The following is a 57671-nucleotide window of genomic DNA, read 5'->3' as shown; positions in this document are numbered from 1 at the left end:
CGCCGCGAAGGCGCTGCGCCGCCTGGTCTCCCCCGCCGCCGGCGGCGCGCCGGGCCGCGCCTTCATGAGCCCCGTCGACGCCGCCCTGCTCCGCGCGGGCACGGTCGCCGCGGGGATCGCACCGTCGATCGCCATGCCCGTCGCGCGGCTGCGACTACGGCAGCTGGTGGGGCACTTGGTCTTCGATGCCGACGGCGATCACCTGCAGCGCCGCCTGCGGCGCGCCCGGGAGGTGGGGGTGCGGCTCAACCTCAACCTGCTCGGCGAGGCGGTCCTCGGTCAGGGCGAGGCCGACAACCGCCTCGCCCGCACCCACGAGCTGCTGGCGAACCCCGCCGTGGACTACGTCTCGATCAAGGTCTCGTCGGTGGTCGCCCAGCTCGTCCCGTGGGACCTCGAGGGCAACCGCGACCGCATCGTCGAACGGCTCCGTCCGCTGTACCGGACGGCCCGCGACGGCGGCAAGTTCGTCAACCTCGATATGGAGGAGTACAAGGATCTCCACCTCACCATCGAGGTCTTCACCGCCCTGCTCGACGAGCCCGAGTTCCGTTCCCTCACCGCGGGAATCGTGTTGCAGGCCTACCTCCCGGATTCGATGGGGGCCCTCGCCCGGCTCACGGAGTTCGCGCGCCGCCGGGTCGCCGCCGGCGGGGCCGCGATCAAGGTGCGACTGGTCAAGGGTGCCAACCTCGCCATGGAGCGGGTCGATGCCGAGGTGCACGACTGGCCGCTCGCCACCTACGGCAGCAAGGCCGACGTCGACGCCAACTACCTGCGCATGGTGGACACCGCGCTGCGGCCGGAGAACGCCGACGCCCTGCGCATCGGCGTGGCCTCCCAGAACCTCTTCTCCGTGGCCTATGCGGTGGAACTCGCGCAGCAGCGGGACGTGCAGCGCCAGTTGGACATCGAGATGCTCCAGGGCATGGCGCCGATGGAGGCCGCCGCGGTCCGCGCCGACGTGGGCTCCCTCATCCTCTACACCCCGGTCGTGCACTCGGGCGACTTCGACGTGGCCGTCAGCTACCTCGTTCGCCGTCTGGAGGAGAACGCCTCCAGCGACAACTTCCTGTACTCCATGTTCAGCCCCGATCCCGACGCGATCACGGTGGAGGAGCGGCGGTTCCGCACCGCGTTCGCCCGGCGCACCGACGTGCAGGACGGACCGAACCGGGTGCAGGACCGCGCCGCCCAGGACGCGCCGGCACCCGACGGCCCGTTCACGGGCGAGCTCACGGGCGAGTTCACCGGCGAGCCGGATACCGACCCCTCCACGCCCGCGAATCGGGCCTGGGCGCGCGCGGCCCTCGCCGCGCCGGACCGCGTGGAACCACCTGCGCGCGTGACGGACCCGGCGGCCGTCGACGCCGCCGTCGCCGCCGCACTCACCGCGCAGTCGTCCTGGGCAGCGCTGTCGGCCACCGAGCGCGCCGCGCTGCTGCGCCGCGTCGCGGACGAGCTGGCCCGCCGCCGCGGTGAGCTGCTCACCGTCATGTCCTACGAGGCGGGCAAGACCGTCGCCGAGGCGGATCCCGAGATCTCCGAGGCGATCGACTTCGCCCGCTACTACGCGCAGAGCGCCCTCGACCTGCACGACGACGAGGCCGCGTTCACTCCGCACCGCCTCGTCGTGGTCACGCCGCCGTGGAACTTCCCCGTCGCGATCCCCCTCGGGGGCGTGCTCGCCGCCCTCGCGGCGGGTGCCGCGGTGATCATCAAACCCGCGCCGCAGGTGATCCGCTGCGGCACGGCGGCGATCGACGCGCTGCACGCCGCGGGAGTACCCGCGGGCCTGGTGCAGCTCGTCAACGCCGACGAGGCCGACGCCGGGCGCCGGCTGGTGACCCACCCGGACGCCGACGCGGTGGTCCTCACCGGCGCCAGCGAGACCGCGGCCCTCTTCCGCGGCTGGCGCCCCGAGCTCGACCTGCTCGCCGAGACCTCGGGCAAGAACGCCATGGTCGTCACGCCCGCCGCCGACCCCGATCTCGCGGTGAACGACTTGGTGCGCAGCGCTTTCGGCCACGCCGGCCAGAAGTGCTCCGCCGCCTCGCTGGCGATCCTCGTGGGCAGCGTCGGGTCGTCGCAGCGCTTCCTCGGCCAGCTGCAGGACGCCGTCCGCTCTCTCGTCGTGGGCGAGGGGCACGATCTCGGCACCACTGTGGGGCCGCTGATCGAACCCGCCGGCGGGAAGCTGCTGCGGGGCCTGACCGAGCCCGCGCCCGGCGAACGCTGGCTCGTCGAGCCGCGTCGCCTCGACGAGTCCGGCCGCCTCTGGTCACCCGGCGTGCTCGACGGCGTCGCCGAGGGCAGCTGGTTCCACACCACCGAGCTCTTCGGTCCGGTGCTCGGCATCATGCGCGCCGCCACCCTCGACGAGGCGCTGCGCCTGCAGAACTCCACCGGCTACGGCCTCACCGCCGGCCTGCACAGCCTCGATCCCGACGAGATCGACCACTGGCGCGAGAAGGTGGAGGCCGGCAACCTCTACATCAATCGGCACATGACCGGCGCCATCGTGCAGCGGCAGTCCTTCGGCGGATGGAAGCGCTCCTCGATCGGCCCCGGCGCCAAGGCCGGCGGGCCCAACTACGTGGCCCAGTTCGGCCGTTGGGCCGACACGTCCGTGCCGTCGGCTCCCGAGGTCGCGCCCACGGTCTTCAGTGAGCGGATCATCGCCGCCGCCCGGGACCTGAGCGACGAGGACGTGCGCTGGCTGCACGCCGCGGCGGCGTCCGACGCCCACGCGTGGGACGCTGAGTTCGGCGTGGAGCACGACCCCACCGGCCTGGCGAGCGAGACCAACGTCTTCCGGTACCGCCCGCTCCCCCACCTGGAGGTGCGGGTCGGCGCCGGGGCCCGCCCGCGTGACCTGGTGCGCCTGCAGCTCGCCGCCGCACGCACCGGTACCCGGCTCGACGTGACCGTCGGCCCCGACGCCCCGCCGATGCCCTTCGACGCCCCGGTGCACACCGCGCAGGACTACGCCGACGGTCTCGCGGACCGCGCCGAACCCGTCCGCATCCGCGTGCTGGGCGAGGCCGAGCCCGAGGTGGCGGCCGCCGCCGCGCGGCACGGCCACAGCACGCTGCGCGGGCCGGCCCTCCTCTCCGGCCGCCGCGAGCTCCTCAGCGTGCTGCGCGAGCAGGCGGTGAGCACCACCCGGCACCGGTACGGACACCTCACCGGCGGGACCGGCCACTAGGCCCCGGCCCGCCGGCCGATCAGTCCGCCCACACCCCCGAGCTGCCGCGACGGTGGCTGTCCACGAGATGATCGTCGACGATGCCGACGGCCTGCATCAGGGCATACATGGTGGTGGGCCCCACGAACCGGAAGCCACGGCGGCGCAGCTCCTTCGACAGCGCCACTGACTCCAGTGACGTGGCGGCCACCTCCGCCATGGTGCGCGGCGCCGGTGTGCGCGCGGGCCGGAAGGACCACACGAGGTCGACCAGGCCGCCGTCCTCCCGCAGCGCCACGACGGCGCGGGCGTTGCCGATCGTGGCCTCGATCTTCTGTCGGTTCCGGATGATCCCCGCATCGGCCATGAGGCGCTCGACGTCCCCCTCGTCGAACGCGGCCACCGCGTCGGGATCGAAGTCCGCGAACCCCGCGCGGAACGCGGGGCGCTTGCGTAGCACCGTCGCCCACGACAGGCCCGCCTGGAAGCCCTCCAGGGCGATCCGCTCGAACAGCCCGCGCTCGTCCCGGACCGGCATGCCCCACTCGGTGTCGTAGTACTCGCGCAGCAGCCCGTCGGCCGCCCAGGCCGGGCGTGCCAGCCCGTCCTCGCCGATCACCACGCCGTCGTTCGGTTCCGTCATCTCGTTCCCCCTCGATCGAGCCGCGCCCGGCGGGCGCCGTCTCCGCACCGTAGAGCACGGCACCGACAAGTCCGCCGCAAGCGTCCCTTCAGCGCGGGAGGGCAGTATCCGGACATGTCCGACTGTGCCGCACCCCTGCGGGTGATCCGTGCCCGATGGTGCCTGCTCGCGGCGGCCCAACCCGTCCTCGCCGCGGCCGGCGCGCCGCTGCCCTTCCGGGTCACCGTGGACGGCGGCGAGCGCGGGGTCGCCCGGTACGACGCGTCGTCGACCGCGGGCGCCACACTCGCGTGGCTCGGGTCCGACCGGGCAGTCCTCTCCTGCGGCGACCTCGGCTGGCGCGTCCCCGGAGCGGCGGGACCGGCCGAGCGGGTGGTTCGGGGACCGTCGTGGCTCGAGCACGTCACGATGCTCGATCACCGGGTCAGTGCCGGCCGGTACGCGTGGACGGGGATCTGGGACGCGGGCGGTTTCGCCGCCGCCGAGGATCCCCTGCCCGGCGCTCCGCTTCCTCCGGTCGGCGGTTCCGCAGAGGTCGCGGCGGCCCTCGCGGGACGGCTCGAGGACGCCGAGGGCATGCACCACCTGGTGCGGATGTGCGAGTACGAGTGGTTGGACGCGGCGGCCTGGCGGGTGGCGTTCGGGCATCTCGCTCCCGAGCGGGTGGTGGAGGAATCCTGGTCGCTGCTCCGGGATGCCGGGCTGACGCAGTGGACGGGCGACGGACCGCGGTACGAGGGTGTGCCGGGTCGGACGCCCGAGGAGGCGCGCGCCGCCGCGGCGGAGTACGCGCGCACGCGTGGCCTGCAGATCCCGGAGGACGTGCGCGTGGAGGCGGCGCTGCGCACCGGAACCGGTTGGCGGATCCGCTTTCTCGACTATCGGGATGCGGGAACCGCGCGGCCGCTGGTGATCTCGGTGCCCGACGCGGGCGCGGCGCGCCTCGAGGGCACCGCGGAAATGGCCGTCAGGAGCCCTGGAACGACACCTGGTTGATGGTGGTGTACCAGTCGTTGCCGGACTGCTTGGTGAGCCCGGTGATCCACACGAGCACGTAGCGTGCCCGCGGCGCCACGGTGCTCACGTGGAAGTCGTTGGCGCCCGGGCGGAGCGAGCCGGACCACACCAGCGAGGTGTCGTCCAGCGTCTTCACGACGTCCTTCGTCGAGGTGCGCACCTCGACGGTGGTGCCCGCGCTCGGCGAGGTGATGGTGCCCCGGGTGAGGGAGACGGCCTTCTCCAGCGTCACGAGGAAGCCGACGCCCTTCTTGAGATTGCCGAAGGCCGGGCCGGCCTTGTAGGTGTCCGTCTTCCACGCCGGGTTCTTGCCGGTGAGGACGTTCGCCAGGTTGGCCGCCGAGTCCTTGGAGGAGGCGAAGTCGACGAGCGCGACATCGGTCGACTTGACCGGCACCCCGACCCCGGGGGCCGGCGCGGGCGCGGCGCTCTGGTCCGCCGTCGAGCTGGAGGTGTACAGCGAGCCGACGCCCGACTGGGTGTCCTTCCCGCCGGTGAGGCTGCTGATCAGCAGCGTCAGCCCGATGATCACGAGCAGCGCCACGGCGCACGCCGCGATCACCAGCAGCGGCACGTTCTTCTTGCCGCCCGAGACGCGCTGCAGCAGAGTCTGCTTCGACTGGATCCGCTTCGCGGGGGTGGGCTGCTGGTCCAGCGGCACCGCCGGCGCGGTGGGTCGCGCGGCGGCCGCCGGGGCCTGGCGCGGGGTCTCCCGGGGAGCCTCGGCCCGCACCGCGGCGAGCAGGTCGGTCTTCACATCCACCACCGAGGCCTGGTCCAGCAGTTGCTGCACGGTGGCCGCGGTGCGGATGCCCTGGCCGCCCTCCAGCGTGCGGGTCGCGACCGCGGAGATCTCGAACGGGATGTCGCGCTTGGCGTCCCGCGGTTCGACGGGGTTGCCGTTGGCGTCGGCGTCCGCCTGCCGGATGCCGGCGACCGTGCCCGTCCCGGTGGTCACCACTCGCCCCGTCGCGTCGTCGAGCGGCCACCGCTCGAGGAGCAGCGCGTAGAGCACCGCGCCCAGGCCGCGGACGTCCGACTCCTTCGACGCGTCGGCGAGGGTGCCCGGGAAGGCGAGGAAGGCGTGGCCGTCCTGCGAGATGCGCACCCGATCCGGGTGGTCGATCGAGAGGGCGGCGCCGGCGCGGTGTGCGCCCTCCGCAGCGCCGGCGAGCGCGCGCACGGCCTTCGCCGCGCCGATCGCGGACGGATGCGTTCCGGCCACGTCGGCCAGCGAACTGCTGGGAATCCACTCCGCCACCACGATGCCGCCCGAGCTGCCGCGCACCACGTCGAGCACGCGGGCCAGGCCGTTCGAGTGCACGCGTCCCAGGCGCAGGGTGCGGGAGAGGATGGACTGCGGGCCCTCGCCACGCAGGCTGATCTGCGCACCCCGCTCGGGCACGGGGGCGGTCTGCTCCGAATCGACGAAGGTCAGGGCCACGTCGCGGTCCAGGTTGATGTCGCGCGCCTGCCAGAACTGGAGGCCGCGGATACCGCCGTAGTGCTCGATCAGCCGATACCGGCCGCCCGCGACGACGGCTCCGGGGATGAGTTCGGGACCGCGCGGCGCGTCGTCGTCCCACGCTGCGGCGTCGCCGGAATCGGGTGCCGCAGGGAGGCCCGCCTGCGATGCCTGCGGCTGGGACGGCAGTCGCATCTGACCGGTGCTGGGTGCGTCGTTGCCGGACATGCGTGCGGAGTCGTCCTCGGTCACTGCGAATGCTCCTCTTCTGCGGTATCGAAGGCCCGTGGTCGGTTGTTCTGCGCTCGCCCGCGGACGCCGGGGAACATGGCTTTGACCAGCATACGGGAGGCCGATGTCGTCGGCGATCCGCGGCAGCTGGGCGGTGATCTCCTCGCGCCGCAGGCTCGCGTAGGCCTCCAGCTCGTCGAGCCGCATCTCCCGGGTGTCCGGGGCGCGGGAGGCCGCCCGCTCCGGTTCCGACGGTGCGCTCGGCCGCAGGGCCGGAACGAACCGGGCCGCGATGCGCCTCAGCGGTGCCAGGATCGCCAGCACGTCCGGTACCCGCCACAGGGCGAGCAGCGCATAGATCAACGTGAGGCAGAGTACGCCTGCGATTGCAAGGTACAGGAAGGCGCCGAGCGGACCGCTGCGATCGATGGCTTTGAGGACCGGCAGGCGCATGATCGCGTACACGGTCAGGGTGACCAGGATCGAGACGGTCAACGTCTGGATCAAGGTACGCGTGACGTTGGTCAGGTGCAGCGGACCGAGGGTCCGCCGCAGGAGGTACCACCCCATGATCGCGCCGGCCGTGTACGCCAGACCGCGTGCCGTACCGACGAGCTCGACGATCCGGTGGTCGTCCTCGGTCAAGGCCGGCACGAGGTACGACAGTGCGACCTGCACGACGACGATGGCGACGACGATGCCCGTCGGGATCCACGCGCGTTCCTGCGCGTAGAAGACCCGCAGGTGGATCAGCACCATCGCGTACGGGATCAGGACGAAGGCGCTGAACGAGATCGCGGTTCCCAAGAAGTTCGCGTCGTCCCGGCTGAACTGGCCGACGTTGAACAGGGCGCGGCCGATCGACGGACCGAAGACCGTCATGAAGGCCACGATGGGCATGAGCGCCACCATGGTGATGCGGGTGGCGACGGAGAGGTCGTCGAGCACGGCGTTCCGGTTACCGTTCGCCGCGTTCCGCGACAGGCGCGGCATGACGGCGGTCAGCAGCGCGACGCCGATGACGCCGTACGGCAGCTGGAGCACCATCCACGCGTACTGGTAGACGGCGGGCCCGCCGGCCGAGGCGTGGGACAGGATCGGGGTGACCGCGTACCAGCCGACCTGCGAGATGAAGACGTAGGTGACGATCGCGATGCCCATGCTGCCGAAGTGCTTGAGCCGCTCGTCGACGCCCCAGCGGAGGCGGATCCTGATCCCCGATCGGCGCATGGCCGGGAGCAGCACCAGGGCCTGAAGGACGACGCCCAGGGTGCTGCCGATGCCCAGGACCAGCAATTTGGGCTGTCCCATCGCGGTCGGGTTCAGGGTCAGCTCGCCGGGCATCAGGTAGAAGATCACCAGGGTCGAGATCTGCACGATGTTGCACGCCACGGGCGCCCAGGCGCCGGGCTTGAACTCGTCGCGCGTGTTCAGCATCGCGGTGAAGAGGGCGGAGAGGCCGTAGAACATCAGCTGCGGCAGGAACATGATGACAAGGGCCTGGGTGAGGCCCTCGTCGACCTTCGAATCCCCGACCAGCAGGCCCACCAGTACCGGCGAGAGCGCGAGGGAGACGATCAGGGCGATGCCGAGGATCGTCAGCGAAATGGTGAACAGGCGCTCGAAGAAGGCCTGGCCGCGGTCCTTGTCCTCCATCTCGGCCCGCACCAGGACGGGGATGACCAGCGCCGTGAGCACCTGACCGAGCACGAGCTCGGAGACCTGCTGCGGCATCTGGTTGGCGACGCTGAAGGCGGAGGCGACCGCCGGTCCGAGGATGGCCGCGAGGAGCACGGTGCGCAGGAAGCCGGTGACGCGTGAGGTGAGCGTGGCGACGGCGACCGAGCCGGTGGAGCGGAGCAGGCCGGCGGTGCCGCCGCCGTCCTTCCCACCGGCGGCGGGACTGCTGCTCGGCGGGATGTGCCGGGGCTCGGCGCGGCTCATGTGTCCTTCGGTTCGGGTTGCTCGTGCGAGTGCTCGTGCGACGAAGTCGGTCGATGTGCAGCGTAACTGTTCGCGATCCGCTTCTCGTGCTCGTCCGCGGGGGGACGGTCCGCGTCCGCGGGGTCCGGACGGCCCCGGAATCGGCGCCACAGCCGCCGCCCCGCGAGCAGGACCAGCAGGATTCCGACGCCGCAGGTGATCCAGAACAGCGATTTGCCGTACGCATTGGAGTGCACGGAAACGGAGATCGGATCGCCCAGCGGCATGTTGCTGCTCGACCGCAGCGTGAGTTGGACGGAGATCTGCCGCGAGTAGTCGACGGTGGTCGGCAGCTCGATCTGCCGCGTGCCGCGGGCGGGCAGTTCCTGCACCTCGGAGGCGTCGATCGTCACGCCCTCGGGCGCGGACCAGTCGATGACGGTGCGGATCGGCAGCGGCAGGTCGTTGCGCGCGACGATGAGTAGCGGCGATTTGTCCGAGGCCAGGGTGTAGGCGCCGCCGGGGGTGACGAAGCGCACCGATTTCAGCTGCGCCGCCACCGAGGCGCGCGCGGCCGTGAGGCGGATCGAGGCGTCACCGTCGACCGCGGACCGCGTGGGCGACCAGCGGAGTGCGCGCACCGCGTCCTCGCGCAGCGGCGACGTGTACACGCGGGGCGTGAGCGCCGTCTTGGGCAGCGGGAGCAGGGAGGCGCCGAGCTGGTCGACCTGCCGCACGTGCGCGGCGGCCGCGGTGACGTACCGGTCCGGGACCCGGGAGGCCGTCGTCTCCTCCGGCTGACGCAGCGTCCAGGGCGCGGCGCCCGGCGCCGGGTCGCGGCCCGTCGACTGCGCGGAGGCCACGACGTCGCGAAACGTGCGCGGGCCGGCGATGCCCGTCCCGAACTGGGCGGAGACGGCGTCGAGCACCGCGCGGGCGTCCTCCCGCCCCGCGGCCCACACCTGCGGCGGCACGATCAGCGTGGAACGGCCGGTCACCCGGGCCACGGGGTCCGTGGCCGTGCTCGCCGCCCACCCGTCGGGCGGGGCGTACCGCTGGGTCGGATCGAGCGCTGCCGCCGTCACCGCGCCCACCGCCGCCTGCCGGCGCATCGCGGCCGACTCCTCGGACATGGTGAAGGTCGACGACGTGGGAACAGTGCCCGTCGGGCCGGGCGCGACGCCGGTCTCGGCACCGTCGGCCCCGCCCATCGCGGCGAGCGCCGCGGAGACGCTCGGATCGAAGACCGCCGCGCCGATGCCCTGGCCCACGGGCACGATTCCCGACGGGGTGCCGGCTCCGCGGTCGGGGGCCTTGACGGCGGTGGCGGCGACGATCGTGGCCGAGACGTCGGATGCCCGGAGCTGGCGGGCACCGTCGGACAGGAGCACGCCCGACGTGGGGATCGCGACGTCCCGCACGGACTGCACACCGAGGATGGAGTCGATGACGTCGGACGGGGTGTCCAGCGCGGCGCGCTGCAGCGAGGGCTCGGCGGAGCGGCCGAGGGCTTCGAGGTCGACCTGGCCGAAGGGCAGCGCGACGACGCACGAATCGGCGGCCACCCGTTTGAGTTTGTCGAGCCACGCGCTCGCCGCATCGCTGCCGGTGCCGGCGCTGCTCGGGCCGCGCGGGTCGGCGGGGTTTCGGGCGACCCGGTACGGCGCGGTCATGGCCTGCACCGTGACGAGCAGGTCCGGATCGATCGCGAGGCAGGCGGCCGTCCGCAGCGCGGTCCGCCGCGGGTCGGGCCCGCGGGTCGCGTCCTCGTAGGCCGACAACAGGCCGTCGAGCCGGCCGCCCTCGCCGAGGGAGCCGGCGAGCGCGTCGTCGACGAGCCGCACCGGGGTGTCGCCGCCGCCGGGCACGCCGCCCGCGAGCTTCGGGTTGTCGGCCAGCGGCCAGAGCAGCGTGACCTGCGCGGGCGAGGTGGTCACCGCCTTGTCGACCGCGCCGGGCGTGTCGGCGCTCCCGTCGGGCAGGCCCAGGACGGGCAGCAGCGTGCGCGAGTCGTCGAGGCGCGCCGCGCCGCCGTACGCGGGCTTGCCGTTGAGGTTGAGCAGCAGCGGATAGACGCCCGGCCGATCGATACCGAGGGTGGCGCCGCGCGTCGTGGGCGAGGGCCGCACGGGGATCGTGACGTTGAAGGACGTCTTCTGCCCCGGTTTGAGCACCTTCGAGACCGGTTCGAACCGGCCCAGCGTGTCGTAGACGTTGTTGTCGGCGACCAGGTCGGAGCGCAGCTGGGCGGAGGTCGACACCGCCGGCGCGCGCTGGATCCGCAGGTCCAGGTCGCTCACGTCGCGGTCACCGAAGTTCTCGACGGTGCCGCGCACCACCACCTCGTTCGGGGAGGTGTCGGTGATCCGCGAGGTGACCTCGGCGACGTTGATCCGCACGAACTGCGCGTCCGGAAGACCGGCCCCGCTGGGCGCGGGTAGGCCGGTGATCGCGATCAGGAGCGTCAGCACGCACAGCAGGCGGGCCGACCGGGTCACGTCTGACCGCTCCCGCCGCCACCCCCGCCGCGGCGCCCGCGCGAGCGGCGCCCGCCCCGCCGGCGGCGCGGCTTCGGCGGGTCGTTGCGGACGGCGTTGCGCTCGGCGGCGGCGCGCTCGTACGCCGAGGGCTCGCTGCGCGGGGCGGCCGCCATCCGGGAGGCCAGCTCGTCGGGATCGGCGGTGAGGTCGTCGATGACGGTGCGCGCGGTCGCGACGAGTTTGCGCTCGTCGGAGTAGGTGAGGCGGGTCGCGAGCTCGGCCAGCGGGACCCACGCCACCTCGGAGACCTCGTAGTCCTCGGTCGAGAGGTCCCCGCTCTGCCAGGACAGCAGGAAGTGGTGCACCGTCTTGTGCACGCGACGCCCCTCGACCGCGAACCAGTAGTCGATCTTGCCGATCGGCGCGAGGACGGAGCCCGTCAGGCCCGTCTCCTCCGCGACCTCGCGTATCGCGGTCAGCTCCGCCGTCTCCCCGGTCTCGATGTGCCCCTTGGGCAGGGACCACAGGGTGCGGCCGCGGCGGTCGACGCGCCCGATGAGCGCGGCCCGCAGCTCGTCGGCACCGTCGAGCCCCGCCACGACGAGGCCGCCGGCGGAGGTCTCGCGGACCGTGCGGATGCGCGGGTCGGGGCGCGCGCGGCCGGGCGCCGGGCGCTTGGCCTTCGAGGTCGGGGTGCCCTGCTTGCGGGCGGGCTTCGCGGCCGGAGCGGGCTCCGACGGTGCGCTGTCGGCCTCCGGTGCCGACTGCTGCTCGGTGACGGCCGAGAGCTGGCCGCGCCCGCGTCCGCGGCCCCCGCGCCGGCGGCGACGCCGCGGTCGGGAGGGCGTTCCGCCGGCGGAGTCGCCGACGGGACCCGGGCGCTGCGGGCGGCCCGAGGAGTCGGCGGATTCGGCGGAGGTCACCCCCCGATGCTACTGGCCGGTTGCGCTCCCATACGCCACCGTCGTGTTTTCCCCCCGGCAGTAGACTGGTCGGTCGTGACCGAAAGCTCTCCCGCCGGCCCGGCGGACCCGCGCGCCGAACGCCGGACCCGCCTGTTGGCGGCGGCGCACATCTCGTTGCGCGGTTTGTCCGACGTCCTCGCCCCGCTGGGCGCCCGGTTCGCCGACGCGGGTCACGAGCTGTACCTCGTGGGCGGCTCGGTGCGCGACGCGCTCCTCGGCCGGCTGACGAGCGATCTGGACTTCACCACGGACGCCCGCCCGGAGCAGGTGCAGGCCCTGCTGCGCGGCTGGGCCGACGCGATGTGGGATACGGGCATCGAGTTCGGGACCGTGAGCGCGGCCTTCGCCGACCAGCTGATCGAGATCACCACCTACCGCGCCGAGGCCTACGACCGCGTGACCCGCAACCCCGTCGTGCGGTTCGGCGAGAGCCTGCGCGACGACCTGGTGCGTCGCGATTTCACCATCAACGCGATGGCCGTCCGCATCGGCCGCGACGGTGCCGAGGACTTCCAGGACCCGCTGAACGGCCTCGACGCGCTGCTCGCCGGCGAGATCGACACGCCCGCGACGCCCGAGGAGTCCTTCTCCGACGACCCGCTGCGCATGCTGCGCGCCGCCCGCTTCGTCTCCCAGTTGGGCTTCGCCGTGGCGCCCCGCGTGTCGGCCGCGATGACGGACATGGCCGCCGAGATCGACCGGATCACCGCCGAGCGGGTCCGGGCCGAGCTGGACAAGCTCATCCTCGGGCAACACCCCGTCGACGGGATCGTGCTGCTCGTCGACACCGGGCTGGCCGAGCGGGTCATCCCCGAGATCCCGGGCATGAAGCTGGCGATCGACGAGCACCACCAGCACAAGGACGTCTTCTGGCACTCGATGACCGTGCTGCAGCAGGCCATCGACCTCGAGGAGTCGGACCCGGACCTGATCCTGCGCTGGGCCGCGCTGCTGCACGACATCGGCAAGCCCGACACCCGGCGGCACGAGCCGAACGGCGGCGTCTCCTTCCACCATCACGAGGTGGTCGGAGCGAAGATGGTGCGCAAGCGGATGCGGGCGCTCGCGTACCCCAAGGCCGTGACCGAGGACGTCGCGCAGCTGGTCTTCCTGCACCTGCGGTTCCACGGCTACGGCGACGGGCAGTGGACCGACTCCGCGGTGCGCCGCTACGTCACCGACGCCGGACCGCTGCTCCCCCGGCTGCACAAGCTGGTCCGCGCGGACTGCACGACCCGCAACAAGCGGCGCGCCGCGCGGCTGCAGGCCACCTACGACGGGCTCGAGCGGCGCATCGAGGCGATCGCCGCCAAGGAGGACCTCGCGCGCGTGCGGCCCGATCTCGACGGCAACGCGATCATGGAGCTGCTCGGTCTGGAGCCCGGCCCCGAGGTCGGCGCGGCCTGGAAGTTCCTCAAGGAGCTGCGCCTGGACCGCGGCCCCCTCGACCGCGACGAGGCCGAGGCCGAGCTGACGAAGTGGTGGGCCGAGCGCCAGGGGTGATCTGCGTCAGCGCGGCGCGACCCAGGGCGATCGTGGGCCGGGAATCGCGGCGATCCGCTTCGCGAGATCGGCATTGAGCCGGGCGAGCGCGGGCCAGCCCCGCGGCTCGGGATTGTTCACGCTCGCGTACAACACGGTGCCGTCGGCGGCGAGGACGGTGGCGTCCACCGCGGTGCCGTCGTAGATGCTGGCCTTCTCGTCGATATTCGGGCGGTTGCGCAGCACGTTCTCCGCGATGGCTCGCAGGTCGGTCACATCATCAGGGCGCCCCCGGAGTTGGACGAGGCCCTTCTCCCCGTTGGTGACGATGAGGCCGTCCTTCTCGACGGTCGTGCGCAGGCGTGGAAGCCCGGGAACGAACGTGATCGTGTTGACGTCGACAACCGCGGCCTCCTGCGGCGTCGGCACCGGCACCGCGCTGGCAGCGCCCACCGCGGTCATCGAGGAGGCGAGCACGAGGGTGACCGCGAGGGCGGCTCGGATGGTCTTCCGCATGTGGGCAGCGTATCGGCCGTACGCAGGAAGCGACAGAAGTGATTCCTACTGCTGCAGATCGGTCGCGCCGTCGGCGGTGCCGTCCCCGTCGGTGTCGAAGAGCAGGACGTCGGGCGCACCGTCGGCGTCCGTGTCCGCGACGGCCTGCCGGGCGGGTTGACCGGGTTCCGCGGGCACGGGCGTGACCTGCACGGGCTTCCCCGGCTCGGGGTCCCGTCCGCCCGTGACCCCGGGAATCGGGCAGGCCGACGGTGCCGCCCGCGCCGGGGTGGCCGCGGGACCGGACGGGCCGTCGGTCCCGACCGGCCCCGGCCCGGGGCCCGATCCGGAACCCGCGCCCGGCGCCGTCGCGGGCTCCGCCCAGCGGCCGGAGCCGTCGTCGCGGAAGGCGGCCTCGCGGGTCCCGTCGCCGTCGAGGTCGAGTGCGGCCAGGTCCGCGCGGCCGTCCCCGTCGACGTCGACCATCGCGTCGTCCATCCGGCCGTCCCCGTCGAAGTCGAGCAGCACGGCGCCCTGCACCGCGGGCGAGGTCCAGCGGGTGACGTGGCCCGCCCCGTCGCCGAACCAGTACTCGATCAGCTCGTCCCCCATATCAATTGGACGCGCCAGCGGCCTCCGTGGTTCCCGTGCGGCGGTACAGGACGATGACCACGCCGACGGCGACCGCGTAGAGGAGGGCGCCGAACCCGGCGAGGGGGCGGCAGACACCGTCGAACGGCACCACCGCGGCGGCGAAGGCGACCGCGCCCACGAAGGTCACGTTGAACAGGGCGTCCTGGAAGGCGAACACCTGGCCGCGGCGCTCGTCGGGGACGTCGAGCTGCATGGCCGCGTCGCCCGAGAGCTTGACCACCTGGCCGGTGAGGCCGAGGATCGCGGCGGCCGCGACCAGCACGCCGAAGTTCAGGGTGAGCACACTCAGCTGCGTCAGGCACGCCGCGACGAGCGCCGCGACCACGGTGTTACGGCGGCCCCACCGGGCCACCGCCACGGGGGTGAGCACCGCGGCGACGAACATGCCTACGGCGGTCGCGCCCGCCACCGAACCGAAGCCGGCCAGGCCCAGCGTCCCGTCGGTGAAGTGGTGCCGGGTGAGCAGCAGCAGCATCAGGGTGTTGAACCCGAAGACGGTGCGATGGGCCCCCATGCCGGTGAGGGCGGCCGTCACCGAGGGGGCGCGCCATGCGGCGAGGGCGCCGTGCGCGAGTCCCGCGGCCACGTCGCCGAGTGCGGTCGCGGGCTTCTCGTGCTTGCCCGTGACGTCGTGGTCGGGGCCGAGCACGCCCGCCGGGAAGCGGGTGGAGAGCAGGGCGCCGAGCACCGCGACGAGCACGGCGACGGCGAGGACCCCGGCGCCGCCGACGTCGTCGGAGCCGAAAACCGCCCGCAGCCCGACGGCCGTGCTGGCACCCACGGCGGTCGCGCCGGCCCCCATCGTGGTGGTCAGGGAGTTGATCGCGACGAGCTGCGGCCGGTCGACGACGTGCGGCAGCGCGGCGGACAGCCCGGACGCCACGAACCGGCCCGCCCCGCCGACCGCCAGCGCGACGACGAAGATCGCCGTCTCCCCCGCGCCCGACGCGAGGACCCCCGCGCACGCCGCGATGAGCAGCGCACGGACGAGATTGGCGACGATGAAGACTCGGCGCCGGTCCCAGCGGTCGAGCAGGGCGCCGGCGAAGGGGCCGATCACCGAGTAGGGCAGCAGGAGAACGGCGAGGCCCGTGGCGATCGCGGCGGGCGAGGCGTTGCGTTCGGGGTTGAACACGATGGCAGTGCCGAGCCCGGCCTGGAACAGGCCCTCCGCGAACTGGCTCAGGAGTCGCACGCCGAGCAGGCGGAGCAGGTCGGGCAGGTCGCGGAAGGTCCGCCACGCGGGTTTCGCAGCGGCGGCTGGGGCGTCCGCTCCGCTGGTCGTCACGCGCTACAGCGTATCGGCGTGAAGGCTTCCGCGTCGGCGGACCCGGATGGTGGTCCGCGTGCCATGATGGGTGGGTGGGTCCCGATCGTTCGAATGAGCCGGCGCAGGGTGGCGCGTCCTCCGGCGAGCCCGCGGACGCGGGCTACGAGGTGTCGTCCGGCACGTTGCTGGTGGCCTCACCCGAGCTGATCGAGCCGACGTTCTCGCGCACGGTCGTGTACCTGATCGAGCACAACGAGTCGGGCAGCCTGGGCGTCGTCCTCAACCGGCCCAGCGAGTCCGCGGTGCACGGAGTCCTCCCCCGGTGGCACGACCTCGCGGCCAAGCCGAAGGCCGTGTTCGTCGGTGGCCCCGTGAACCAGTCCGCGGCGCTGTGTCTCGGCGTGGTGAAGGCGGGCGTGGACGCGAGCGGCATTCGCGGCCTGCAGCCCGTCGCCGGCCGGGTGGTGCTGGTGGATCTGGACTCGGACGTGGAGATGATGGACGAGCTGCTCGACGGCGTCCGCGTCTTCGCGGGGTACAGCGGCTGGGGCATGGGTCAGCTCGACGACGAGCTCGAGCGCGACGACTGGATCCCCTGCGGCTCGCTGCACACCGACGTCCTCGTGCCCGCGCGCGTGGACCTGTGGGGCAGGGTGCTGCGCCGTCAGGGCCTGCCGACCGCGCTGCTGGCGACGCATCCGGTGGACGTCTCCGTCAACTGACTCCGTGGTCGCCGCGCCCTTTCTGCGACTCGATGATCCGCCACAGCGCCGAGCGGCACACCTCCACGTCCGGCCCGAGCAGGCGCCCCCACTCCTCATCCAGCGCGATCGACGTGTCGAGCATCGCCCTGGTGAGTTCCTCGCCCTCGGGCGTCAGGGTCAGGATCCGCGCGCGCCGGTCGGTCTCGTCGACGGTGCGCGCCACGAATCCCCAGGAGACGAGCTCGTCGACGGTGGGCGCGACGGTCTGTTTGGTCGTTCCGAGCTCGGCGGCCACGTCGACGATCCGGACGGGCCGCGCGTCGATCAGCGCGAGTACCCGCATGTGACCGGTGCGCAGCCCCGGCTCGTATCGGCGCACCTGGTCGAGGAGCAGGTCGGCGACGATGACGCCGACGCGACGCGCGAGGAGGTGGATGCGCGCGTTCGGCCCGGGATCGATGATCGCGAGCGAATCGGTGGAGGTGGACGTGCCCCTGGACATGATGGTCAGGGTAACCGGACGAATGTCGGACGGGTCACTCCGATGTGCGTGACAACGAGTGTTGTCTTACGATAGTCAGGCAATACTGACTACAAGGAGCGACGAGATGCCCGTCGTCACACGCGCACCCGGCGGACACCCTCGGAGCCGGTTCCTGCTCGGCGTGTTCCTGGCGGTGACCGCATTCGTGCACCTGGCGCGGATCGGCTCGATCCCCGGTGCCGAGGCCGACGCCTCGTGCGCGGGTCTCGCCATCGTCTACACGGTTCTCGTGATCGTGGTGCTGCTCGGTGAGCGGTGGGGATATCTCGCCGCGGCCGCCTTCCCGCTGATCGGGCTCCTGCTCGGCGACTATCGGTCGTTCGCCTACTTCGACGATCCGATCGACGCGATGGATCCGGTGGTCGAACTCCTCGTCGTCCCGATCGCCGTGTACGTGCTCCGGTCGACCGCGAGGGTCGAGCTCCAGGATCGGTGCGGGCTGCGACCCGGTCCCGTCGACCGCCCCGGGTGAGTCGGCGCCCGCGTGCCCCGCCGAGTGCGCGTCCGCCGGCACCGGGCCTCGGTCGCACTGCGACCCCGATGATCTCGCGCTGCGCTCGCCCGGCGTGACAGCAGGTGTTGTCGTAACATTCTTTCGACAACGGGGGTCCAGGAAAGGGAACGCGGCGGATGGTAGACGTCGATCGGCCACGTCCGGCTGTTCACCTCGCGCGGATGACGCTCGGAGCGCTCCTCGCGATCGTCACGTTCTCCCACGTGATGCAGGCGCTGGAGTCGTCGGCGCCGACCACCGTGGCGGGGGCCGTCGGCGCGGTGGTGACGTACGCCGCGATCACCGTGCTCGTGCTCGCCGGCCGGCGGCTGGGGTACACCGCGGCCGTGGTGCTCCCCCTCCTCTCGTTCTTCTACAGCGACCACCGGCTGGTCGGCCCGCCCGCGCGACCGATCGAGATCCTGTACTTCGGCCTGTACGCCGCGATCGTCCCGCTGGGCGCGTACCTCTGGTACGCGTCGGGCGCCGCCTCCGCGAGGGACATTAATTAGGCTAGTCTTACCTTCCTGACGATCAGGAGGGTTCATGAGGCGGATCAACAGGGCACTCGTCGCCACCGCAGCGGTGGTCGCGCTGGTCACGACGGGCTGCGGCGGACCGTCGTCCGACGGCGCCGGCGCGGCGTCGGCGACGGTGACGATCGCGCAGGTCAACGGTGTGACCGAGTTCCCGGTCGGCCCGCGTCGGATCGTCGCCACCGGCTACTCGCTCGACAACCTGCTGGCCCTGGGCGTGAAGCCGGTCGCCGTGGTGGAGGGCGGGCTGCCCCTGCCCGCACCGTGGCACGGCGCGAAGCTCGACGGCGTCCCGATCATCAAGTCCCCTGATAAGAAGTCGATGCCGGTCGAGGAGATCGCCAAGTACCGCCCCGAGCTCTTCGCCGGCGACAACTACGTCGTCGACCAGCCCACGTTCGAGCGGCTGTCGTCGATCACGAAGGTGCTGGGCGGCATCGAGGAGAACGGCTCCAGCGCGGCGTGGGACGTGCAGCTCAAGGCCCTCGGCCGGATCCTCGGACAGGAGGATGCGGTGAACCGGGTCCTGGCGGACGACGAAGCGCGGTTCGCGGCGGTCCGGGCGCGGCATCCGGGGCTGCAGGGCAAGTCGGCGGTCCTCGCGCAGTACCTCGCGGCGGCGAGCACCTTCAACTTCGTCTCGTCCGCCGCCGACCCGACGAACACGATGTTCGCCGAGTTGGGAATGACCCTCCCGAGGGCGATCAAGGACAACCCGCGCTTCGCCACCGGCTCCGGTCAGCAGGGCGGCCGCACGCCGGTCTCGCTGGAGCTGCTCCCCCAGATCGCCGCGAACCTGATGGTGATCTACCCGAACGGCGCCACCGCGGCCGACCTGGCACGACTGCCCGGTTACGCGGGCCTGCCGCAGGTGACGTCGGGTGCGACCCGGGTGGTCGACCTGCAGACCGTCATCGCGCTGAACCAGCCCACGTCGCTGAGCCGTGAGTGGATCCTGCCGCAGCTCGAGCCGCTCTTCGTGAACGCCGCGGGGCAGCGGGCGGTCGCCTGATGCGGCCGGGTCGCCGACCCGTCCGGTGTCCGTAGCGACGTGGCGATCGACATCGTCGGCGCGGCCGACGGATCGGTCGTGGTCCTGCCGGCCGTCCCGTCCTGACCGGCTCCGGCTCAGTCCAGTCCGAAACGGCTGGAGACCTCGGTGATCGTGTACTCGTTCCGTAGCTTGCAGGCGGAGTTCTGGTTCGCGAAGAAGCCTTGTTTCCACACGGCCTCGGCGCGGGGCACCGCCTGAATCCACCGCACGGGAACCACCCACTCCCGCTGATCCTGCGCGTCGTCGGTGCTCGGGTAGACGTAGGTGCCCCGCAGCGGCAGCGAGGACAGCGGCACCGACGACCCCGCGTGCTCGACCACGGCGTCCTCGAACGGCTGGGCCGCGGCGAGCACCTCACCGACGCCGACGTAGCCCGACTTGGGGATGTGGGTGAACACCCGGGCGCCCACGGGCAGCTGCCGCAGCGTGCGGGAGAACCACTCGCCGCCACCGGCCGAGACGAATCCGTGGGTGCGCGCGTCGTCCCAGCTGCGTCCGCCGGGTTCCTCCCCGAAGCTCACGTACCAGTCGTGCCCGTTCCATACGGCCTGCTTCTTGGCCGACGATGCCGCACCGCTGCGCGTGGCCGTGACGCCGGCATCGTCGATCAACCAGGTGCGCGCGAGGTACTCCCGGTCGCCATCGGCGAAGTAGTCGAGCAGCAGCACGTTGATCGGCACCTGGTAGCCGCCGGAGAGATAGCCGACGAGCCGTTCGGTGGCATCGTCCATGTCGCTCGCGACCACGATCAGCTGGTGCCGGCTGTTCAGGTCGTCGGGGGCGCCGTCGCCGAAGACGTCCGCGAAGGCCTCGTCGAAGGAGGCCGCGCCGCCGGTACGACGCTGGTAGTCGTCGAATATCGCGCGGACCTCGGGGTTCTCCAGATCCTGGACCCAGGAGGCGTAGTCGAGCACCTGCGCGACCACGTCCCGGGGCGTGCGGTCGCGCTTGAGCTCGATCACCACCACATCACCGTCGGCGTTGACGCCGAGCAGATCGATGAACTTCCCGTACTTGGTGGGAACCTGGCGTCCGATGAGGAGGATCGGCTGGCCGAGCACGTCGGTCTGCGTCTCGATGATGTCCTCGAGGCGGGATTCGAGCGCCAGCTTCGTGGGTTGGACTCGTCGCGGCTCGCCGTCGATCCGCCACATCGCGATCTTCGTCCCCACTGACCCCACCCCGATCGTCGGTTGCCTCTCGGCAGCGTACGCGGAGCAGAAGCGCGCCGCGTCGATCAGGCCGCGACGGTCTCGGACTCGAGTTCGCGCCCGTACTTCGCGGCCAGCCACGCGCACATCATGAGCTGGAGCTGGTGGAAGATCATCAGCGGCAGCACGAGGAGGCCGACGGGCTGCCCGGCGAACAGGACCGCCGCCATCGGCAGGCCCGTGGCCATGGACTTCTTGGTGCCGCAGAACTGAACGGCGATCATGTCGGCCCGGTCGAAGCCGAGCTTCTCCGCGGTGGTCCGGGTGAGCCACAACATGACGAGCACGAGGACGACGGACAGCACGATGAGTTGCACCACGCCGACCCAGGAGACCTGGCTCCAGATGTGCTCGCGCATGCCGGCGGAGAACGCCGCGTAGACCACCAGCACGATCGACCCGCGGTCCACGTACTTGAGGGTCGCCGCGTGCTTCGTCACGAACTCCCCCACCCAGGGCCGCAGCAGCTGCCCGAGGAGGAAGGGCAGCAGCAGCTGCAGGCACAGGTCGATGATCGAGCTGCTGTGGAACTGGACCTCGCCGGTGGTCGCCATCAGCGCCAGCACCAGCAGCGGCGTGATGAAGACGCCGAGCAGGTTGGAGACCGAGGCGCTGACGATCGCGCCCGGCACGTTGCCGCCCGCGATCGACGTGAAGGCGATCGACGACTGCACCGTGGAGGGCAGCAGCGTCAGGAACAGCACGCCCGCGTACAGCTCGGGCCGCAGCAGCACCTCCGGCGCGAACCGCAGCAGCACCCCGATGACGGGGAAGACCACGAAGGTGAAGCCCAGGATCACCACGTGCAGGCGCCAGTGCTTGAGCCCGGCGAGCGCCTCCATCGGGTGGATCCGTGCCCCGTACAGGAAGAACAGCACGGCGATCGCGACGGTGACGGCACCGTCGACCACCGGGACCGCCCGGCCCTCCGCGGGGAGGATCGCGGCGAGGCCGACGGCCGCGAAGATCGCGAGGATGAAGCCGTCGATGGAGAGCTTGCCGAGAAGTGTCCGCATCGGCTAGGCGGGGCGCGCCTCGTGGTCGCACATGCCCTTGAGGGCACACGCGCCGCACCCGCCGGTCACGCCGCAGTCCGCCGCCGGGTCGTCCGACGGTGCCTCGTCGGCGCTGCAGCACGTGGCCTCGGGCATCTGCAGGCGCGCCTGGATGGAGGCCGCGCGGGCGCCCTGCAGGGCGCCGAAACCGGCCAGGAACAGGCCCGCGACCACGGCGACGCCGAGCGCCACGTAGGACCACGGGGCGTCCATCGCGAGGCCGATGAGGGCGCCGCCGCCGAAGATGACGCCCGCGGCCACCAGGCCGGGACCGGCGACGCGATTCGCGGTGCGCCAGAGCAGCGGATCGGAGAGGGTCTGTTCGGTGCGGACCCCCACGACACCGTTCTCCGGGAGGCGGCCGGCGAGCCCGGCGCCGCCCACGACGACGGCCGCCACGGCGGCCAGGGCGAGGATCACAACCAGCACGAACACGATCTCCAGTTTAGAGACCCGCGCAAATCGCCCCCGCCGAGGTGTTTGCGGGGCCGACCAGGGCCGTCATTAAGCTGGTGGGGTGACGCAGAACGTTGAACAGAGTCCCTCGGCCGGCCCCGCCCACCGGTACACGGCCGAGCTCGCGGGCGCGATCGAGCAGCGGTGGCGCGATCAGTGGCGCGACGGTGGCGTCTTCAACGCCCCGAATCCCGTCGGCCCGCTCCGGGGCGAGGGCGCTCTCCCCGCCGAGAAGCTGTTCATCCTGGACATGTTCCCGTACCCGTCGGGTGCGGGCCTGCACGTCGGCCACCCCCTGGGTTTCATCGCGACGGACGTCTTCGGCCGCTACCACCGGATGAACGGCGCCAACGTCCTGCACACGATGGGCTTTGACGCCTTCGGCCTGCCGGCCGAGCAGTACGCGGTGCAGACCGGTACGCACCCGCGGGTGACCACCGAGAAGAACATCGAGCGGTACCTCGAGCAGATCGCCACGTTGGGGCTGGCGCACGACGAGCGCCGCCGCATCTCGACCACGGATCCCGAGTTCTACCACTGGACGCAGTGGATCTTCCTGCAGATCTACAACGCCTGGTATGACACCGCCCAGGACCGCGCTCGCCCCATCGCCGAGTTGGAGGCCGAGTTCGCCTCCGGTGCCCGCGCCCTCGACGACGGCCGGGACTGGTCGAGCCTGACGGTGCGCGAGCGCGCCGCCGTGCTCGACGAGCATCGCCTGGTACGGGAGAGCAACTCGCTGGTGAACTGGTGCCCCGGATTGGGCACCGTGCTCGCCAACGAGGAGGTCACCGCCGACGGTCGCAGCGAGCGCGGCAACTTCCCGGTCTACCGCAAGCAGCTGCGGCAGTGGATGATGCGGATCACGGCGTACTCGGACCGCCTCATCGACGACCTGGACGCGCTGGACTGGCCCGAGAAGGTCAAGTCCATGCAGCGCAACTGGATCGGCCGCAGCCGCGGTGCGCGCGTCGCGTTCACGGCCGCGGGCGAGCGCATCGAGGTCTTCACGACCCGCCCCGACACCCTGTTCGGCGCGACGTACATGGTGCTCTCCCCCGAGCACCCGCTGGTGGACCGGCTCACCGCCGACGCGTGGCCGGCGGGCACCGACGAGCGCTGGACCGGCGGCGCCGCCTCCCCCGCCGAGGCCGTCGCCGCGTACCGCGCGTCGATCGCCGCCAAGTCCGATCTGGAGCGCCAGGAGGGCAAGGAGAAGACGGGCGTCTTCCTCGGGACCACGGCCGCCAATCCGGTGAACGGCGAGCAGGTGCCGGTGTTCATCGGCGACTACGTCCTCATGGGCTACGGCACCGGCGCCATCATGGCGGTTCCCGGCCACGACGTGCGCGACCACGAGTTCGCGACGAAGTTCGGCCTGCCGATCGTCGAGGTGATCGGCAGCGAGACCGGCGTGATGGACGAGGCGTACACGGGCGAGGGGCCCGCGGTGAACTCCGCGAACGGCGACCTGGACATCAACGGCCTCGGAGTCACGGAGGCGAAGGCCGCCGTCATCGCCCACCTGGAGAAGACCGGCGGGGGTGAGGGCACCGTGCAGTACAAGCTGCGCGACTGGCTGTTCGCGCGCCAGCGGTACTGGGGCGAGCCCTTCCCCATCGTCTTCGACGCCGACGGCACCCCGCACGCCCTACCGGAATCGCAGCTGCCCGTGCTGCTTCCGGAGGTCAAGGACTACGCCCCGGTGGCCTTCGATCCCGAGGACTCGGACTCGCAGCCCTCTCCCCCGCTGGCCAAGGCCGCGGAGTGGATGCGGGTCGAGCTCGATCTGGGCGACGGGCTCAAGGACTACACCCGCGACGCGAACGTCATGCCGAACTGGGCCGGTAGCTCCTGGTACCAGTTGCGCTACATCGATCCGACGAACACGGAGGCCTTCTGCGCCAAGGAGAACGAGGCGTACTGGACCGGGCCGCGACCCGAGCTGCACGGACCACGTGACCCGGGCGGCGTCGACCTGTACGTGGGCGGCGTCGAGCACGCGGTGCTGCACCTGCTGTACTCCCGGTTCTGGCACAAGGTGCTCTTCGACCTGGGCTACGTGACCTCCCGCGAGCCGTACCGGAAGCTGTTCAACCAGGGCATGATCCAGGCCTTCGCCTACACCGATTCCCGGGGCGTGTACGTGCCCGCCGAGGACGTGGTGGAGCGCGACGGGAAGTACTTCCTCGGCGAGCAGGAGGTGAACCGCGAGTACGGCAAGATGGGCAAGTCGCTGAAGAACTCGGTCGCTCCGGACGACATCGCCCGCGAGTACGGCGCCGACACCCTGCGCGTCTACGAGATGTCCATGGGCCCCCTGGATCAGGACCGCGCCTGGGCCACCAAGGACGTCGTGGGTGCGCAGCGCTTCCTGCAGCGTGCGTGGCGCGCCGTGATCGATGAGGAGACCGGATCCGTCCGCGTCACCGACGAGACGCCGACCGATGAGTCGATGCGGGTGCTGCACAAGACGATCGCCGGTGTCCGCGAGGATTACGCGGAGATGCGCGACAACACCGCCATCGCCAAGCTGATCGAGCTGACCAACCACCTCACCAAGGCGTACCCCGGCGGCGCGCCGCGGGCACTGGCGGAGCCGCTCGTGCTGATGCTGGCGCCCGTCGCCCCGCACATCGCGGAGGAGCTGTGGAGCCGGCTGGGCCACGCCACCTCGCTCGCGCACGGCCCCTTCCCGGTCGCGGAGGGGCAGTGGTTGGTCCAGGACACGATCGAGATCCCGGTGCAGGTGAAGGGCAAGGTGCGATCGCGGATCACCGTGGGCGCCGACGCCTCCGACGAGGCCCTCGAGGCCGCCGCCCTCGCGGACCCGAAGATCGCCGAGCTGCTCGACGGTGCTCCGCGCAAGGTGATCGTCGTCTCCGGCAAGCTCGTCAACATCGTCCCGTAAGAGGAGAGGCGCCGCACGCGGGGAGGAGCGATCGTGATCGGATCAGTCGCGGACCTGGCGACCGAGGAGCGGCGCAGCCTGCTCGAGCTGGTGGAGGGCTTCACCGCGGAGCAGTGGCTGGCGCCGACCCTCTGTGCGGGCTGGAGCGTGCGTGACGTGGTGCTGCACCACATCAGCTACGACCTACTGACCGGCAGGGAAACGCTGCAGCGCATGGTGTCCGGGCGCGCGAACCCGGGGACTTCCTCCAACGACGCGCGACTCGCTGAGCTGTCCGGAATGACCACGACGGACGTCGTCGCCGCCCTGCGCGAGCACGTCCGTCCCACGGGGCTCACTTCGGGATTCGGATCTCGGATCTCCCTGCTGGACGGCATGATCCACCAGCAGGACATCCGCCGTCCGCTGGGGCTGCCGCGAACCATCCCCGGGGATCGGATCCGGCCGGCGCTGAACTTCGCCCTGTGGGCGCCGCCCGTGCGCGGCGCGGTTCGGGGCAGGGGAGTGCGCCTCGTCGCCGACGACCTCGACTGGTCCTTCGGCCGCGGCCCCGAGGTTCGGGGCACGGCGGAGGCGCTCCTCCTCGCTATGGGTGGGCGCACCGTCGTTCTCGACGAACTGAGCGGGCCCGGGCGGGATCGCCTGGCGCGCAACCTCGGCGCGCTCCCGTGATGTAGCGGGAGCCCGCCCGCGCCACGCGGCGCGGATCCGCGCTACGCGGCGGCGTGCAGCCGACCCCGCGCTTCGCGCGCGGGCCACGGCGGATCCTCGCGCCAGTGGTTGTCGGCGTCGTGTTGGGAGAGCAGGTCCTCGAGCATCGGCGGGCCGTGGGGCCCGTCGAGCATCGCGGCGATGTCGTCGTGGATCGTGCCCACGAAGTCGCGGTAGAGGGCGCGCTCGTCCTGTGCGCGCCAGGTGTCGGCGTACTGCTGATGTCGTTGCCGGTGGTGCTCCTGGGCCAGGCGGTAGAGCTCCTGTGCGTGGTGCGTGTGGTTCACGCGGTACTCGCCGGTGGGGTCTCCCGTGCGGCGCCACCCGGTACGCCCCGCGTAGTCATCGGTCTCGGGCAGCACGATCGTCTCGAAGCCGCGGCGAACCTCGTCGCCGGAGGGAACCACCTTGCCGTGGTGCGCATCGCACGCCAGGGTGAGCACGGAGATATCGGTCCGTCCGCCATCCCGCCACTCCGTGATGTGGTGCACCTGACAGCGGGTGGCCGGGGCGTCGCAACGCGGCGCGCTGCAACCCTTCTCGGACCCGTACAGCGCGATCCGCTGGTCCGCGGACGCGAGGCGCCGCTCCCTGCCGAGGTACAGCGGCCGCGCCGCGAGATCCAGGAGGAGAACGTACTTGGGATTGGCGCCCATCATCCGCAGGGCGTCCTCGACGGGGAGNCGNCCNCCGGNNGCGGTGGTCGCGATCCCCGTCTCGGACTCGAGCTGATCGATGGTGAGTGTGATGATCGGGACGCACGGCAGCCCGCGGTGCTGCCCGAGAGCACCCGACTCGATCGCCGTCCGCAGTGCGGCGACCACTGCGTCGTGGTTGCGTTGCGGGGCGCTCCGCCGGTCCCGCTTCGCCGCCTCGGCGACGGCCTCGGCGTCGTCGATGTCGACGGGGTGCTCGGCGTCCGCCGGGTTGTTCACGCCCGGCCGGGCGAGCTTCTCCAGCACCGTGTCCAGGAGCGCGCGGGCCTCGGGCGAGAGCACCCCGCCCAGCGCGGACGTGAGATCGTCGGCCTGCTTGCCGACGGTCAGCTCGCGCGTGCGGGCGACGTCCTCGGCGGAGGGTTCGGCACCGTCGGGATCGAGGAGCTCGTACGCGCGCCGGCCGAGCATCGCGATGTCCTCCGGGGTGCAGCCGCCCACGGCGGCGGCGACCAGCATGTCCTCCAGGTCGTGCAGATCGGGATGGGAGAGCTTGGGGGAGCAGGCGTCGAAGGCCTTCTCGATCGCCTGGGCGTGCCGCTCGGACAGCTCGCCCGCACGCTGGGCGCCGGCGACGAGCGGTAGGCGAGGCTCGGGGGAGTACCCGCGTTCCTGCCGCGGCGCGCGGGACCGGGCGCCGCGGATCCGGTCCCGAGCCTCGACGCCGGCCAGGGACAGCTGATCGACCAGAAGCTCCTTGGCGCCCGTGTAACCGAGCTGCGCGGGAAGGTCCTGTTCGACGGCCACCTCGGCGAGCCAGTGCTGGCTACTGGGGACGGTGCGGGCGGCGCGCTCGAGGCGCCGCAGACTGCCGAGCACTTCCTGCGAGGACAGCATGACAGGGTTCATCGAGGCCAGGCGGTCGGCCGCCTGTTCGAAGGAGGTCAGTGCATCGAGATACTCAGCCGCAGTGCTGGAACCGACCATGATCCGCCCCCCTTCGCTACTGCAAGCCTACGCTGATGTACGAAGAGGCGCAAGATGATCGAACAAGCTTCCGACGGGCCGACGATGCCCTAGCCTGGAGGTCTCGGGAGAGGGGAGCGCCGGATGCGCCTGATCGACGATGCGGAGCGTCGCGCCCGCGTGGCGCGCCGCCACGCCCTCGCCCCGCCGTACCGGACCCACTCCGTGCTCGACGCGGTGCGCGCCGTCGGCGTCCTGCACGCCACGGAACCGGCGACGCCGTACCTATCGGTGCACGCGCGGATGCACGACTTCGCCCGTGACGCCTACGAGCGCCAGCTGTGGGAGGAGCGGTCGCTCGTCAAGCAACTCGCCATGCGCCGCACCATGTTCGTCTTCCCGCGCGAGCTGTACGGCGCGGCGCTGAGCGGACCGTCGGATCGCGTCGCGGCCCAGGAACACGCGAAGATCGCCAAGGACGCGGTCCGCGGCGGGATCGCGGACGACGGCGGATCCTGGCTCGCACAGGCGCGGTTCGCGGTGCTCGACGCCCTCCGCGGCCGTGAGCTCAGCGCCGTCCGGCTCCGCGAGCAGCTACCGGAGCTCGACGGCAAGGTGATGATGTCCGAGGGCAAGAAGTACGGCGGCGAGATGCACCTGGCGCCACGTGTTCTGACCTGGCTCGGCGCGGCGGGCGAGCTGGTGCGGGCCCACAACGAGAGCCACTGGCGGGTGAACCGGAACCTATGGGCCCGCGCCGACGAGTGGCTGGCCGCGCCCGCCGCGCGCACCGCTCCCGGAGAGGCGTACGCCGTGCTGGTGCGCGAGTACCTGCGCGCCTTCGGCCCGGCCACGGAGACCGACGTCGTGTGGTGGTTCGGCGCCACCAAGACGACGATCCGTGCCGCCCTCGCCGAGATCGGCGCGGTACAGGTGCGATTGGAGCGCGAGGCGACCGGATGGGTGCTGCCCGACGACGTGGATCCCGTGGCGCCGGTGGAGCCCTGGGCCGCACTCCTGCCCGCGCTCGACCCCACGCCGATGGGCTGGAAGGAGCGCGCCTTCTACCTCGACCCCGCCTTCGCGACCGCGATCTACGACGCCGCGGGCAACGCCGGGACCACCGCGTGGTGGGACGGCCGGATCATCGGGGCCTACCGGCAGGAGGACGACGGCACCGTCGTCCTGGTGCTACCGCCCGGCACACCTCGCGCTGCGCGCAAGGCCCTCGGCACGGAAGCCGCGCGGCTGCAGGAGTGGCTGGCGGGGGAGCGGGTGAACTCGCTCTACAAGTCCCCGATCACGTTGTCCTGACGAGACGTTCGCGGAGCCACGACGGGATCAGTCGACGAGGTCGGCGTAGTCGGGCAGGTGGGCGGGTGCCAACACGGACCGCAGGGTCAGCGACAGCTGGGCGCGGACGTACTCTCCGAGATCCATGGTCCGCTCGAAGTACCAGTGCTTGAGCGCCCACGCATGCGCGAGCAGGAGCAGGTTGTAGGCCACGAGATCCGGGTCGGGAGTGGAGAACAGCCCCGCGTCCACCCCGTCCCGGAGGATCAGGCGGAGCGGCTCGGTGGTCTCGACCTCGAGGCGCTTGATCCGGTCTCGGCCCTCGGCGCTGAGCGCATTGCTCTCCCGGTACGTGAGGACGGCCGCGTGCCGGTGCTTGTCGATCACGCGGCAGTACGCGTCGAACGCCGCGGCGAGCCGGCGGACCGGATCGTCCCCCGCGGTCGAGACGGCGGCGGGAACGGCGTCCGCGAAGGCGTCGAGGACCGCGACGATGACCGCGAGCAGTACCTCGTCCTTGCCGCCGAAATACCGGTAGATGAGGCCCACGCTGACCCCCGCCTCGGCGGCCAGGGCCTGCATGGAGACCGATTCCGATCCGCTGCGCTCCATGAGCCGGGCGGCCGCCTCCAGGATCTGGCGGGAGCGTAGGGCGGCGCTCGCCTCGCGCGCCGCGGCCTCCACAGACAGCAGTTCCGACTCGGTGCTCACGACGGTCTCCTTCCGCTTCACGCCGGTTCCAGCCTAAGCCTCCGACCGGTCACCCCTTGACGGGCCACGCGAAATGAATATAGATTCAGCCGCAGTGAATGAAGATTCAATCGAGCCGGAGGGCATCATGAGCAGCAGCTTCGAAGACATCTCCTACGTGGTCGAGGGGGCGGCGGGAGTGATCACCATCAACCGCCCCGACCGCTACAACGCGTTCCGGTCGAGGACCATCGACGAGCTGATCTCCGCGTTCAACGCCGCCTGGTCCGACGAGCGCGTGCGGGCGGTGATCCTCACCGGGGCGGGGGAGAAGGCCTTCTGCACCGGCGGCGACGTCAAGCAGCGCGCCGAGACCGGTGACTACGGGCCGTCGGAGCTGGGGCGGTTCCGGGTGGGGGATCTGCACAAGCTGATGCGCGACATCCCGAAGCCCGTGATCGCCGCGGTCAACGGCGTCGCCGTCGGCGGGGGCCACGTGCTCCAGGTGCTCGCAGACGTTTCGATAGCGAGCGAGACCGCGCGGTTCGGCCAGGCCGGACCCCGCGTGGGCTCCTTCGACGCCGGCTTCGGCTCCGCCTATCTCGCCCGCGTCGTCGGCGAGAAGAAGGCGCGGGAGATCTGGTTCTGGTGCCGCCTCTACGACGCACAGCAGGCCCTCGACATGGGCCTGATCAACAAGGTCGTGCCGGCAGCGGAGCTGCTCGACGAGGCCAGGGCGTGGGCGGAGGAGGTCGCCGCGCTGAGCCCCACAGCGATCCGGTTCCTGAAGCAGTCCTTCAACGCCGACACGGACCACCAGGCCGGGTTCTCGAACATGGCGATGACCGCCCTCGACATCTTCGGCGTCTCCGCGGAGGGCATGGAGGGCGCCACCGCCTTCGCCGAGAAGCGCGCTCCCGACTTCGCCCCGCACGTCAACTGGCACTGAGCCACCACCGGAGGACGATCGCCATGCACTACGGATTCGACGACGACGAACAGGTCTTCCGCGCGGAGATCGCGCGGTGGGCCGAGAAGATCCTCGCCCCGCACTACCAGGGCGACGATCGCGCCGCCGCGCTGCGCCGCACGCAGGTGAGCGATATGGCAGCGATGGGCATGACCGGGCTGCGGATCCCCGAGGAGTACGGCGGCCAGGACGCGTCCGCCGTCATCGCCGGCATCGCCGCCGAGGAAGTGGGCCGCGCCGATTTCAACGCCGGCTACCTCCTCATCAACACCGCTCTGATCAGCGACATCCTGGTGCGGAACTGCACGGAGGAGCAGAAGCGGCAGTGGCTTCCGGGCATCGCCTCCGGCGAGACCGTCCCGGCCATCATGATCACCGAACCCGAGCACGGCACCGACGCCGCGGCGCTCGGTCTTCGGGCGACGCCGGACGGCGAGGGCGGCTGGAGCCTCGACGGGGAGAAGACCTCCATCACCCTCGGGATGGCCGCCGACCGTGCCGTCGTGCTCGCCCGCACCGGAGGACCCGGCGCCCGCGGGGTGAGCGCCTTCTGGGTCGACATATCCGCCCCGGGCATCCGGCGCACGCCGTTCGACGATCTCGGCAGTCGGGCCATCGGGCGCGCATCGATCTTCTTCGACGGCGTCCGCGTCGGCAGCGGCGACCTGATCGGGGCGGAGGGCGACGGATTCGTCTCCGTCATGCAGGGTTTCGACTACTCCCGGGCCATCATCGGCCTCCTCTGCCTCGGTGCCGCGCAGCAGTCCCTCGACGAGGCCGTTCAGTGGTCCCGCGACCGGCAGGCGTTCGGCGGTCCCATCGGCAGGTTCCAGGGCGTTTCCTTCCCCCTGGCGGAGGCGACGACCTACGTCACCGGCGCCCGCCACGTCTGCTACGAGGCGCTGTGGCGCAAGGACAACGGGCTCGAGCACTCGTCCGAGGCGGCGATGGCGAAGTTCTGGGCGCCGAAGCTCTCCGTGGACGTGATCCACCAGTGTCTGTTGACCCTGGGCCACGTCGGCTACTCCACCGAGCACAAGGTCGGACAACGCCTCCGCGACGTCATCGGGCTCGAGATCGGTGACGGCACCGCCCAGGTGTCCAAGCTGGTCATCTCCAGGCACCTCCTCGGCCGAAGCTTCGCGCCGTAACCCCCACGAGAAGAAGGACTTCCATCATGAGCAGACTCGCAGGAAAGGTCGCACTCGTCACGGGCGCGGGCCAGGGCATCGGGGCGGCGATCGCGCGCCGACTCGCCGACGACGGTGCCGTCGTCGCGGTCACCGACGTCGACGGAACGACCGCACGCGGCACGGCCGCCGAGATCGGCCGGGGCGCCGTCGGCATCGAGCTCGACGTCACCGACCGGGCCTCGGTCGATGCCGCTGTCGACCGCGTCGTCGCCGAACTCGGCCCCATCGACGTCCTGGTCAACAACGCCGGCTGGGACAAGGCGGAACCCTTCGTCGAGTCGGAGCCGGAGACCTGGCAGCGCGTCGTCGCGATCAACCTGTACGGCGTGCTCAACACCTCCAAGAAGGTGCTCCCGCTGATGGCCGCGCGGGGCGCCGGCACGGTGGTCAACCTGGGCTCGGACGCCGGCCGGGTCGGCTCGTCGGGAGAGGCGGTCTACGCCGCGGCGAAGGGCGGCGTGATCGCCTTCACCAAGTCCGTCGCGCGCGAGATGGCGCGGAGCCGGGTCACCGTGAACTGCGTCTGTCCCGGCCCGACGGACACCGCGCTGTTCGCCTCCATGGGCGGCGAGAAGCTGCGGGATGCGCTCCAGAAGGCCATTCCGCTCCGACGCCTCGGGCAGCCCGAGGACCTGGCCCACGCCGTCGCCTTCCTCGCGTCCGACGAGGCCTCCTTCATCACCGGCCAGACCGTCAGCGTCAGCGGCGGCCTCACGATGAGTTGAGACGACGATGACCTACGACACCGTGCTCACCCCGGAGCAGATCGCCGAGTACGAATCGGCTGGCTTCTGGAGCGGTGAGGTGATCACCGACCACCTCGACCGCTACGCGACCGCGACGCCGGACCGCCTCGCCTTCGTGGACGCGCGCCGGGAGATCACTTACGGCGCCCTGCGCGCCGAGGTGGACCGCTGCGCAGCGGGCCTCCTCGAACTCGGCGTGCGGCCGGGCGACGTGGTCTCGTTCCAACTGCCCAACTGGATCGAGTGGATCGTGGTGCACTTCGCCGCCACGCGGATCGGCGCCGTGAGCAATCCTCTGATCCCGATCTACCGCGAGCGCGAGATCGGCTTCATGGTCGCGCTCGCCGCGTCGAAGGTGGTGGTGATCCCTCGAACCTTCCGCGATTTCGACTACCCCGCCATGTACGACCGCTTGGCCGATCGCCTGCCCTCGGTCGAGCACGTGCTGGTCGTCGGGGGCAGTTACGACGAGTTCGTCGGGACGCCCTGGGAGGAGCGCCGGCCCGCGGGCGAGCTCGCTGCGCTCCGGCCCGATCCCAACGACGTCTCGCTGCTGATCTTCACCTCCGGCACGACGGGGGAGCCCAAGGGCGTCATGCACACTCACAACACGCTCGTCGCCGCGAACAACCCGCTGCCGGCGCGACTCGGCATCACGGCCGACACCCGCTTCCACATCGCGTCGACCCTCGCGCACCTCACGGGCTTCCTGTACGGAGCACGGCTGGGCGTGCAGAACGGCGCGGCCTGCGTGCTCCAGGACGTCTGGGACCGGGACGAGTTCGTGCGGCTCGTGGAGCGGCACCGGATCTCCTACACCTCGGGCGCGACACCGTTCCTCCACGATCTCATCGGCGCGCCCGCGCTGGACGGTGCGGACGTCTCCAGTTTGTCCCTGTTCTGCTGCATGGGTGCGCCGATCCCGCGCGCCATCGTCGCCGAGGCCGCGGCGAAGCTGCCGGCGCTGACCGTCCTCGGCGGCTGGGGACAGACGGAGAACGCGCTGGTCACGCTCGGGGTGCCGGGCGACCCGGTCGACAAGATCGCCGGCACCGACGGCTACCCGTGGCCGGGTATGGAGATCCGTACCGTCGACGGCGAGAACCGGCCGACCGCGCCCGGCGTGGAGGGCCGGCTGCACGTCCGCGGTCCCTCGCTCTTCGTCGGCTACCTGCATCGCCTCGAGGAGACGCGGGCGCAGTTCGCGCCGGGAGGCTGGTTCGACACGGGCGACCTCGCCGTGATCGACGACGCGGGCTACGTCCGCATCTCGGGCCGCACCAAGGACGTGATCATCCGGGGCGGCGAGAACATCCCCGTCGCCTTCGTCGAGAACGCCCTCTACGAGAACCCCAAGATCCGTTCCGTCGCACTGGTCGGCGTGGCGGACGACCGGCTCCAGGAACGGGCGTGCGCGTGCATCGTGCTCGAACCGCCCGAGAACTCGTTCGACCTCGCCGAGATGCGGGCACACCTCGCCGCCTCCGGCGTCGCGAAGCAGTACTGGCCGGAGCGCATCGAGATCCTCGCGGAGCTGCCGACGACGCCGAGTGGCAAGATCCAGAAGTTCCGACTGCGGGAACTGATCGAGGCCGCGCAATGAGCGCCGTCTACCTGGTCGACGGAACCAGGACCCCGATCGGAAGGTACGCAGGTGCACTCGCGGACGTCCGACCGGACGACCTCGCTGCGCACGTACTTCGCGCGCTCATCGACCGCCACCCGGACCTCGACCGGGAGCGCATCGACGACGTCCTTCTCGGGTGCGCGAACCAGGCCGGGGAGGACAACCGGAACGTGGCCCGGATGGCGGCACTCCTCGCCGGCCTTCCCGTGGAGGTTCCCGGCGGCACCGTGAACCGGCTGTGCGGCTCGGGTCTCGATGCGGTGGCACAGGGCGCGCGGATGATCCGCACCGGTGACGCGGACCTTGTGCTCGCCGGCGGCGTGGAATCCATGACCCGCGCGCCGTTCGTGCTGCCCAAGTCCACGGCGGCGTGGGGCCGGACGAACGAGGTGCACGACACCACCATCGGCTGGCGTTTCGTGAACCCCGCCATGCGTGCCGCCTACGGCGTGGACGCGATGGCGGAGACCGCGCAGAACCTGGCCACCGAACGCGGAATCGATCGAGCCGCACAGGACGCGTACGCCCTCCGCTCGCAGCAGCGCGCGGCCGCGGCGATCGACAGCGGACGCCTCGCCCGCGAGATCACTGCCATCCGAGTACCGCGGCCGCGGGCCGACCCGGCGATCGTCGACCGGGACGAGCACCCCCGCGCCACCACTGCGGACAGGCTCGCGGCACTGCGCCCGATCACCGGCGCGGACGGCAGCATCACCGCCGGCAACGCCTCCGGCGTCAACGACGGTGCCGCGGCGGTTCTGCTCGCCTCCGAGCGGGCGGTCCGCCGATACGCGCTGGAGCCCCTCGCGCGGGTCAGTGGCGCCGCGGTCGCCGGGGTGCCGCCTCGGACCATGGGTATCGGGCCCGTACCCGCCACGCGGAAGCTCCTCGGCCGTCACGACATCCGGCTCGCCGACGTGGACGTGATCGAGGTGAACGAGGCGTTCGCCGCGCAGGTCCTCGCCGTCCTCCGCGAGCTCGGACTTCCGGACGACGCCGACCACGTCAACCCCCATGGCGGCGGCATCGCCCTCGGGCACCCGCTGGGCGCCAGCGGCGCCCGGCTCGCGCTGACCGCCGCCCTCGAACTGGCCGACCGCGGAGTCCGTCACGGCCTCGCGACGATGTGCATCGGCGTCGGACAGGGAATCTCGATGCTCCTGGAGGCGGCATGACCGACGACACGACAGTGCAGGTCCGGATCGAGGGCGGCATCGCCGTGCTCACGCTGAACCGACCCGACGTGCACAACGCCATCAACGCGCAGGTCCAGACGGCGCTGCGGGCGGCGCTGGACGCGGTCCGCGGCGACCCCGAGGCCGGAGCGGTGATCATCACCGGCGCAGGGGACTCGGCGTTCGCCGCCGGCGCCGACATCGGGCAGCTCCGCGACTACGACATGGGTACCGGCCTCACTGCCGCGATGCAGGACCTGTACGACGTGGTCGAGCGCTTCGACAAGCCCACCATCGCGGCGGTCAACGGCTACGCGCTCGGCGGCGGCTGCGAACTAGCCATGGCCTGCGACATCAGGATAGCTTCCGACAGAGCACGATTCGGCCTACCCGAGACGACCCTGTCCGTCCTCCCCGGGGCCGGCGGCACGCAGCGCCTCGCCCGGTTGATCGGCGTGGGCCGCGCGCTCGAGATGATTCTCACGGGGCGCGCCGTCCGGGCCGACGAGGCCCTGACCGCGGGCCTGGTCACGGCCGTCGTCCCGCCCGCCGAGCTGCTCGATCACGCGCGCTCGGTGGCCGCACGGATCCTGGCCAAGGGGCCCGTCGCCACCCGCCTCGCGAAGCTCGTCGTGCGCTCGGGCGCGAACGCGGACCAGGGCACGGGGCAGGTCATCGAGCGGCTCGCGCAGGCGCTGCTCTACACCACGGACGACAAACGGGAGGGCGCCGCGGCGTTCCTCGACAAGCGCGACCCGAGCTGGAGCGGGCGATGAACGGCGCGGGCATCCGCCGGATCCTGGTGGCGGGAGCCGGTTCCATGGGCTCCCAGATCGCGCTGGTATGCGCGCTCGCCGGATGCGAGGTCGTGCTCCACGACCTGCGTCGGGACGCGCTCGACGGTGCGCTCGACGCTCTCCGCGCGCGGACCGACCGCCAGGTCGCCGCGGGGCGGCGCGATGGGGCGGAGACCGCTGCCGCCTACGACCGGATCACCACGACGACCGCTCCGACCGGGGACGGCGTCGACCTGGTGATCGAGGCCGTGGTGGAACGGCTGGCGGTGAAGCGCGCCCTGTTCGCCGAGCTCGACGCCATCTGCCCGGCGGATACGATCCTGGCCAGTAACTCGTCCAGCTTCCTCCCGTCGTCGATGGCGTCCGCCGTCGCGCACCCGGAGCGGTTCCTCAACCTGCACTTCTTCAACCCGGCGCTCGTCATGAAGGCCGTGGAGGTGGTCCGCGGCCCGGCCACCGCGGACGCGACGGTCGCCGCCGCGGTCGCCTTCGTCGAGCGGATCGGCAAGTCGCCGATCGTCTTGGACCGGGAGATCAACGGTTTCGTGGCCAACCGGCTTCTCGGATCCGTGCGCGACGAGGCGATCGCGCTGCTCGAGGGCGGGTACGCCGACATCGAGGCGATCGACACCGCGGCGCGCACCGCGCTGGGTTACCCGATGGGGCCGTTCGAACTCATGGATCTCACCGGTATCGACATCGGTTTTCACACGAAGCAGGCGCGGTACGAGGCCACCGGCGACCCCGCCGACCGCCCGTCCCGCACCGTCTCGCGCCTCGTGGCGGCGGGCCGGTTGGGGCGCAAGACCGGGCGCGGCTTCTACCTCTACGACGAGGCCGGCAACACCACTGGAAAGGGCATCTGATGGACTTCACGCTCACCCCGGAACAATCGGCGTTCAAGGCCGCGGCCCGCGACTTCCTGGACAAGGAGGTGGTACCCCACCGCGCGGCCTGGGACCGCCGCGAGGCGGTCGACACCGACCTCCTTCCCAAGCTCGGCGAGCTGGGCTTCTTCGGACTCACCATCCCCGAGGAGTACGGCGGGCTCGGCGGCGACTACATCACGTACTGCCTCGGGATGGAGGAACTGGGCCGGGCCGATTCGTCGGTGCGCGGCATCGTTTCGGTGTCGATGGGGCTGTTCGGGAAGATCGTCCTCGCGCACGGCACCGAGGAACAGAAGCGGCGATGGCTGCCGGGGATCGCGGCGGGCACCTCGCTCGGCTGCTTCGCGCTGACCGAGCCGGACAACGGCTCCGACCCGTCGAACCTGAAGACCCGCGCCGTCCGTGACGGAACCGACTGGCTGCTAACGGGTTCCAAGATCTTCATCACCAACGGCACCTGGGCGGATGTGGCGGTCGTGTTCGCCCGCACAGGGGGCGACGGGGCCCGCGGTGTCTCGGCGTTCCTGGTCCCCACGGATGCACCGGGCTTCGAGCGCCGCGAGATCCACGGAAAGCTGGGGCTCCGGGGCCAGGCGACCGCGGAGCTGAGCTTCGACCGGGTGCGGGTGCCCGCCGACGCGCTCGTCGGCTCCGAGGGGCAGGGCTTCTCGATCGCGATGCAGTCCCTCGACAAGGGCAGGGTCTCGGTCGGGGCCGGGTGCACCGGAATCATCCAGGGATGCCTGGATGCGATGGTCTCCTACACCACGGAGCGCCGGCAGTTCGGCCGCCCGCTGGCGGGCTTCCAGCTGATCCAGGACATGATCGCCGAGGTCTCCGTCGACGCCGACTGCGCGCGCCTGCTCACCTGGCGGGCTGCGGACCTGATCGAACGGGGCGCGCCGGTCGCGGTCGCGGCGTCGAAGGCGAAGCTGTTCGCCTCGGAACAGGCCGTGAAGGCGGCGAACCTGGCGATCCAGGCCTTCGGCGGCTACGGGTACATCGACGAGTACCCCGTGCAGAAGTACATGCGCGACGCCCGCGTCATGACGCTCTATGAGGGCACCACCCAGATCCAGAAGCTCCTCATCGGGCGCGCGGAGACCGGCGTCTCCGCCTTCGTGTGATGACCCGACCACCAGAGAAGGAAACCATCATGGCCACCAGCCCCACCGAACTCCTCGCCACCGACGCGCTCTTCACCGAGGAGGACCTCGAGATCAGCCGGACGGTGCGTCGCTACGTCGAGCGTGACGTCGCGCCGCACATCGCCCAGTGGTACGAGGACGGAACGATCCCCGCCCGCGAACTCGCCCGCGGGCTCGGGTCCCTGGGCGTGCTCGGCATGCACCTCGACGGGTACGGCTGTGCGGGCACGTCCGCCACCGCGTACGGCCTGGCCTGCCTGGAGCTCGAGGCGGCGGACTCGGGCCTCCGCTCCCTGGTCTCCGTCCAGGGCTCCCTGGCGATGTTCGCGATCCACCACTGGGGGTCGGAGGAGCAGAAGCAGGAGTGGCTGCCCGGCATGGCCGCGGGCGAGAAGATCGGCTGCTTCGGACTCACCGAGCCCGACTACGGGTCGAACCCGGCGGGCATGCGCACGCGCGCCCGCAAGGACGGGGACGACTGGATCCTGACCGGTTCCAAGATGTGGATCACCAACGGCTCGGTGGCGGACGTCGCCGTGGTGTGGGCGCAGACGGGCGAGCAGGGCGACGGCCGCGGGATCCGGGGCTTCGTGGTGCCCACGGACACCCCGGGGTTCTCGGCGCCCGCGATCAAGCACAAGATGTCCCTGCGGGCGTCGGTGACGAGCGAGCTGGTGCTGGACGAGGTCCGGCTCCCGGGCTCCGCCGCGCTTCCCGGCGCACAGGGACTGCGTGGTCCGCTGTCGTGCCTCAACGAGGCGCGCTTCGGCATCGTCTTCGGGGCGCTGGGCGCGGCCCGCGACTGCCTCGAGACCGCGATCGCGTACGCGGGGGACCGCGAGATCTTCGGACGGCCGCTGGGCGGGTTCCAACTCACTCAGGCGAAGTTCGCCGACATGACGCTGGAACTCGACAAGGGTCTGCTGCTCGCTGCGCACCTCGGGGGGCTGAAGGACCGCGGCCTTCTCACCCCGGCCCAGATCAGTGCGGGAAAGCTCAACAACGTGCGCGAGTCCATCGAGATCGCCCGCACCTGCCGGTCGGTCCTCGGTGCCGCGGGTATCACGTTGGAATTCCCGGTGATCCGGCACGCCGCGAACCTCGAATCCGTCCTGACCTACGAGGGCACGAGCGAAGTGCACCAGCTCGTGATCGGCCAGGCCGTCACCGGTTTCGCGGCGTACCGCTAACGCACGACCGCGATGGCCAGGCCGTCCCAGCCCTTGATGCCGACGGTCTGCAGGGCGGTGGCGTCGAGCCGGGGGTCGGTGCCGAGGCGCTCCAGGGCGCCTCGGATGCCGTCCGCATCGGGGCCCTCGTCGTCCAGGCGACGGACCACGTTGTCGATCACGATGACGGTGCCCGGAACACTCAGCCGCAGCGCCCAATCCAGGTACGCGCGGTTGTTCGCCTTGTCGGCGTCGATGAACACGAAACCGAACGGGCCGTCGAGGAACGGGAGGTTGTCGAGCGCGGCGCCCACCTTGATCTCGACGCGCTCGCCCAGGCCGGCGGCGTCGAGCCCGGCCCGGGCGACGGCGGCGTGCTCGGGGGAGAACTCCAGCGTGACGACGGAGCCCTCGGGGCCGACCGCGCGCGCGAGCCAGGCGGTGCTGTAACCGCCCAGCGTGCCGATCTCCAGGATCCGGTCGGCCCGGGCGATGGTCGCCAACAGGTACAGGAACTTGCCCTGAGTGGGGGAGACCGCGATGTCCGGCAGGCCGCCCTCGGCCTGCGCGGTGCGGAGTGCTTCGAACTCGGCCGCGTCGACGGCCACCGTCCGCTCCAGGTAGTCGTCCGTCTCTGCCCACGACTCGCTGCTCACGCCCCGACCCTACGCCGATCGGGCGGGTCCGGCACAGCCCTTCACCGGGGCCGGAGCACGATCTCGGTGGGGTGGGCGTCGCCCGGGGTCTCGACCGCGTGGACCACGGCCCGCGCGACCGTCTCCGGGCGGAGCAGGCCCTCGGTGGCGTACTCGCGGCCCTCGGCGGCGAAGATCCCCCGCTGCATCTCGGTGTCGATCCGCCCGGGGAAGACGCTGGTCACCCGCAGCGCAGGCTCCTCCGCCCGCAGCGCCTCGGCGAAGGCGGTGAGCCCGAACTTGCTCGCGGCGTAGGCCGACCAGCCGGGGTTCGCGCGCTTCCCGGCGCCGGAGTTGAGCAGCACCACGTGGCCGCCCGCGGCGCGGAGCGCGGGCAGCAGCGCGCGCGTGAGCTCGACGACGGCGAGCAGGTTGACCTCGAACATCTCCCGCCAGTCCGCAGCAGCGGTGTCCTCGATCCGGCCGATCCGACCGACCCCGGCGTTGTGCACGAGCACGTCGAGGCGGTCGATCGGCGCGGCGAGCTCCCGGACCGCGGCGTGATCGGTGAGGTCCGCCGGAAAGGCTGCGGCACCGTCGAACTCGGCGACGAGGGCGTCGAGCGCGGGGGAGGGGCGGCCGCCCAGTAGCAGACGGTGCGAACCGCCGAGCCCGCGCGCGATGTGCGCGCCGAGCCCGCGGGAGGCGCCGGTGACGAGGGCGAGGGGGCGGGCGTCGTCGGTCATGGACGTACGGTACCAACACCTGGACACGCGAGAACCCCGGCCGAATCGCAAGGATCCGCCGGGGTTTTCGCCGTACCGATCAGAACTCGGCGTCGCCGACCAGGGCCGCTTCGGCCGGCACGTCGTGGGAGTCGGCACCCGCGCCGCGCACCTGGGTCAGGATCACGGCGGCCACGACGCAGGCGATCGCGCCGATGTAGAACGGGGCGGCGGGGCTGCCGAACCAGTTCGCGAAGTGCGCGACGAACGTGGCGGCGAGGGCGCCGCCGGCCCAGCGGAGGAAGTTGTAGCCGGCGCTGGCGACGGGGCGCGGCGCGTCGGCGATCGACATGGCCGTGCCGGTGAAGAGCGTGTTCAGCACGCCCGACGGGATGCCCGAGAGCACGACGACGGTGACCACGACGGTGACGTTCTCATGTCCGATCGCGGCGACCACCAGCAGCGCGCCGTAGACGAGGACCGCGGCGATGGAGCCGGCCCGCTCGCCGAGGGCGGCGGCGACCTTCGGCGCCAGCCACACGCCGCTCACGGCGACCAGGAGGCCCCAGCCAACGAACACGGCACCCACGAAGTACGCGCTGCGGTGCAGCACGAACGGCGACCACGCGAGGATGGTGAAGAAGGCCGCGGTGTAGAAGGCGGATCCGAGGCCGGTGAGGAACAGGCCCCGCTGGCGCAGGGCGCGCAGAGGCGCGAGCGGGGAGACGGTGCCCTCGCGCTGCCGCTTCTCCTTCGCCTCCGCCGCATCGGGCTTGAGCATGGTGGCGCAGAGGACGGCGCCGATGAGCATGAGGACCGCGGTGCCGGCGAAGGGGCCGCGCCACGAGACGCCGCCGAGCACGGCGCCCAGCAGCGGGCCCACGGCCAGGCCGAGGCCGAGGGCCGCCTCGTAGAGCAGGATCGCGCCCTGCTGGCCGCCGGTGGCGGCGGCCACGATCACGGCGAGGGCGGTGGCGATGAACAACGCGTTGCCCAGGCCCCACACCGCGCGCCAGGCCACCAGCACGCCGATCGAGTTCGCGAGGGCGCAGGCCGCCGCGGCGACGACGATGAGCAGCAGGCCGGCGATCACGGTGCGCTTGGCGCCGAACATCGAGGTGAACCAGCCGATGAAGAGCATCGCCACGACCTGCACGCCCAGGTAGGAGGAGAACAGCAGCGTCGTCTGACTCGGCGTGGCGTGCAAGGACTCCGCGATCGACACCAGGATCGGGTCGACGAGACCGATCCCCATGAACGCGATGACCGCGGCGAAGGCCGTGACCCACACCGCCTTGGGCTGATGGGAGAGCGTCTCGCGCAGGCTGGGGTGTGCGTGGGCGCTCGGGGTTCGGTCGGCGGTGGTCGTCATCGCAGCTCCTTTCAATACTACGAAATCCTAACTAATTCGTCGTGCGAAAGGCAAGCGCGTGTGACTGATTCCTCAGAGGTCCTCGCGGTACCGGTCCATGAGCCGGTGCAGCGCGGGGATCGCGCGGTCCAGGTTCGCGCGGTCCTCGTCCGTCAGCTCGCCCAGGTGTCCGGCCAGCATCGCGTTGCGCGCCGCCACCAGTTCGGAGGTCAGCTGCTGCCCGTGCTCCGAGAGCCGCACGACCACGGCCCGGCCGTCGTCGGGGTCCGGGCTGCGCTCGGCGAGGCCGAGCCGCTCGAGGCCGTCGACGGCGCTCGTCGCCGAGGGCAGCCGGATCCGCAGGTAGCGGGCGAGTTCGCCCATCCGCACGGGGCCCAGGAGCAGCAGGCTCTGGAGCGCGGCCTGCTGCGCCGGCGTGAGATCGGGCCCCGGGGTGTTGCGGCGCACCAGGAAGTGCAGCTGCAGGAGCGGGGAGCGCAGGCGCGCGGCCAGATCGTCGATCGCGGCGCCGGGTGACGGGGCCGACGGGGCCGACACGGCGTCGGGGGCTTCGGACGCGGAGGTCATGGCCTCGATACTAAGGGTAAAGACGACGGTGCCGGGCGCGCCCGCAGGCGAGCCCGGCACCGTCGGACCGGCGGAACCGCGGGGCTACGACCCGATGTTCCCCGACTTCTTCCACACCGCGACCACCGACGGACGGGGCTGCGACGAGCCGCCGTCGGGCCAGTGCGAGGTGGGCTTGTCGGCGGTGGCGTCGTCGGTCTCGCCCGGGTGCTGCACGGCGACGAGCACGCGGTTGTCGCGCACGACGGGGCCGCACGTCTCGGCGCCGAAGGGCACCGTGAGGAACTGCTTGGTCAGGCCGCGGTCCTTGCCTTCCAGGACGACGCCGAACAGGCCGTCGTTGCTGTCGAACGTGGCGTTGGTGCCGTCCGTCGAGATCCACAGGTTGCCGTGGGAATCGAAGGTGACGTTGTCGGGGCAGCTGATCCGCGAGACCTTGGTCTTGTCGAAGCCGCCGTAGTAGGTGTCGGCGGCGGCGGGGTCGCCGCACACCAGCAGCAGGTCCCAGGAGAAGTCGGTGCCCGTGTGGTTGTCGGTGATCTCGAGCAGCTGGCCGCTCTTGTTCTTCACCCGCGGGTTCGGGGTGTCGATGCCCGCCTTGCCCTCGGTGCCGCGGTCGCTGTTGTTGGTCAGCGCGCAGTAGATCTTGCCGGTCTTGGGGTTCGGCTCGATGTCCTCGGGGCGGTCCATCTTGGTGGCGCCCACCTTGTCGCCCGCGACGCGGGTCCACAGGGCCACGTTCTCGGCCGCCATGCCCTCGACGTGCGACTCGGCGCTGCCGTCGGCCTTGGTGGTGAGCAGCGGGATCCACTTCCCGGTGCCCTTGTAGCCGCCGTCCGGGACCGTGCCGTTCTCCACCTTCTGGCCCTCGAACTTCGCGACGTACAGCGTGCCCTCGTCGAGGATCCGCATGTTCGCCTCCATGGCGGCGGCGCCCTTGCCCGGCTGGATCTTCCGCGAGCTGACGAACTTGTAGATGTACTCGAACTTCGAGTCGTCGCCGCAGTAGGTGACCACGTCGCCGCTGGGCGTGACGTAGATGTTGCCGCCCTCGCGCTTCATGCGACCCAGGGCCGAGTGCTTGATCGGCGTCGACTTCGGGTCGTGCGGGTTGACCTCGACGAGGTAGCCGAAGCGGTTGATCTCGTTGGGCTCCTTGGACAGGTCGAACCGGTCCTCGAACTTCATCCAGTGGTGGGCGTCCTCGTCCTTGCCCACGCCGTAGCGCTTCCAGCCCTCCTTGAGGCCGTCCAGCGGAGGCGTCTCGGCTCCGGAGAAGTAGTTGGTGTAGTTCTCCTCGCCGGAGATCATGGTGCCCCACGGGGTGATGCCGCCCGAGCAGTTGGCGATCGTGCCCAGCACGCGGGTGCCGGTCGGGTCCGCGGTGGTCCGGGTGAAGAAGGTGCCGGCGGCGGGGCCGCGCAGCTCGAACTCCGTCGACGCGGTGATGCGTCGGTTGTACTCGCCCAGAACGGGAGTCAGCTTGCCCGAGCCGGGCTCGCCCTTGACCTCGACCACCGTGATGCCGTGCGCGGCCATCTCGACGCGCACCTGGTTCTCGGTGGGATCGCCCTCCTTGTAGCCCTTGAACATGGCGGTGCCGGTCGTGTACTCCTGGTTGCACACCATGAGGAAGGTGTCCGGCTTGCCCTCCACGGCGATGAGATCCGTGAAGTCGTTGTTGAAGCCGAACTGCTGTGCCTGCGCCTCGGGCGTCTGGTTGTCGAAGTCGAACTGCGGCGCGCCGGGCACCACCGGATCGCCCCAGCGGATCACGACGGCCTGCTCGTAGCCCTCGGGCACGGTCACGGCGTCGGCCTTGTTCGGGGTGATGGCGTTGAAGTTCAGGCCGGGGGCGTTGACGTTCTCCGACGGTGCGCCGTTGCCCGCCGCCGCGCTCGACGAGGCGCCCGCCCCGGTGGAGCCGTTGTCGCCGCAGGCGGCGAGGACGGTGACCGCGCCGGCGCCCAGCGCCGCCACGCCCGCGCCGCGGAGGACGGTGCGGCGGGTGATGTCACCGAAGTACTCGTTGTCCGACTGGTTGTCGTGCTCGCGGAAGCACTGGTTCCCGCACTTGTACTTGCAGGTGGTGTGCGAGCGGGCCGACTTACCGTCGTGATCGGTGAGCAGGCGCAGGTTGGGCAGGCGCATGGGGTCTCCCTGAGGCTGAGCTGGGCTGATCGTGCTGGCTGGGCTGAATCCCCGCCAATGTAGGAGTGCAACGTGATCAGTAGGGAAAGACCGGGTAAACGGCGACCCGGAGGTGCGGCGTCACCTCGCGCGCACGGCACGCTGCTGTGCGCACGGCACGCGTGCGCTCAGCCGCGGCGGGTGCGCGGATACCGAGAGAGGTCAGCCGCGGTGGCGCGCGGCGAAGGCGTCGAGCGCGTCCTCGGTCCCGTGGAAGGGCTCGCCGGGGCGGGGCCAGTGGACGATCACGTCCGTGAACCCGAGCTCGGCGGCGCGGCCGACCGCGTCGTCGGCCGCGCCGGGTGAGCTGAGGCTGTAGGTGCCGCTGAAGTCGACCGCCAGGTGCCGCTCGACGCTGCTCGGGTCGCGACCGGCGTCGGCGAGGGCGTCGTCGAGGCGCTTCGAGAGCTCGGCGACACGGGACCACCAGTCCGCGCCGACGGCACCGTCGGGCCCGGTGGTGACCCAGCCCTGCCCGAGCTCGGCCACGAGCCGCAGCCCCTTCGGGCCGTTCGCCGCGAGCACGAAGGGCATGCGGGGCGACTGTGCGGGCGCGCCGACCATGCGCGCGTCGACGGCGCGGTACAGCGGACCGTCGAACGAGATCGGCCCCTCCTGCTCGAAGCGCAGGAGCACGTCGAGGTCGCGGGTGAACTCCACGAACCGCTCGTGCCGTTGCCGCGGCGTGAGCTCCGGCTGCCCGAGCACGAACGCGTCGAATCCCGTGCCGCCGGACCCGATCCCCAGCAGGAGGCGACCGCCGGAGATCTCGTCCACGCCGGCCAGGTCCTTCGCGAACGGGACGGGGTGGCGGAAGTTCGGCGAGGTCACGAACGTGCCCAGCCGGATCCGTTCCGTCGCGGTGGCCGCGGCGGTCAGGAGCGGGACCGTCGCGCCCCAGGGCTGATCGGCCAGCGTGCGCCACGACAGGTGGTCGTAGGTCCAGGCGTGATCGAAGCCCAGCTCCTCCGCCTTGCGCCAGCGCCGCCGCGCCTCGGGCCACGGGTACTGGGGCAGAATGACCACACCGAATCGCACGCACCCACCCTACGACTCGTGACCGTTACACACGACCTGGCGCGTTCGTGTCGTGCGATCGCCGGCTTGGACCTAATGTTTTCACGTTCGGCCGAACCGGCCACGTCCTTGAGAAGGGATACATCAATGTCCACACAGGTACCCGCAGCGCCGAGATCCGGCGTCCGCGAGTTCACGACCCGCGCCGTCATCCTCGGCGGCATCATCACGCTCGTCTTCACCGCGGCCAACGCCTACCTGGGGCTCAAGGTCGGCCTGACCTTCGCCACGTCGATCCCGGCGGCCGTGATCTCGATGGCGCTGCTGCGTTACTTCGCGAACCACTCGATCGTCGAGAACAACATCGTCCAGACGATCGCGTCGGCGGCGGGCACCCTCTCGGCCATCGTCTTCATCCTCCCCGGTCTGGTGATGATCGGCTGGTGGCAGGGCTTCCCGTACTGGACCACCACCCTGGTCTGTCTGGTCGGCGGCGTACTCGGCGTCATGTACTCGATCCCGCTGCGCCGGGCCCTGGTGACGGGCTCCGACCTGCCCTTCCCCGAGGGCGTCGCCGCCGCCGAGGTGCTCAAGGTCGGCGACACCGCCGAGGGCGCGCAGGAGAACAAGCGCGGCCTGCGCCTCATCGTGCTGGGCTCGCTGGCGGCCGCGGGCTACGCGCTGCTCGCGAAGATGAAGATCGTCGCCGAGGGCCTGTCCACCACGCTGCGGATCGGCAACGGCGGCACGCTGTTCGTGCCCGGCCTGTCCTTCGCGTTGATCGGCGTCGGTCACCTCGTGGGCGTCACCGTCGGCTTCGCGATGATCGTGGGCCTCGTCATCTCCTACTTCGTGCTGCTGCCGATGTGGACCGCGGGCGACCTGCCGGAGACGGGCAGCATCACCAAGGTCATCTCGACCGCGTTCAGCACCGAGGTCCGCCTCATCGGCGCCGGCGCGATCGCCATCGCCGCCGTGTGGACGCTCATCAAGATCCTCGGCCCCGTGCTGCGCGGCATCGCCGACTCGATCGCCTCGTCGCGCAAGCGGCGCGACGGCGAGCTCGTGGACATCACCGAGCGCGACATGCCCTTCCCGTACGTGGCGGGCGTCGTCGTCGCCTCGCTCGTGCCGATCGGGGTGCTGCTGTGGACGTTCACCAACGGCACCGCCCTCGAGGGCCAGGCCGGCGGCATCATCACGCTGAGCATCGTCTACATCCTGGTGCTGGGCCTCGTGGTCGCGTCCGTGTGCGGCTACATGGCCGGCCTGATCGGCGCGTCCAACAGCCCGGTCTCGGGCGTCGGCATCCTGGTCGTGCTGTCGGCGGCGCTGCTCATCCGCGCGGTCTGGGGACCGTCGGAGGGTGACACCGCGACCGCGTTGATCGCCTACACGCTGTTCACCGCCGCGATCATCTTCTCCATCGCCACCATCTCCAACGACAACCTGCAGGACCTCAAGACGGGTCAGCTGGTCGGCGCGACGCCGTGGAAGCAGCAGGTGGCGCTCGTGATCGGCGTGGCCTTCGGCTCCGCCATCATCCCGCCGGTGCTGGATCTGCTGCAGAACGGCTTCGGCTTCGTCGGGGCCCCGGGTGCGGGCGACAACGCCCTCGCAGCGCCGCAGGCCTCGCTGCTCGCGAGCCTGTCCAAGGGTGTCTTCGGCGGTGACCTGGACTGGGGCCTCATCGGCCTCGGCGTGCTCATCGGCGCCGTCGTCATCGCGATCGACGAGGTGCTCTCCCGGACCTCGAAGTTCCGCCTGCCGCCGCTGGCCGTGGGCATGGGCATGTACCTGCCGATGAGCGTGACGCTCATGATCCCGGTCGGCGCGCTGCTGGGCTACTTCTACAACCGCTGGGCGGACAGCTCGGCCAAGGGTGAGGTGGCCGAGGGGCGCAAGCGCCTGGGCACGCTGCTCGCGACCGGTCTCATCGTCGGTGAGTCGCTGTTCGGCGTGATCTACGCCGGCATCGTCGTGGCCACCGACAAGGACGAGCCGTTGGCCCTGCCGTTCATCGGCGAGGGCTGGCTGCACTGGGGCGAGGCTCTCGGCGTCGTCGTGTTCGCCGCGATCTGCGCCGCGCTGTACCTGCGGACGAAGAAGATCGCCGCGGCGGCGTAGTCGCGATCGCGCCCTGTGGAGGATCGACCCCGCTCACCGGGGTCGATCCTCCACAGCCTCACGCCAGGAAGGGCGCGAGCTGCGGGACGGCGTCCCGCGGGGTCTTGGCGTTGATGCACTCGCCGATCGCCTGCAGCTTCCAGTCGCCGCCCTGCCGGGCGATGGTGCACATGACGATCCCCGTGTAGGGCATGCCGCCGGCGAGCGCGAATCGCGCCAGCTCGGTGTTCGTCGTCGAGTCCACGAGCCGGCAGTACGCGTTGTCCACCTGGTCGAAGCGCTGCCCCTGGTACGAGCTCACGATGAACACGAGCGTGGTGACCTGCGGCGTCACCGATGGCAGGTTCACGTTCACCACCTCGTCGTCGCCGTCGCCCGCGCCGGTGAGGTTGTCGCCCAGGTGCTGGATCGAGCCGTCCTTCGACTGCAGCTGGCCGAAGTAGACCACGTCCACCGGCTGCTGCCCCGCGTAGAGCACCACCGAGGCATCGAGGTCGATGTCCTTGGTCTTCGAGCCGAACAGGCCCTGCTTGCGCACCGGATCCCAGCCCAGGCCCATCGCGATGCGCGTGAGCTGGACGCCGCCGTCCTTGCGCAGCACCACCTTCTGCCCCTTGGTGAGGTCGACCCGCTTGTTCTTGGTCAGGCTGATCTCGCCGGACCCCGCGGCCTGCTGCTGTCCCGCGAGCTGCGCCGTGGGCGTGTAGGGCTGCTGCGCGGACGTCTGCTGCGGCGGGTTCTGCTGCGGTGCGGGGGTGTTGAAGTAGTCGATCGGCGCGCTGCCCGCCGGCGCCGACGGTGCCGCCCCGCTTGCGAAGTAGTCGATCGGCTGCCCCGACGGCGCGGGCGGTGCTGGGTTCGACGGTGCGGTGGGCGGTGCCTGCGCGGCTTGCGGGACTGCGGGGGCGGCCGGGGGCAGCGGAGCGGCCGGCGNCGTGGCGGGNGNNTCGTCGACGCTGACGCCGTGATCGCGGACCAGGTCGGCGAACCCGCCGGCGTAGCCCTGGCCGACGGCCCGGACCTTCCAGTCGGCGCCGCGCCGGTAGATCTCCACCGCGATCACGACGGATTCGCTGCTCAGCCCATCGATCGGGTACTCGTACAGCGGGGTTCCCGCACCGTCGGCGACGCGGGCGACGGGGGCGCCGAACCGCCCGAAGGATGCGGAGGCGTCATCGAGGGTGATCGCGACGCGCACCTGCGTGATGTCGGCGGGCAGGCCCGCGCCGTCGATGCGCAGCGCGCCGTTCGCCAGGCTCACGCCGGGCCCGGTGGGCTGGTTGAAGAAGACGAAGTCGGCGTCCGAGCGGACCTTCCCCGACTCGGTCACGAGCAGGGCGGAGACGTCGGCGGGCGCGGGCAGCTCGACGGTGACGGTGACCGGCCCGGCGGGCAGCGGCCCGTTCTGGCCCTTGGACAGTGCGGTCATCGGATCTCCTTGATCGGATCGGGGACGGGGACAACGGTGGCGGCGCGGTCGGCGAGCCACGCGACGATCTCGGCGCCGGCGTCGATCCCGGCGGTGCCGGTGAGCGCGAGGTGCGGCAGCGTGAAGGCCTGCTCCTCGAGCTCGCCGTGCCGCGGGCGGATCGCGGCATCGGCGGCCGCGAGCAGGTCGGCGTCGAGGGCGCCGTCGCCGGCGGCGAGCCAGGGCGCGCCCGGGGCGAGGGCGCGGGCGGCTTCGAGGCGGCGCCGGACCTCCAGCGCCGCACGGGACTTGGTCACGGGTTCGGGAATGGTGTAGAGCTTGCGGCCCTGCTGCGAGATGGTCCACCCCAGCGGGGCGCAGTACGCCCGCCACTCCTCGACCGTCTCAGTGGGGATCCGGACCTCGGACACGACGTAGGCGAACAGGCCCGGCACGAGCCGCAGGCGCGCGCCCCACCCGGGGGCGAGCCGGGTCTCCAGCTGGGCGGCGATGGCGTCGAGGTCCGCGGGCAGCGCCGCGAGCAGGCCGCGGACGTGGTCCCGCCACTGCGGGTCCGGCACGCCGTCGACGAGGATCTCGCCGCCGTTGGAGCAGATCGCGAAGCGGAACGGCGGGCCCGGAAGGCGCACCCGGAGGTACTGCTCCGGGGTGCGGGTCGTGGTGGGCACCACGGGTGTCGCGGCGGCGAGGGCGGCGAGGCCCGCGTGTGAGTCCGGGGTCATGTACGAGAGCGGCGCGTCGCGGTAGATCTCCACGCACACCGGTTCGGCGGTGCCGAACGCCGGCCCCGCGGCGGCCTGCGAGTAGATGAGGGTGCGATCGAGATCGCTGGTGACGAAGGCGCTCACGAGTCCTCCTTGATGAGGCCGATGCACGCGTAGGCGAGGTCCGGCACGATCTCGATCGGCACGTCGCGCTCCGCCGCGAGGCGCCGGATGTGCAGGTGGTCCGGATCGTCGGGGTCGCGCAACAGGACCCGCCAGGGGACGCGGCGCAGCAGTACCCGGGTGGTCTCGCCGATGCCCGGCTTGACCAGGTTCGCCGTCGAGACGCCGTACTCCGCGCACACCCGCTCCACCGTGGCCCAGCCGGACCAGTCCGGTACGCGCGCAGCGGGATCGGCGGCGAGACGGCGGGCCTCGGCGCGCGCGGCCGGGGCGGCGCCGTCGAACGCTGCGGACACGGTGTCGAGCAGGACGCCGGAGACGTCGTACGGCGCGAGGTCGGCGTAGAACTTGGCGCCGTGGAAGTCCGCCGGGCCGATCAGGTCGGCGTTGAGCACGGTCCGCGAGACCAGGCCGGACACCGTCGAATTGAGGCAGGCGGACGCGATGAGGAAGTCGTCGCGGGTGCCGAAGCTGCGTACGCAGTGGCCGGGATCGGCGAGGACCGCCAGGTCCGGGTTCAGCCGCGTGCCGGTCGCGGCGGCGTACTCGTCGAGGGCCTCCGCGAGCTCGCGGGTGATGGCGCCCTTGCCCGTCCAACCGTCGACGAACACGATCGATGTCGGATCGTGCTGCGCCACCAGGTGATCGAGGGCCACGTGATCGATGCCGCGGCCGCGCACGATGGAGACGGCGTAGTGCGGCAGGTCCAGCCCGTGGAAGTGCTGCGCCCAGCGGCGCATGAGGATCCCGATCGGCGTGCCCGCGCGGGCCAGGGAGACGAGGACGAGATCGCGGCCGCGCTCGGCGAGCAGGAGCTCCGTCACCGTGCCCACGGCCTCGGCGAGGCGCGGCGCGGAGGCGGCGAGCGCCGCGTCGAAGAGGTCGCGGTATTCGGCACTCGGCTGGTACTCGATGGGCAGGGACTCGGCGTAGTGCGCCTCGCCCGACTGGATGCGACGTTCCCGCACCGCGATGTCGGCCTCGAGCGTCACCGCGGAGAGGTCCTTGAGCAGCCAGGTCACCTCGTCGGGCGCGTACGACCCGAACTCCGGCCCGCGCAGTGGCGGGGTGGTGGTGGTCATCGGGCCGCCGCCCCGGTGCGGGACGCGGCGAGGGCGGCCTGGTCCGACGCCGGCACGATCACCGCGAGCACGTCGTGTCCCGCGGCGGTGAGCACGTCGAGCAGCCCGCCCGGGGCCCGCAGCCGCTCGGTATCGGCGGGGGAGTCGGCGACGAACACGATCCGTGCGTCCTCCCCGGGCCACGCGGCGTTGTAGAGGTGCCGGCGCGGCGCCTCCTCGTCCGGTTCGGGGGCGAGGAATTCGAAGCCGCGGCGCAGCGGGTAGCCGTCCTCGTCGCGCACGAGGGCCGGGGAGCGGGTCGTGGTCTGGAAGCGCACCCGGAAACCGCTGTGCGCGAGCGACTCCGCCACGCACAGCGGCAGGTACATCATTTCCTCGTGGCCCACCACGATCACCGGGCGGTCGTCGAGTTCGGGCGCGAGCGCCGCCGCGACCGCCGAGGCGGCCTCCTCGAGGCGCGGCTGGTCGACGGCCAGCACGCCGTGCCGGCCACCGTCGGGCACGTCCTGCGGCCAGGACGGGTGGACGGTCCGCACCGCGCCCGGGCGCGCCGCCCGCGGGTTCGACGGGGTGGCAGTCAGTTCCGCCACGCGGGCCGGGAGGCCGTCGGGGAGGTCGACGGTGCCGTGCGCCAGCGCGACGAAGGCGACGTCGAGCCCCGCGGCGGCCGCGGCGCGCGCGTTGTCCGCGACGTGCGCCGGCGAGCGCAGGTCGACGAGCGAGGCCACGACGTAGCGGCGGTGCGGGGCCAGCGCGTGCAGCGCGCGGATCGAGTCGAGGGCCGTCGCGCCCGTGGAGATCTCGTCGTCGACGAGGACCAGGACGTCGGCCGCGGAGAGGAGGTCGGGCGACGTGGGCTGCAGGAGGTGCGAGGTCGCGTGCGAGTGCCCCTCGGTGAACTCGCCGTGGACGACGCCGCCGGGGCGGCGGGTGGACTGCAGGTAGACGGCGGCGCCCAGCCGCGCCGCGACGCAGTGCCCCAGGCCCGTCGCGGTCTCGGCGAAACCGAAGACGACGCAGGGCCCGTCGAGCAGGTCCGCCACCCGGTCGGCGAGCCGGTCCGCCGCCGCCCGCACGGCCGCCGGATCGGCGGGGATGTGCTTGCCGAGGACCGTCGACACCAGCAGGTGCGCGCGCCGCGGGTTCCGGCGCAGGCCGGGCACGATCAGCTCGCCGAGTTCGGCGTCGCCGCGCACGTGCATGCCCAGGCCTTCGCACAGGGTGGGCGCCATCATCGTCCTTCCACCAGCGCGGTGAGCAGGTCGACGAAGCCGACCTCGGCCCGGGTGACCCCGAAGACGTCCGCGCGGATCAGTGTCTGCCGCGCCCAATTGCGGTGCGGCTTCATCTCGTTCATCTTGTTCCGATAGCTGGAGGCCTCCACGCCGCCGCTGTCGCCGCCCATGATGTCGAGGGCGTCCGCGTACTCCTCGTGGGTCACCGCCGAGAGCGCGTGCACCGCCGCCACGTGGGACGGGTGGATCACGGTCTTGCCGTGCAGGCCGTTCGCGCGGTCGAGCGCCGTCTCCCGGAGCAGCCCGTCGAGGTCGCGGCCGACGAGTTGCTCGCGGAACCGGGCGGCGTGGTTGCGCTCGAAGGGCGTGGCGCGCAGCAGCGGCCGGAACATGCGCTCGTGATCGGCGAAGTACTCCCACACCGGGCCCGTGACCACGTAGCCGGTGCCGTCCGAGCGCGCGAGGCGGCCCACGATCGCCGAGATCGTCTCGGCGACCACGTGCACGTCGTAGATCGTCAGGTCGCGGTCGCGGCGGATGCCGAACAGCGCGGACATGTCGGTGGCGCCGATCCGCACCGCGAGCACGCGGTCCCGGTGCGCGCGCAGCACCTCGGAGATCCCGGCGAGCTGCTCGTCGCGCGTCTCGCGGTAGACGATCTGCGGGGTCTCGAGCACGGGCATCGCGTAGAGGCGTTGCGACGGTGCGCATTCCGCGAGCGCGGCGAACGCCGCGGCGCCGTCGGCGGCGGCGAACTTCGGCAGCACGACCCCGGTGAGGGCGCGGACGCCGTCGCCCAGCCGGTCCAGCAGTTCGGCGGTGTCGGCGGTGGTGCGCGGACGGATGAAGAGCAGCGGCAACGGATCCGCGATCTCGGCCAGCTCCGCCAGCGCCGCGGTCGCGGCGTCGACGGCGTGGTGGACGGCATCGTCGGCGACCGCGTCCTCGAGGTCGACGACCATCGAGAGCACGCCGTCGTCGCGGCGGCGGAGGATCGTCGCGGCGAGGTCGGCCCGGGTCGCCGGCACGTAGAGGGTGGCGCCGAGGGCGTGCGCGAGGGTCTCGCGCGGCGCGCCCCGGTCGAAGGCCTGCGGCGGGCGGTGGAACAGGCGGGCGCGCACCTCGTCGGACAACTGGTGGAAGTGATGCAGCGCGCCGCTCACACGCGTCCCCGCATGCGGTCCACGGCGTCGGAGATCATCCGGTCGACGTCGGCGAGGGTCTGCAGGTACTGCCAGTAGTCGGGGTGCACCCGGTCGAGGTCGGCGATGGCCCGCTCGATGCGGGCGTTCTGCGCGTCGAGCACGGTGCCCCAGCGATGCACCTGCTGCTTCTGCACGGTCAGGTGCTGGGCGTCGCGGAGCGCGAACCGGGTCCGGGCGGCGACGGCGGCGGGATCGGCCTTCGCGGCGCGGAGCGTGCGCAGCCGTTCGCCCACGGCGTTCACCGCGGCGTCGGCGGTGTCGAGGTGGTCGCGGGCGAGGCCCACGTCCTCGAGCGCGAGGTCCGGGGTGCCCTCGCGGAGGCGGAGCGCCGCCGTCGCCAGGGCGGCCTCGGCGGCGGCGGACTCGCGCGCGGCCACCTTGTCGTTGTCGACCAGATCGGCGGAGCAGGCCGCGCTGAACTCGCGCAGCAAAGCCGACCGGGTGTCCGCGAGGTCACCGGCGCGGTTCCGGACGGCCTGCAGGCGCGTGCTCGCCGCGGCGAGCGAGCGCTGGGCGTCGTCGCCGATCCGGGGAGCCGCCTCCACGGTGGCCGTGAGCTCCGCAGCCCGCTCCTGCACCGCCCGCGCCGCGGCGTCCCGCGCCACCAGGTCCGGGGCGGAGTCCAGCTGCCGCACCGCGGCGACCAGCGCGTCCGTGGCTCGGACGACGGGCCGCAGCGTCAGGTACGGCGCCGTCGACGGTGCCGCGAGCAGATCCGTCGCGCGCTCGGCGGACACGCGGGCCGTCTGCTCCTGCGCCGCCGAGCTCGCGCGCGCCCCGCGCGCGGTGGTGAGCGCGCGCTGGTGATCGGTGTGGAACCGGTCCAGCACCGAGACCAGGTCGGCCAGTTCGCGCGCTGCGGCCTCCCGGTCCTGCGGCGTGGGCGGCCGCGTGCCCGCCTGGCTGCCGCTGGCCCACAGGTACCGTTCCGTGGCCCCGCCGAAGCGGTCCCGGATGGTGGGCCACTGCTGCACGGCGGGCGCGTTCGGGTTCTGCGCCGACAGCGTGCGCACGTCCTCGTCGAGCGCGCTGAAGCGGCGGTCCGCATCGAGGAAGGCGCTGGTCAGCGCAGTGTCCGAGCCGCCTCCAGGCGGGGTCGGTGGGGAACCGGCCGGTTCCCCACCGAACAACCTGCGGAACGGATTCGCTGCCACGGTGTCGGGGTCGCTCAGGACTCGATCGTCTGCGAGGTGGACACGGTCGGGCCGTCGGCGATGACCGCCCCGTCGCCCTCGCCGTCGCCCTCGCGCCGGTTGCGGAGGATGCTCGAGAAGAGCGCGGCGAGGATCAGCACCACGCCGACCAGACCGGTGACCAGCTCGGGCACCGGGGTGTGGATCGAGAACAGCAGGATCCCGGCCAGCGCGCCGATGGCCCAGTGCGCGCCGTGCTCGAGGTACACGTACTCGGAGAGCGTGCCCTTCTCCACGAGGTAGACGGTGAGCGAGCGGACGAACATCGCGCCGATGAAGCCGAGGCCCAGGGCGATGATGATCGGGTCCGCGGTGATGGCGAACGCGCCGATCACGCCGTCGAAGGAGAACGACGCGTCGAGGACCTCCAGGTACAGGAACAGGAAGAAGCCGGCCTTACCGGTCGCCTTCGCCAGCTCCGACGGGCCGGACCGGGCGGCCTCCGCCTCCTCCTCGAGCTCCTCCACGTGGAAGAACTCGCCGAGGCCGTTGACCACGATGTAGGTGACGAGGCCGAGGAGGCCCGCGATGAAGACGGTCTTCGACTCGTCGACGGTGTGCGCCGCCCAGACGCCGGTGGCCAGCAGCGCCACCAGGGCCACGATGATCGAGAACCGGTCGAGCTGGCCGATGCGCTGCAGCGGCTTCTCGATCCAGCTGAGCCAGGTGATCTCGCGCTCGGGATCGAAGATGAAGTCGAGGAACAGCATGAGCAGGAACATGCCGCCGAAGGCCGCGATCTGCGGGTGCGCGGCCTCGATCAGCGTCTGGTAGCTGGCGCTGCCGTCGGGGAAGTAGTGGGCACCGTCGGCCGGCGGGTTGAGCGCCAGGTCGAGGGCCTGCACCGGATTCAGGCCGGCGGTGATCCACACGATCGCGAGCGGGAACACCAGGCGCATGCCGAAGACCGCGATCAGGATGCCCACCGTGAGGAACATGCGCACCCAGAACTGGCTCATGCGCTGCAGCACGGTCGCGTTGATGACGGCGTTGTCGAACGAGAGGCTGACCTCGAGGATGCCGAGGATCAGCGTGAGGACCAGTGCCTCGGGGCCGCCGTAGAAGAACGCCGCGACCAGTGCGGCGATCGTGACGAAGAAGGACAGTCCGAAGATGCGGAACACATCGGCCTTTCGAAGAGGGGGTGCGGAGCGCGAGGACCCGGCGTGCGGGGTCCGCTCGCCGGGTCTACGCGCTCTGCTCGAGAGGTGCGGGTACTAGACGTTGACGCCGTAGTCGCGAGCGATTCCCGCGAGGCCCGAGGCGTAGCCCTGGCCGACGGCCCGGAACTTCCACTCCGCGCCGTTGCGGTACAGCTCGCCGAAGACCATGGCCGTCTCGGTCGAGGCGTCCTCGGACAGGTCGTAGCGGGCGATCTCCTGGCCGTTGGCCTGGTTCACGACCCGGATGAACGCGTTGCGGACCTGGCCGAAGGACTGGCCACGGTTGTCGGCGTCGTAGATCGAGACCGGGAAGACCACACCCTCGACGTTCGGCGGGATCGCGGCGAGATTCACCTTGATGACCTCGTCGTCGCCGTCGCCCTCACCCGTGAGGTTGTCGCCGGTGTGCTCGATCGAGCCGTCCGGCGTCCGCAGGTTGTTGAAGAAGACGAAGTTCTCCGGCGAGGCGACCTTCTTGTTGGCGTCGATGCCGATGGCGCTGGCGTCGAGGTCGAAGTCGGTGCCCGTGGTGGTGCGCAGATCCCAGCCGAGACCGACGGACACCGCGGTGAGGCCGGGGGCCTCCTTGGTGAGCGAGACGTTGCCGCCCTTGACGAGACTGACTCCCATACCTGGTTCCTCCTGGTAGCACGACGACGCCGACCGCCCCCGCGTGTGATTCGAACTATACCGACGTTTCGGATACCGGATCCGGACGAAGTACCCGAAAGGTCAGATGTTCACGCCGAAGTCGCGGGCGATTCCCGCGAGGCCCGAGGCGTAGCCCTGGCCGATCGCGCGGAACTTCCACTCGGTGCCGTGCCGGTACAGCTCGCCGAAGACCATCGCGGTCTCGGTCGAGGCGTCCTCGGACAGGTCGTAGCGGGCGATCTCCTGGCCGTTGGCCTGGTTCACGACGCGGATGTAGGCGTTGCGGACCTGGCCGAAGGACTGGCCGCGGTTGTCGGCCTCGTGGATCGAGACGGGGAAGACCACGGCGTCGATCTGGGGCGGCACGCCGACGAGGTTGACGTTGATGACCTCGTCGTCGCCGTCGCCCTCGCCCGTGAGGTTGTCGCCGGTGTGCTCGATGGAGCCGTCCGGGGAGCGGAGGTTGTTGTAGAAGACGAAGTGCTGATCGTCGAGCACGCGCTTGGCGGTGTCGACCGCGAGGGCGCTCGCGTCCAGGTCGAAGTCGGAACCGGTGGTGCTGCGCGCGTCCCAGCCGAGGCCGACGGCGACCGCCGTCAGGCCGGGGGCCTCCTTCGTGAGCGAGACGTTTCCACCCTTGCTGAGGCTGACTCCCATGTGATTCCTCCCGAGAAAATGGGCGACGGCGCACCGCCGCCCGCTGACGTGGTCGCGAAACTCACAGTACGCGATCGCGACGGTGCGGCACCGGGTTCGCGGACCGGAACATCAAGCCGAACGACGTGTCACTCGCATTTCGCGGCGTTCCGCGCCGATCCGTCCGATTCTTGCGACAATCGACATCGTGACGTCACTCGCGCGCGGTCAGAACGCGGCCCTGTCCCAGACCTCTCTCACGGTCTCCATCACCGGTGTCGCACCGGGATCGGTCGATCTCTTCGCCCTCCAGGTGACCGACGCCGGCCGGGTGCGCAGCGATGCCGACCTGGTCTTCTTCAACAGCCCCACGTCGCCCGAGGGCGCGGTGCGGCTCACCGGCCCGGACACCCTCGCCCTCGACCTGACGGCGGTCCCGGCGGCGATCGACACCGTCCGGCTCGCGGTCGCGCTCGACGACAAGGTCCCCGGCTCACTGGCCTCGATCCCCGGGTTGAGCGCCCGCATCGGCGCCGACGACTGCCCGGCCGCCGGGCTGACCACCGAGCGCGCCGCCGTCCTCGCCGAGGTCTACCGCCGGAACGGGGCGTGGAAGGTGCGCAACGTCAGCGCCGGATGGGACCGGGGGCTGGTCTCGCTGCTCACCGAGCACGGCGTCACCGNCGACGGTCCGCCGCCCGTCGCCGCGCCGCCCGCCGCCGCGCCGCCCGCCGCCGCGCCGCCCGCGCC

At 71.6% G+C, this 57671-nt stretch carries 50 protein-coding genes and 1 pseudogene (1 of these 51 running past the window's edge); 21 read left to right on the top strand and 30 right to left on the bottom strand.

Annotated features, from left to right (window positions below):
* Positions 1-3208, top strand: the 3' portion of a protein-coding gene (locus tag ACNAYW_RS20005) for a proline dehydrogenase family protein (RefSeq protein ID WP_415851397.1). Its footprint begins 278 nt before the window's first position; the window shows 3208 of its 3486 coding nt (coding positions 279-3486); its start codon lies beyond the left edge, outside the window; its stop codon occupies positions 3206-3208.
* A gap of 19 nt (positions 3209-3227) precedes the next feature.
* Here the strand turns inward: ACNAYW_RS20005 and ACNAYW_RS20000 are convergent, their stop codons facing one another.
* On the bottom strand, positions 3228-3830 hold the full coding sequence (locus ACNAYW_RS20000; RefSeq protein ID WP_415851396.1) for a DNA-3-methyladenine glycosylase I: 603 nt from the start codon (positions 3828-3830) through the stop codon (positions 3228-3230).
* A 114-nt stretch (positions 3831-3944) separates the two neighbouring features.
* On the opposite strand from ACNAYW_RS20000, the gene ACNAYW_RS19995 reads away from it, so the two are divergent.
* Entirely contained in the window at positions 3945-4826 is an 882-nt protein-coding gene (locus tag ACNAYW_RS19995; RefSeq protein WP_415851395.1) for a hypothetical protein, read from the top strand.
* On the opposite strand, the gene ACNAYW_RS19990 is transcribed toward ACNAYW_RS19995, so the two are convergent.
* The 3 genes from ACNAYW_RS19990 to ACNAYW_RS19980 are packed head-to-tail and all read right to left on the bottom strand — an operon-like array spanning position 4798 to position 11869.
* The gene (locus ACNAYW_RS19990; RefSeq protein WP_415851394.1) at positions 4798-8487 is read right to left on the bottom strand and encodes a murein biosynthesis integral membrane protein MurJ; all 3690 of its coding nucleotides are present in this window, start codon (positions 8485-8487) and stop codon (positions 4798-4800) included. The genes ACNAYW_RS19995 and ACNAYW_RS19990 overlap by 29 nt on opposite strands.
* Positions 8484-10964, bottom strand: coding sequence for a glycoprotein (locus tag ACNAYW_RS19985; protein ID WP_415851393.1), 2481 nt, complete (start codon positions 10962-10964; stop codon positions 8484-8486). The genes ACNAYW_RS19990 and ACNAYW_RS19985 overlap by 4 nt, the downstream gene beginning before the upstream one ends.
* A complete protein-coding gene (locus tag ACNAYW_RS19980; protein ID WP_415851392.1) occupies positions 10961-11869 on the bottom strand; it encodes an NUDIX hydrolase in 909 nt (302 codons plus the stop codon). Before ACNAYW_RS19980 ends, ACNAYW_RS19985 begins: the two co-directional genes overlap by 4 nt.
* 75 nt (positions 11870-11944) lie before the next feature.
* Between ACNAYW_RS19980 and ACNAYW_RS19975 the strand changes: the two genes are divergently transcribed.
* On the top strand, positions 11945-13414 hold the full coding sequence (locus tag ACNAYW_RS19975) for a CCA tRNA nucleotidyltransferase (protein WP_415851391.1): 1470 nt from the start codon (positions 11945-11947) through the stop codon (positions 13412-13414).
* A 6-nt stretch (positions 13415-13420) separates the two neighbouring features.
* Here the strand turns inward: ACNAYW_RS19975 and ACNAYW_RS19970 are convergent, their stop codons facing one another.
* Genes ACNAYW_RS19970 through ACNAYW_RS19960 form a run of 3 tightly spaced genes read right to left on the bottom strand, consistent with a single transcriptional unit; the run spans position 13421 to position 15830 of the window.
* Positions 13421-13909 carry a hypothetical protein gene (locus tag ACNAYW_RS19970; protein WP_415851390.1) on the bottom strand — a complete coding sequence of 163 codons (489 nt, stop codon included), beginning with the start codon at positions 13907-13909 and terminating at the stop codon, positions 13421-13423.
* A 45-nt stretch (positions 13910-13954) separates the two neighbouring features.
* Entirely contained in the window at positions 13955-14500 is a 546-nt protein-coding gene (locus tag ACNAYW_RS19965) for a hypothetical protein (protein WP_415851389.1), read from the bottom strand.
* A 1-nt stretch (position 14501) separates the two neighbouring features.
* Complete coding sequence (locus tag ACNAYW_RS19960) at positions 14502-15830, bottom strand: MFS transporter (protein WP_415851388.1); 1329 nt, start codon at positions 15828-15830, stop codon at positions 14502-14504.
* Between the two features lie 74 nt (positions 15831-15904).
* Here ACNAYW_RS19960 and ACNAYW_RS19955 point away from each other — a divergent pair, with 74 nt between their 5' ends.
* Entirely contained in the window at positions 15905-16534 is a 630-nt protein-coding gene (locus ACNAYW_RS19955) for a YqgE/AlgH family protein (protein ID WP_415851387.1), read from the top strand.
* On the opposite strand, the gene ACNAYW_RS19950 is transcribed toward ACNAYW_RS19955, so the two are convergent.
* Positions 16527-17018 carry a MarR family winged helix-turn-helix transcriptional regulator gene (locus ACNAYW_RS19950; RefSeq protein ID WP_415851386.1) on the bottom strand — a complete coding sequence of 164 codons (492 nt, stop codon included), beginning with the start codon at positions 17016-17018 and terminating at the stop codon, positions 16527-16529. The genes ACNAYW_RS19955 and ACNAYW_RS19950 overlap by 8 nt on opposite strands.
* 106 nt (positions 17019-17124) lie before the next feature.
* Between ACNAYW_RS19950 and ACNAYW_RS19945 the strand changes: the two genes are divergently transcribed.
* The 3 genes from ACNAYW_RS19945 to ACNAYW_RS19935 all read left to right on the top strand — a co-directional run bounded on the left by ACNAYW_RS19945 (position 17125) and on the right by ACNAYW_RS19935 (position 19101).
* Positions 17125-17532, top strand: coding sequence for a hypothetical protein (locus tag ACNAYW_RS19945; protein ID WP_415851385.1), 408 nt, complete (start codon positions 17125-17127; stop codon positions 17530-17532).
* Positions 17533-17735: 203 nt separating this feature from the next.
* Positions 17736-18065 carry a hypothetical protein gene (locus ACNAYW_RS19940; RefSeq protein ID WP_415851384.1) on the top strand — a complete coding sequence of 110 codons (330 nt, stop codon included), beginning with the start codon at positions 17736-17738 and terminating at the stop codon, positions 18063-18065.
* Between the two features lie 34 nt (positions 18066-18099).
* Positions 18100-19101 (top strand): ABC transporter substrate-binding protein, encoded by a 1002-nt coding sequence (locus ACNAYW_RS19935; RefSeq protein WP_415851383.1) that lies wholly within the window; start codon positions 18100-18102, stop codon positions 19099-19101.
* A gap of 116 nt (positions 19102-19217) precedes the next feature.
* Here ACNAYW_RS19935 and ACNAYW_RS19930 read toward each other — a convergent pair whose 3' ends face one another.
* The 3 genes from ACNAYW_RS19930 to ACNAYW_RS19920 form a co-directional block, all read right to left on the bottom strand.
* Positions 19218-20315: an endonuclease NucS domain-containing protein gene (locus ACNAYW_RS19930; RefSeq protein ID WP_415851382.1), complete on the bottom strand. Its 1098-nt coding sequence runs from the start codon at positions 20313-20315 to the stop codon at positions 19218-19220.
* Positions 20316-20380: 65 nt separating this feature from the next.
* Positions 20381-21370 (bottom strand): bile acid:sodium symporter family protein, encoded by a 990-nt coding sequence (locus ACNAYW_RS19925; protein WP_415851381.1) that lies wholly within the window; start codon positions 21368-21370, stop codon positions 20381-20383.
* A 3-nt stretch (positions 21371-21373) separates the two neighbouring features.
* Positions 21374-21844 (bottom strand): SdpI family protein, encoded by a 471-nt coding sequence (locus ACNAYW_RS19920; RefSeq protein WP_415851380.1) that lies wholly within the window; start codon positions 21842-21844, stop codon positions 21374-21376.
* Between the two features lie 82 nt (positions 21845-21926).
* Here ACNAYW_RS19920 and leuS point away from each other — a divergent pair, with 82 nt between their 5' ends.
* Positions 21927-24776 carry a leucine--tRNA ligase gene (gene leuS, locus ACNAYW_RS19915; RefSeq protein WP_415851379.1) on the top strand — a complete coding sequence of 950 codons (2850 nt, stop codon included), beginning with the start codon at positions 21927-21929 and terminating at the stop codon, positions 24774-24776.
* 36 nt (positions 24777-24812) lie between these two features.
* A complete protein-coding gene (locus tag ACNAYW_RS19910) occupies positions 24813-25448 on the top strand; it encodes a maleylpyruvate isomerase family mycothiol-dependent enzyme (protein ID WP_415851404.1) in 636 nt (211 codons plus the stop codon).
* A gap of 41 nt (positions 25449-25489) precedes the next feature.
* Here ACNAYW_RS19910 and ACNAYW_RS19905 read toward each other — a convergent pair.
* Positions 25490-26173: HNH endonuclease signature motif containing protein (locus tag ACNAYW_RS19905; protein WP_415851378.1), on the bottom strand; the 684-nt coding region annotated here is incomplete at its 5' end.
* A 10-nt stretch (positions 26174-26183) separates the two neighbouring features.
* Positions 26184-27130: DUF222 domain-containing protein (locus tag ACNAYW_RS19900; protein WP_415851377.1), on the bottom strand; the 947-nt coding region annotated here is incomplete at its 3' end.
* Positions 27131-27253: 123 nt separating this feature from the next.
* On the opposite strand from ACNAYW_RS19900, the gene ACNAYW_RS19895 reads away from it, so the two are divergent.
* Positions 27254-28423, top strand: a complete 1170-nt coding sequence (locus ACNAYW_RS19895) for a winged helix DNA-binding domain-containing protein (protein WP_415851376.1) — start codon at positions 27254-27256, stop codon at positions 28421-28423.
* A gap of 27 nt (positions 28424-28450) precedes the next feature.
* Here ACNAYW_RS19895 and ACNAYW_RS19890 read toward each other — a convergent pair whose 3' ends face one another.
* Positions 28451-29113, bottom strand: coding sequence for a TetR/AcrR family transcriptional regulator (locus ACNAYW_RS19890; RefSeq protein WP_415851375.1), 663 nt, complete (start codon positions 29111-29113; stop codon positions 28451-28453).
* Between the two features lie 127 nt (positions 29114-29240).
* On the opposite strand from ACNAYW_RS19890, the gene ACNAYW_RS19885 reads away from it, so the two are divergent.
* The 9 genes from ACNAYW_RS19885 to ACNAYW_RS19845 are packed head-to-tail and all read left to right on the top strand — an operon-like array spanning position 29241 to position 38828.
* The gene (locus ACNAYW_RS19885; RefSeq protein ID WP_415851374.1) at positions 29241-30041 is read left to right on the top strand and encodes an enoyl-CoA hydratase-related protein; all 801 of its coding nucleotides are present in this window, start codon (positions 29241-29243) and stop codon (positions 30039-30041) included.
* A 23-nt stretch (positions 30042-30064) separates the two neighbouring features.
* Positions 30065-31213, top strand: a complete 1149-nt coding sequence (locus tag ACNAYW_RS19880; protein WP_415851373.1) for an acyl-CoA dehydrogenase family protein — start codon at positions 30065-30067, stop codon at positions 31211-31213.
* 26 nt (positions 31214-31239) lie between these two features.
* A complete protein-coding gene (locus tag ACNAYW_RS19875) occupies positions 31240-31980 on the top strand; it encodes an SDR family NAD(P)-dependent oxidoreductase (RefSeq protein ID WP_415851372.1) in 741 nt (246 codons plus the stop codon).
* A 7-nt stretch (positions 31981-31987) separates the two neighbouring features.
* On the top strand, positions 31988-33604 hold the full coding sequence (locus ACNAYW_RS19870; RefSeq protein ID WP_415851371.1) for an AMP-binding protein: 1617 nt from the start codon (positions 31988-31990) through the stop codon (positions 33602-33604).
* A complete protein-coding gene (gene pcaF / locus ACNAYW_RS19865; RefSeq protein WP_415851370.1) occupies positions 33601-34803 on the top strand; it encodes a 3-oxoadipyl-CoA thiolase in 1203 nt (400 codons plus the stop codon). The genes ACNAYW_RS19870 and pcaF overlap by 4 nt, the downstream gene beginning before the upstream one ends.
* Positions 34800-35579 (top strand): enoyl-CoA hydratase/isomerase family protein, encoded by a 780-nt coding sequence (locus ACNAYW_RS19860; RefSeq protein WP_415851369.1) that lies wholly within the window; start codon positions 34800-34802, stop codon positions 35577-35579. Before pcaF ends, ACNAYW_RS19860 begins: the two co-directional genes overlap by 4 nt.
* Positions 35576-36466, top strand: a complete 891-nt coding sequence (locus tag ACNAYW_RS19855; protein ID WP_415851368.1) for a 3-hydroxyacyl-CoA dehydrogenase family protein — start codon at positions 35576-35578, stop codon at positions 36464-36466. The genes ACNAYW_RS19860 and ACNAYW_RS19855 overlap by 4 nt, the downstream gene beginning before the upstream one ends.
* Positions 36466-37617 carry an acyl-CoA dehydrogenase family protein gene (locus ACNAYW_RS19850; protein WP_415851367.1) on the top strand — a complete coding sequence of 384 codons (1152 nt, stop codon included), beginning with the start codon at positions 36466-36468 and terminating at the stop codon, positions 37615-37617. The genes ACNAYW_RS19855 and ACNAYW_RS19850 overlap by 1 nt, the downstream gene beginning before the upstream one ends.
* A 29-nt stretch (positions 37618-37646) precedes the next feature.
* Positions 37647-38828, top strand: coding sequence for an acyl-CoA dehydrogenase family protein (locus ACNAYW_RS19845; RefSeq protein WP_415851366.1), 1182 nt, complete (start codon positions 37647-37649; stop codon positions 38826-38828).
* Here ACNAYW_RS19845 and ACNAYW_RS19840 read toward each other — a convergent pair.
* The 6 genes from ACNAYW_RS19840 to ACNAYW_RS19815 all read right to left on the bottom strand — a co-directional run bounded on the left by ACNAYW_RS19840 (position 38825) and on the right by ACNAYW_RS19815 (position 45334).
* On the bottom strand, positions 38825-39463 hold the full coding sequence (locus ACNAYW_RS19840) for an O-methyltransferase (protein WP_415851365.1): 639 nt from the start codon (positions 39461-39463) through the stop codon (positions 38825-38827). The two genes, ACNAYW_RS19845 and ACNAYW_RS19840, sit on opposite strands and share 4 nt — an antisense overlap.
* Before the next feature lie 41 nt (positions 39464-39504).
* The gene (locus ACNAYW_RS19835; RefSeq protein WP_415851364.1) at positions 39505-40188 is read right to left on the bottom strand and encodes an SDR family oxidoreductase; all 684 of its coding nucleotides are present in this window, start codon (positions 40186-40188) and stop codon (positions 39505-39507) included.
* A 79-nt stretch (positions 40189-40267) separates the two neighbouring features.
* Positions 40268-41539 (bottom strand): MFS transporter, encoded by a 1272-nt coding sequence (locus ACNAYW_RS19830; RefSeq protein WP_415851363.1) that lies wholly within the window; start codon positions 41537-41539, stop codon positions 40268-40270.
* A 72-nt stretch (positions 41540-41611) separates the two neighbouring features.
* Positions 41612-42106, bottom strand: a complete 495-nt coding sequence (locus ACNAYW_RS19825; protein ID WP_415851362.1) for a MarR family winged helix-turn-helix transcriptional regulator — start codon at positions 42104-42106, stop codon at positions 41612-41614.
* Between the two features lie 84 nt (positions 42107-42190).
* Positions 42191-44257 carry a PhoX family protein gene (locus tag ACNAYW_RS19820; protein ID WP_415851361.1) on the bottom strand — a complete coding sequence of 689 codons (2067 nt, stop codon included), beginning with the start codon at positions 44255-44257 and terminating at the stop codon, positions 42191-42193.
* 201 nt (positions 44258-44458) lie between these two features.
* Positions 44459-45334, bottom strand: a complete 876-nt coding sequence (locus tag ACNAYW_RS19815; RefSeq protein ID WP_415851360.1) for an LLM class flavin-dependent oxidoreductase — start codon at positions 45332-45334, stop codon at positions 44459-44461.
* 126 nt (positions 45335-45460) lie between these two features.
* Here ACNAYW_RS19815 and ACNAYW_RS19810 point away from each other — a divergent pair, with 126 nt between their 5' ends.
* Positions 45461-47440 carry an OPT family oligopeptide transporter gene (locus ACNAYW_RS19810; protein ID WP_415851359.1) on the top strand — a complete coding sequence of 660 codons (1980 nt, stop codon included), beginning with the start codon at positions 45461-45463 and terminating at the stop codon, positions 47438-47440.
* Between the two features lie 58 nt (positions 47441-47498).
* Here the strand turns inward: ACNAYW_RS19810 and ACNAYW_RS19805 are convergent, their stop codons facing one another.
* The 10 genes from ACNAYW_RS19805 to ACNAYW_RS19760 form a co-directional block, all read right to left on the bottom strand.
* Positions 47499-48086: a TerD family protein gene (locus ACNAYW_RS19805; RefSeq protein WP_415851403.1), complete on the bottom strand. Its 588-nt coding sequence runs from the start codon at positions 48084-48086 to the stop codon at positions 47499-47501.
* 301 nt (positions 48087-48387) lie between these two features.
* Positions 48388-48869 (bottom strand): TerD family protein (locus ACNAYW_RS19800; RefSeq protein WP_415851358.1); only part of this gene is annotated, 482 nt, incomplete at its 3' end.
* Positions 48866-49717, bottom strand: coding sequence for an HAD family hydrolase (locus tag ACNAYW_RS19795; protein ID WP_415851357.1), 852 nt, complete (start codon positions 49715-49717; stop codon positions 48866-48868). The genes ACNAYW_RS19800 and ACNAYW_RS19795, both read right to left, overlap by 4 nt.
* The gene (locus ACNAYW_RS19790) at positions 49714-50838 is read right to left on the bottom strand and encodes a cysteine protease StiP family protein (RefSeq protein WP_415851356.1); all 1125 of its coding nucleotides are present in this window, start codon (positions 50836-50838) and stop codon (positions 49714-49716) included. The genes ACNAYW_RS19795 and ACNAYW_RS19790 overlap by 4 nt, the downstream gene beginning before the upstream one ends.
* Complete coding sequence (locus tag ACNAYW_RS19785) at positions 50835-52070, bottom strand: phosphoribosyltransferase family protein (protein ID WP_415851402.1); 1236 nt, start codon at positions 52068-52070, stop codon at positions 50835-50837. The genes ACNAYW_RS19790 and ACNAYW_RS19785 overlap by 4 nt, the downstream gene beginning before the upstream one ends.
* On the bottom strand, positions 52070-53236 hold the full coding sequence (locus ACNAYW_RS19780; protein ID WP_415851355.1) for an HpcH/HpaI aldolase/citrate lyase family protein: 1167 nt from the start codon (positions 53234-53236) through the stop codon (positions 52070-52072). The genes ACNAYW_RS19785 and ACNAYW_RS19780 overlap by 1 nt, the downstream gene beginning before the upstream one ends.
* Complete coding sequence (locus tag ACNAYW_RS19775) at positions 53233-54432, bottom strand: hypothetical protein (RefSeq protein ID WP_415851354.1); 1200 nt, start codon at positions 54430-54432, stop codon at positions 53233-53235. Before ACNAYW_RS19775 ends, ACNAYW_RS19780 begins: the two co-directional genes overlap by 4 nt.
* A 14-nt stretch (positions 54433-54446) precedes the next feature.
* Positions 54447-55595, bottom strand: a complete 1149-nt coding sequence (locus ACNAYW_RS19770) for a DUF475 domain-containing protein (RefSeq protein WP_415851353.1) — start codon at positions 55593-55595, stop codon at positions 54447-54449.
* 93 nt (positions 55596-55688) lie between these two features.
* Positions 55689-56264 (bottom strand): TerD family protein, encoded by a 576-nt coding sequence (locus ACNAYW_RS19765; RefSeq protein WP_415851352.1) that lies wholly within the window; start codon positions 56262-56264, stop codon positions 55689-55691.
* 102 nt (positions 56265-56366) lie between these two features.
* Positions 56367-56942, bottom strand: coding sequence for a TerD family protein (locus ACNAYW_RS19760; protein ID WP_415851351.1), 576 nt, complete (start codon positions 56940-56942; stop codon positions 56367-56369).
* An 82-nt stretch (positions 56943-57024) separates the two neighbouring features.
* Between ACNAYW_RS19760 and ACNAYW_RS19755 the strand changes: the two are divergent.
* Positions 57025-57604 (top strand): annotated as a pseudogene (locus ACNAYW_RS19755) (TerD family protein); the annotation flags it as partial.
* Positions 57605-57671 lie beyond the last annotated feature (67 nt).

Source organism: Tsukamurella ocularis, from assembly GCF_965138335.1.
Classification (GTDB): Bacteria; Actinomycetota; Actinomycetes; order Mycobacteriales; family Mycobacteriaceae; genus Tsukamurella; species Tsukamurella ocularis_A.
Note: the sequence above shows the minus strand (reverse complement) of the source record. Positions and strands in the feature narration are given on the sequence as shown.

Bases quoted from the DNA above. Each gene is read 5' to 3' on its own strand.
- ACNAYW_RS20000 (WP_415851396.1), bottom strand. From the start codon at position 3,830: ATGACGGAACCGAACGACGGCGTGGTGATCGGCGAGGACGGGCTGGCA.
- ACNAYW_RS19995 (WP_415851395.1), top strand. From the start codon at position 3,945: ATGTCCGACTGTGCCGCACCCCTGCGGGTGATCCGTGCCCGATGGTGC.
- ACNAYW_RS19990 (WP_415851394.1), bottom strand. From the start codon at position 8,487: ATGAGCCGCGCCGAGCCCCGGCACATCCCGCCGAGCAGCAGTCCCGCC.
- ACNAYW_RS19970 (WP_415851390.1), bottom strand. From the start codon at position 13,909: ATGCGGAAGACCATCCGAGCCGCCCTCGCGGTCACCCTCGTGCTCGCC.
- ACNAYW_RS19965 (WP_415851389.1), bottom strand. From the start codon at position 14,500: ATGGGGGACGAGCTGATCGAGTACTGGTTCGGCGACGGGGCGGGCCAC.
- ACNAYW_RS19950 (WP_415851386.1), bottom strand. From the start codon at position 17,018: ATGTCCAGGGGCACGTCCACCTCCACCGATTCGCTCGCGATCATCGAT.
- ACNAYW_RS19945 (WP_415851385.1), top strand. From the start codon at position 17,125: ATGCCCGTCGTCACACGCGCACCCGGCGGACACCCTCGGAGCCGGTTC.
- ACNAYW_RS19940 (WP_415851384.1), top strand. From the start codon at position 17,736: ATGACGCTCGGAGCGCTCCTCGCGATCGTCACGTTCTCCCACGTGATG.
- ACNAYW_RS19935 (WP_415851383.1), top strand. From the start codon at position 18,100: ATGAGGCGGATCAACAGGGCACTCGTCGCCACCGCAGCGGTGGTCGCG.
- ACNAYW_RS19925 (WP_415851381.1), bottom strand. From the start codon at position 21,370: ATGCGGACACTTCTCGGCAAGCTCTCCATCGACGGCTTCATCCTCGCG.
- ACNAYW_RS19895 (WP_415851376.1), top strand. From the start codon at position 27,254: ATGCGCCTGATCGACGATGCGGAGCGTCGCGCCCGCGTGGCGCGCCGC.
- ACNAYW_RS19885 (WP_415851374.1), top strand. From the start codon at position 29,241: ATGAGCAGCAGCTTCGAAGACATCTCCTACGTGGTCGAGGGGGCGGCG.
- ACNAYW_RS19880 (WP_415851373.1), top strand. From the start codon at position 30,065: ATGCACTACGGATTCGACGACGACGAACAGGTCTTCCGCGCGGAGATC.
- ACNAYW_RS19875 (WP_415851372.1), top strand. From the start codon at position 31,240: ATGAGCAGACTCGCAGGAAAGGTCGCACTCGTCACGGGCGCGGGCCAG.
- ACNAYW_RS19870 (WP_415851371.1), top strand. From the start codon at position 31,988: ATGACCTACGACACCGTGCTCACCCCGGAGCAGATCGCCGAGTACGAA.
- pcaF (WP_415851370.1), top strand. From the start codon at position 33,601: ATGAGCGCCGTCTACCTGGTCGACGGAACCAGGACCCCGATCGGAAGG.
- ACNAYW_RS19860 (WP_415851369.1), top strand. From the start codon at position 34,800: ATGACCGACGACACGACAGTGCAGGTCCGGATCGAGGGCGGCATCGCC.
- ACNAYW_RS19855 (WP_415851368.1), top strand. From the start codon at position 35,576: ATGAACGGCGCGGGCATCCGCCGGATCCTGGTGGCGGGAGCCGGTTCC.
- ACNAYW_RS19850 (WP_415851367.1), top strand. From the start codon at position 36,466: ATGGACTTCACGCTCACCCCGGAACAATCGGCGTTCAAGGCCGCGGCC.
- ACNAYW_RS19845 (WP_415851366.1), top strand. From the start codon at position 37,647: ATGGCCACCAGCCCCACCGAACTCCTCGCCACCGACGCGCTCTTCACC.
- ACNAYW_RS19835 (WP_415851364.1), bottom strand. From the start codon at position 40,188: ATGACCGACGACGCCCGCCCCCTCGCCCTCGTCACCGGCGCCTCCCGC.
- ACNAYW_RS19830 (WP_415851363.1), bottom strand. From the start codon at position 41,539: ATGACGACCACCGCCGACCGAACCCCGAGCGCCCACGCACACCCCAGC.
- ACNAYW_RS19825 (WP_415851362.1), bottom strand. From the start codon at position 42,106: ATGACCTCCGCGTCCGAAGCCCCCGACGCCGTGTCGGCCCCGTCGGCC.
- ACNAYW_RS19820 (WP_415851361.1), bottom strand. From the start codon at position 44,257: ATGCGCCTGCCCAACCTGCGCCTGCTCACCGATCACGACGGTAAGTCG.
- ACNAYW_RS19810 (WP_415851359.1), top strand. From the start codon at position 45,461: ATGTCCACACAGGTACCCGCAGCGCCGAGATCCGGCGTCCGCGAGTTC.
- ACNAYW_RS19790 (WP_415851356.1), bottom strand. From the start codon at position 50,838: ATGACCACCACCACCCCGCCACTGCGCGGGCCGGAGTTCGGGTCGTAC.
- ACNAYW_RS19785 (WP_415851402.1), bottom strand. From the start codon at position 52,070: ATGGCGCCCACCCTGTGCGAAGGCCTGGGCATGCACGTGCGCGGCGAC.
- ACNAYW_RS19765 (WP_415851352.1), bottom strand. From the start codon at position 56,264: ATGGGAGTCAGTCTCGTCAAGGGCGGCAACGTCTCGCTCACCAAGGAG.
- ACNAYW_RS19760 (WP_415851351.1), bottom strand. From the start codon at position 56,942: ATGGGAGTCAGCCTCAGCAAGGGTGGAAACGTCTCGCTCACGAAGGAG.